63 protein-coding genes (1 of these 63 cut by a window edge) are annotated in these 53185 nt (G+C 63.8%); 34 read left to right on the forward strand and 29 right to left on the reverse strand.

The features are described from left to right. The first annotated feature begins 316 nt into the window (after positions 1-316). The 3 genes from AC0L2O_RS17995 (at position 317) to AC0L2O_RS18005 (ending at position 3664) form a co-directional block, all read left to right on the forward strand. On the forward strand, positions 317-2626 hold the full coding sequence (locus AC0L2O_RS17995) for a DUF1522 domain-containing protein (RefSeq protein WP_473370646.1): 2310 nt from the start codon (positions 317-319) through the stop codon (positions 2624-2626). Positions 2627-2917: 291 nt separating this feature from the next. Beyond that, positions 2918-3286 (forward strand): flagellar biosynthesis regulator FlaF, encoded by a 369-nt coding sequence (flaF, locus tag AC0L2O_RS18000; protein WP_369722653.1) that lies wholly within the window; start codon positions 2918-2920, stop codon positions 3284-3286. A 12-nt stretch (positions 3287-3298) separates the two neighbouring features. After that, positions 3299-3664 (forward strand): hypothetical protein, encoded by a 366-nt coding sequence (locus AC0L2O_RS18005; protein WP_369722654.1) that lies wholly within the window; start codon positions 3299-3301, stop codon positions 3662-3664. A gap of 3 nt (positions 3665-3667) precedes the next feature. Here the strand turns inward: AC0L2O_RS18005 and AC0L2O_RS18010 are convergent, their stop codons facing one another. The 4 genes from AC0L2O_RS18010 to AC0L2O_RS18025 all read right to left on the reverse strand — a co-directional run bounded on the left by AC0L2O_RS18010 (position 3668) and on the right by AC0L2O_RS18025 (position 6189). Beyond that, complete coding sequence (locus tag AC0L2O_RS18010; RefSeq protein ID WP_369722655.1) at positions 3668-4027, reverse strand: hypothetical protein; 360 nt, start codon at positions 4025-4027, stop codon at positions 3668-3670. A 160-nt stretch (positions 4028-4187) separates the two neighbouring features. Further along, positions 4188-4685 (reverse strand): hypothetical protein, encoded by a 498-nt coding sequence (locus AC0L2O_RS18015; protein WP_369722656.1) that lies wholly within the window; start codon positions 4683-4685, stop codon positions 4188-4190. An 11-nt stretch (positions 4686-4696) separates the two neighbouring features. After that, entirely contained in the window at positions 4697-5065 is a 369-nt protein-coding gene (gene flgJ / locus AC0L2O_RS18020; RefSeq protein WP_473370647.1) for a flagellar assembly peptidoglycan hydrolase FlgJ, read from the reverse strand. Next, positions 5065-6189, reverse strand: coding sequence for a flagellar basal body P-ring protein FlgI (locus AC0L2O_RS18025; RefSeq protein WP_369722658.1), 1125 nt, complete (start codon positions 6187-6189; stop codon positions 5065-5067). Before AC0L2O_RS18025 ends, flgJ begins: the two co-directional genes overlap by 1 nt. A gap of 269 nt (positions 6190-6458) precedes the next feature. On the opposite strand from AC0L2O_RS18025, the gene AC0L2O_RS18030 reads away from it, so the two are divergent. After that, entirely contained in the window at positions 6459-6872 is a 414-nt protein-coding gene (locus AC0L2O_RS18030; protein WP_369722659.1) for a flagellar assembly protein FliX, read from the forward strand. Between the two features lie 36 nt (positions 6873-6908). Here the strand turns inward: AC0L2O_RS18030 and AC0L2O_RS18035 are convergent, their stop codons facing one another. Next, positions 6909-7280 carry a winged helix-turn-helix transcriptional regulator gene (locus tag AC0L2O_RS18035; protein WP_473370648.1) on the reverse strand — a complete coding sequence of 124 codons (372 nt, stop codon included), beginning with the start codon at positions 7278-7280 and terminating at the stop codon, positions 6909-6911. 134 nt (positions 7281-7414) lie between these two features. On the opposite strand from AC0L2O_RS18035, the gene AC0L2O_RS18040 reads away from it, so the two are divergent. The 3 genes from AC0L2O_RS18040 (at position 7415) to AC0L2O_RS18050 (ending at position 9931) form a co-directional block, all read left to right on the forward strand. Further along, positions 7415-8026 (forward strand): NAD(P)-dependent oxidoreductase, encoded by a 612-nt coding sequence (locus AC0L2O_RS18040; RefSeq protein ID WP_473370649.1) that lies wholly within the window; start codon positions 7415-7417, stop codon positions 8024-8026. A 224-nt stretch (positions 8027-8250) separates the two neighbouring features. Further along, entirely contained in the window at positions 8251-8616 is a 366-nt protein-coding gene (dksA, locus tag AC0L2O_RS18045) for an RNA polymerase-binding protein DksA (protein ID WP_008554760.1), read from the forward strand. A gap of 535 nt (positions 8617-9151) precedes the next feature. Further along, entirely contained in the window at positions 9152-9931 is a 780-nt protein-coding gene (locus tag AC0L2O_RS18050) for a 2-keto-4-pentenoate hydratase (protein ID WP_473370650.1), read from the forward strand. A gap of 223 nt (positions 9932-10154) precedes the next feature. Here the strand turns inward: AC0L2O_RS18050 and flgH are convergent, their stop codons facing one another. Genes flgH through flgF form a run of 4 tightly spaced genes read right to left on the reverse strand, consistent with a single transcriptional unit; the run spans position 10155 to position 13624 of the window. Next, complete coding sequence (gene flgH, locus AC0L2O_RS18055) at positions 10155-10922, reverse strand: flagellar basal body L-ring protein FlgH (protein WP_369722663.1); 768 nt, start codon at positions 10920-10922, stop codon at positions 10155-10157. Between the two features lie 3 nt (positions 10923-10925). Continuing rightward, positions 10926-12050 (reverse strand): flagellar basal body P-ring formation chaperone FlgA, encoded by a 1125-nt coding sequence (gene flgA, locus AC0L2O_RS18060; RefSeq protein ID WP_369722664.1) that lies wholly within the window; start codon positions 12048-12050, stop codon positions 10926-10928. A gap of 7 nt (positions 12051-12057) precedes the next feature. Then, positions 12058-12846 (reverse strand): flagellar basal-body rod protein FlgG, encoded by a 789-nt coding sequence (flgG, locus tag AC0L2O_RS18065; protein ID WP_369722665.1) that lies wholly within the window; start codon positions 12844-12846, stop codon positions 12058-12060. A 16-nt stretch (positions 12847-12862) separates the two neighbouring features. Then, a complete protein-coding gene (gene flgF / locus AC0L2O_RS18070) occupies positions 12863-13624 on the reverse strand; it encodes a flagellar basal-body rod protein FlgF (protein WP_473370651.1) in 762 nt (253 codons plus the stop codon). 383 nt (positions 13625-14007) lie between these two features. Between flgF and fliL the strand changes: the two genes are divergently transcribed. The 5 genes from fliL (at position 14008) to AC0L2O_RS18095 (ending at position 20832) form a co-directional block, all read left to right on the forward strand. Next, positions 14008-14508: a flagellar basal body-associated protein FliL gene (gene fliL / locus AC0L2O_RS18075; RefSeq protein WP_369722666.1), complete on the forward strand. Its 501-nt coding sequence runs from the start codon at positions 14008-14010 to the stop codon at positions 14506-14508. A gap of 19 nt (positions 14509-14527) precedes the next feature. Further along, complete coding sequence (gene fliM, locus AC0L2O_RS18080) at positions 14528-15730, forward strand: flagellar motor switch protein FliM (protein WP_369722667.1); 1203 nt, start codon at positions 14528-14530, stop codon at positions 15728-15730. Continuing rightward, entirely contained in the window at positions 15727-16173 is a 447-nt protein-coding gene (locus tag AC0L2O_RS18085) for a DUF6468 domain-containing protein (protein WP_369722668.1), read from the forward strand. Before fliM ends, AC0L2O_RS18085 begins: the two co-directional genes overlap by 4 nt. A gap of 9 nt (positions 16174-16182) precedes the next feature. After that, entirely contained in the window at positions 16183-16941 is a 759-nt protein-coding gene (locus AC0L2O_RS18090) for a MotE family protein (protein ID WP_473370652.1), read from the forward strand. Between the two features lie 102 nt (positions 16942-17043). After that, positions 17044-20832, forward strand: a complete 3789-nt coding sequence (locus AC0L2O_RS18095; protein WP_473370653.1) for a tetratricopeptide repeat protein — start codon at positions 17044-17046, stop codon at positions 20830-20832. A gap of 209 nt (positions 20833-21041) precedes the next feature. Here AC0L2O_RS18095 and fliP read toward each other — a convergent pair whose 3' ends face one another. After that, on the reverse strand, positions 21042-21797 hold the full coding sequence (gene fliP / locus AC0L2O_RS18100) for a flagellar type III secretion system pore protein FliP (RefSeq protein ID WP_473370654.1): 756 nt from the start codon (positions 21795-21797) through the stop codon (positions 21042-21044). Further along, entirely contained in the window at positions 21794-22765 is a 972-nt protein-coding gene (locus tag AC0L2O_RS18105; RefSeq protein ID WP_473370655.1) for a flagellar biosynthetic protein FliO, read from the reverse strand. Before AC0L2O_RS18105 ends, fliP begins: the two co-directional genes overlap by 4 nt. Positions 22766-23114: 349 nt before the next feature. Here AC0L2O_RS18105 and flgB point away from each other — a divergent pair, with 349 nt between their 5' ends. The 9 genes from flgB to AC0L2O_RS18150 all read left to right on the forward strand — a co-directional run bounded on the left by flgB (position 23115) and on the right by AC0L2O_RS18150 (position 31588). Beyond that, positions 23115-23519, forward strand: coding sequence for a flagellar basal body rod protein FlgB (gene flgB, locus AC0L2O_RS18110; protein ID WP_409188079.1), 405 nt, complete (start codon positions 23115-23117; stop codon positions 23517-23519). Positions 23520-23537: 18 nt separating this feature from the next. After that, positions 23538-23963, forward strand: a complete 426-nt coding sequence (gene flgC / locus AC0L2O_RS18115) for a flagellar basal body rod protein FlgC (protein WP_473370656.1) — start codon at positions 23538-23540, stop codon at positions 23961-23963. 17 nt (positions 23964-23980) lie between these two features. Beyond that, the gene (gene fliE, locus AC0L2O_RS18120; RefSeq protein WP_473370657.1) at positions 23981-24289 is read left to right on the forward strand and encodes a flagellar hook-basal body complex protein FliE; all 309 of its coding nucleotides are present in this window, start codon (positions 23981-23983) and stop codon (positions 24287-24289) included. A 139-nt stretch (positions 24290-24428) separates the two neighbouring features. Further along, positions 24429-24692 carry a flagellar biosynthesis protein FliQ gene (gene fliQ, locus AC0L2O_RS18125; protein ID WP_409188081.1) on the forward strand — a complete coding sequence of 88 codons (264 nt, stop codon included), beginning with the start codon at positions 24429-24431 and terminating at the stop codon, positions 24690-24692. A 17-nt stretch (positions 24693-24709) separates the two neighbouring features. Continuing rightward, positions 24710-25480 (forward strand): flagellar biosynthetic protein FliR, encoded by a 771-nt coding sequence (gene fliR / locus AC0L2O_RS18130; protein WP_473370658.1) that lies wholly within the window; start codon positions 24710-24712, stop codon positions 25478-25480. Positions 25481-25490: 10 nt separating this feature from the next. Beyond that, positions 25491-26570: a flagellar biosynthesis protein FlhB gene (gene flhB, locus AC0L2O_RS18135; protein ID WP_473370659.1), complete on the forward strand. Its 1080-nt coding sequence runs from the start codon at positions 25491-25493 to the stop codon at positions 26568-26570. A gap of 153 nt (positions 26571-26723) precedes the next feature. Beyond that, positions 26724-29297 (forward strand): cell cycle histidine kinase CckA, encoded by a 2574-nt coding sequence (gene cckA, locus AC0L2O_RS18140; RefSeq protein WP_369722680.1) that lies wholly within the window; start codon positions 26724-26726, stop codon positions 29295-29297. A 355-nt stretch (positions 29298-29652) separates the two neighbouring features. After that, positions 29653-30645: a Tim44 domain-containing protein gene (locus AC0L2O_RS18145; protein WP_473370660.1), complete on the forward strand. Its 993-nt coding sequence runs from the start codon at positions 29653-29655 to the stop codon at positions 30643-30645. 235 nt (positions 30646-30880) lie between these two features. Beyond that, a complete protein-coding gene (locus tag AC0L2O_RS18150) occupies positions 30881-31588 on the forward strand; it encodes a glutathione S-transferase (protein ID WP_473370661.1) in 708 nt (235 codons plus the stop codon). A 113-nt stretch (positions 31589-31701) separates the two neighbouring features. On the opposite strand, the gene AC0L2O_RS18155 is transcribed toward AC0L2O_RS18150, so the two are convergent. Both AC0L2O_RS18155 and AC0L2O_RS18160 read right to left on the reverse strand, forming a co-directional pair. Next, entirely contained in the window at positions 31702-31875 is a 174-nt protein-coding gene (locus AC0L2O_RS18155) for a hypothetical protein (protein WP_369722683.1), read from the reverse strand. 291 nt (positions 31876-32166) lie between these two features. After that, the gene (locus AC0L2O_RS18160) at positions 32167-32646 is read right to left on the reverse strand and encodes a hypothetical protein (RefSeq protein ID WP_409188087.1); all 480 of its coding nucleotides are present in this window, start codon (positions 32644-32646) and stop codon (positions 32167-32169) included. Positions 32647-32891: 245 nt separating this feature from the next. Here AC0L2O_RS18160 and AC0L2O_RS18165 point away from each other — a divergent pair, with 245 nt between their 5' ends. After that, positions 32892-34547 (forward strand): fumarate hydratase, encoded by a 1656-nt coding sequence (locus tag AC0L2O_RS18165; protein WP_473370662.1) that lies wholly within the window; start codon positions 32892-32894, stop codon positions 34545-34547. A gap of 169 nt (positions 34548-34716) precedes the next feature. Here the strand turns inward: AC0L2O_RS18165 and AC0L2O_RS18170 are convergent, their stop codons facing one another. The 5 genes from AC0L2O_RS18170 to AC0L2O_RS18190 all read right to left on the reverse strand — a co-directional run bounded on the left by AC0L2O_RS18170 (position 34717) and on the right by AC0L2O_RS18190 (position 38297). Continuing rightward, complete coding sequence (locus tag AC0L2O_RS18170) at positions 34717-35013, reverse strand: hypothetical protein (RefSeq protein ID WP_473370663.1); 297 nt, start codon at positions 35011-35013, stop codon at positions 34717-34719. 105 nt (positions 35014-35118) lie between these two features. Then, positions 35119-35673 carry an inner membrane-spanning protein YciB gene (locus AC0L2O_RS18175; protein ID WP_369722687.1) on the reverse strand — a complete coding sequence of 185 codons (555 nt, stop codon included), beginning with the start codon at positions 35671-35673 and terminating at the stop codon, positions 35119-35121. Positions 35674-35686: 13 nt separating this feature from the next. Then, positions 35687-36262, reverse strand: coding sequence for a hypothetical protein (locus AC0L2O_RS18180; protein ID WP_473370664.1), 576 nt, complete (start codon positions 36260-36262; stop codon positions 35687-35689). Between the two features lie 76 nt (positions 36263-36338). Continuing rightward, positions 36339-36821, reverse strand: coding sequence for an MAPEG family protein (locus AC0L2O_RS18185; protein ID WP_409188089.1), 483 nt, complete (start codon positions 36819-36821; stop codon positions 36339-36341). A gap of 78 nt (positions 36822-36899) precedes the next feature. Next, entirely contained in the window at positions 36900-38297 is a 1398-nt protein-coding gene (locus AC0L2O_RS18190) for a carotenoid oxygenase family protein (protein ID WP_473370665.1), read from the reverse strand. Positions 38298-38402: 105 nt separating this feature from the next. On the opposite strand from AC0L2O_RS18190, the gene AC0L2O_RS18195 reads away from it, so the two are divergent. Together AC0L2O_RS18195 and AC0L2O_RS18200 are read left to right on the forward strand one after the other, a co-directional pair. After that, positions 38403-39128 (forward strand): TetR/AcrR family transcriptional regulator, encoded by a 726-nt coding sequence (locus AC0L2O_RS18195; protein ID WP_369722691.1) that lies wholly within the window; start codon positions 38403-38405, stop codon positions 39126-39128. A 269-nt stretch (positions 39129-39397) separates the two neighbouring features. Next, on the forward strand, positions 39398-39964 hold the full coding sequence (locus tag AC0L2O_RS18200; protein ID WP_473370666.1) for an SET domain-containing protein: 567 nt from the start codon (positions 39398-39400) through the stop codon (positions 39962-39964). 127 nt (positions 39965-40091) lie between these two features. Here AC0L2O_RS18200 and AC0L2O_RS18205 read toward each other — a convergent pair whose 3' ends face one another. Both AC0L2O_RS18205 and AC0L2O_RS18210 read right to left on the reverse strand, forming a co-directional pair. After that, the gene (locus AC0L2O_RS18205; RefSeq protein WP_369722692.1) at positions 40092-40490 is read right to left on the reverse strand and encodes a hypothetical protein; all 399 of its coding nucleotides are present in this window, start codon (positions 40488-40490) and stop codon (positions 40092-40094) included. Beyond that, a complete protein-coding gene (locus AC0L2O_RS18210; RefSeq protein ID WP_369722693.1) occupies positions 40483-40752 on the reverse strand; it encodes a hypothetical protein in 270 nt (89 codons plus the stop codon). The genes AC0L2O_RS18205 and AC0L2O_RS18210 overlap by 8 nt, the downstream gene beginning before the upstream one ends. A gap of 100 nt (positions 40753-40852) precedes the next feature. On the opposite strand from AC0L2O_RS18210, the gene AC0L2O_RS18215 reads away from it, so the two are divergent. Both AC0L2O_RS18215 and AC0L2O_RS18220 read left to right on the forward strand, forming a co-directional pair. Continuing rightward, positions 40853-41674, forward strand: coding sequence for a helix-turn-helix domain-containing protein (locus tag AC0L2O_RS18215; protein ID WP_473370667.1), 822 nt, complete (start codon positions 40853-40855; stop codon positions 41672-41674). A gap of 83 nt (positions 41675-41757) precedes the next feature. Continuing rightward, positions 41758-42423: a DsbA family oxidoreductase gene (locus tag AC0L2O_RS18220; protein ID WP_473370763.1), complete on the forward strand. Its 666-nt coding sequence runs from the start codon at positions 41758-41760 to the stop codon at positions 42421-42423. On the opposite strand, the gene AC0L2O_RS18225 is transcribed toward AC0L2O_RS18220, so the two are convergent. Then, the gene (locus tag AC0L2O_RS18225; protein WP_473370668.1) at positions 42401-43600 is read right to left on the reverse strand and encodes a GNAT family N-acetyltransferase; all 1200 of its coding nucleotides are present in this window, start codon (positions 43598-43600) and stop codon (positions 42401-42403) included. The genes AC0L2O_RS18220 and AC0L2O_RS18225 overlap by 23 nt on opposite strands. 177 nt (positions 43601-43777) lie before the next feature. On the opposite strand from AC0L2O_RS18225, the gene AC0L2O_RS18230 reads away from it, so the two are divergent. Next, a complete protein-coding gene (locus AC0L2O_RS18230) occupies positions 43778-44206 on the forward strand; it encodes a YeeE/YedE family protein (RefSeq protein WP_369722695.1) in 429 nt (142 codons plus the stop codon). Positions 44207-44211: 5 nt separating this feature from the next. After that, on the forward strand, positions 44212-44679 hold the full coding sequence (locus AC0L2O_RS18235) for a DUF6691 family protein (protein ID WP_473370764.1): 468 nt from the start codon (positions 44212-44214) through the stop codon (positions 44677-44679). A 52-nt stretch (positions 44680-44731) separates the two neighbouring features. On the opposite strand, the gene AC0L2O_RS18240 is transcribed toward AC0L2O_RS18235, so the two are convergent. After that, the gene (locus tag AC0L2O_RS18240; RefSeq protein WP_409188092.1) at positions 44732-45064 is read right to left on the reverse strand and encodes a hypothetical protein; all 333 of its coding nucleotides are present in this window, start codon (positions 45062-45064) and stop codon (positions 44732-44734) included. Positions 45065-45173: 109 nt separating this feature from the next. Next, the gene (locus AC0L2O_RS18245; protein ID WP_473370669.1) at positions 45174-45578 is read right to left on the reverse strand and encodes a hypothetical protein; all 405 of its coding nucleotides are present in this window, start codon (positions 45576-45578) and stop codon (positions 45174-45176) included. Positions 45579-45732: 154 nt separating this feature from the next. Here AC0L2O_RS18245 and AC0L2O_RS18250 point away from each other — a divergent pair, with 154 nt between their 5' ends. Both AC0L2O_RS18250 and AC0L2O_RS18255 read left to right on the forward strand, forming a co-directional pair. Continuing rightward, positions 45733-45963 carry a hypothetical protein gene (locus tag AC0L2O_RS18250; protein WP_369722697.1) on the forward strand — a complete coding sequence of 77 codons (231 nt, stop codon included), beginning with the start codon at positions 45733-45735 and terminating at the stop codon, positions 45961-45963. Between the two features lie 61 nt (positions 45964-46024). Next, on the forward strand, positions 46025-48019 hold the full coding sequence (locus AC0L2O_RS18255) for a pyrroloquinoline quinone-dependent dehydrogenase (RefSeq protein ID WP_473370765.1): 1995 nt from the start codon (positions 46025-46027) through the stop codon (positions 48017-48019). A 46-nt stretch (positions 48020-48065) separates the two neighbouring features. Here AC0L2O_RS18255 and AC0L2O_RS18260 read toward each other — a convergent pair whose 3' ends face one another. Further along, complete coding sequence (locus AC0L2O_RS18260) at positions 48066-48308, reverse strand: PilZ domain-containing protein (RefSeq protein WP_369722700.1); 243 nt, start codon at positions 48306-48308, stop codon at positions 48066-48068. Between the two features lie 180 nt (positions 48309-48488). On the opposite strand from AC0L2O_RS18260, the gene AC0L2O_RS18265 reads away from it, so the two are divergent. Next, positions 48489-48782, forward strand: a complete 294-nt coding sequence (locus AC0L2O_RS18265; RefSeq protein WP_369722701.1) for an HdeA/HdeB family chaperone — start codon at positions 48489-48491, stop codon at positions 48780-48782. A 109-nt stretch (positions 48783-48891) separates the two neighbouring features. On the opposite strand, the gene AC0L2O_RS18270 is transcribed toward AC0L2O_RS18265, so the two are convergent. Continuing rightward, the gene (locus tag AC0L2O_RS18270; RefSeq protein ID WP_409188094.1) at positions 48892-49356 is read right to left on the reverse strand and encodes a PaaI family thioesterase; all 465 of its coding nucleotides are present in this window, start codon (positions 49354-49356) and stop codon (positions 48892-48894) included. Between the two features lie 316 nt (positions 49357-49672). On the opposite strand from AC0L2O_RS18270, the gene AC0L2O_RS18275 reads away from it, so the two are divergent. Both AC0L2O_RS18275 and AC0L2O_RS18280 read left to right on the forward strand, forming a co-directional pair. After that, positions 49673-49972: a hypothetical protein gene (locus AC0L2O_RS18275; RefSeq protein ID WP_369722702.1), complete on the forward strand. Its 300-nt coding sequence runs from the start codon at positions 49673-49675 to the stop codon at positions 49970-49972. A gap of 100 nt (positions 49973-50072) precedes the next feature. Beyond that, complete coding sequence (locus tag AC0L2O_RS18280) at positions 50073-50327, forward strand: hypothetical protein (protein ID WP_369722703.1); 255 nt, start codon at positions 50073-50075, stop codon at positions 50325-50327. A gap of 12 nt (positions 50328-50339) precedes the next feature. Here the strand turns inward: AC0L2O_RS18280 and AC0L2O_RS18285 are convergent, their stop codons facing one another. The 4 genes from AC0L2O_RS18285 to AC0L2O_RS18300 form a co-directional block, all read right to left on the reverse strand. After that, the gene (locus AC0L2O_RS18285; protein WP_369722704.1) at positions 50340-50573 is read right to left on the reverse strand and encodes a DUF6894 family protein; all 234 of its coding nucleotides are present in this window, start codon (positions 50571-50573) and stop codon (positions 50340-50342) included. A gap of 168 nt (positions 50574-50741) precedes the next feature. Then, positions 50742-50930 (reverse strand): hypothetical protein, encoded by a 189-nt coding sequence (locus tag AC0L2O_RS18290; protein ID WP_369726716.1) that lies wholly within the window; start codon positions 50928-50930, stop codon positions 50742-50744. A 1258-nt stretch (positions 50931-52188) separates the two neighbouring features. Beyond that, the gene (locus AC0L2O_RS18295; RefSeq protein WP_369722706.1) at positions 52189-52413 is read right to left on the reverse strand and encodes a hypothetical protein; all 225 of its coding nucleotides are present in this window, start codon (positions 52411-52413) and stop codon (positions 52189-52191) included. Positions 52414-52608: 195 nt separating this feature from the next. After that, positions 52609-52794, reverse strand: a complete 186-nt coding sequence (locus AC0L2O_RS18300) for a hypothetical protein (protein ID WP_473370670.1) — start codon at positions 52792-52794, stop codon at positions 52609-52611. 282 nt (positions 52795-53076) lie between these two features. Here AC0L2O_RS18300 and recA point away from each other — a divergent pair, with 282 nt between their 5' ends. Continuing rightward, a protein-coding gene (gene recA, locus AC0L2O_RS18305; RefSeq protein WP_369722708.1) for a recombinase RecA crosses the window boundary here: on the forward strand, positions 53077-53185 show its start. 980 nt of this gene lie beyond the right edge of the window; only the first 109 of its 1089 coding nucleotides appear in the window; the start codon lies at positions 53077-53079; the stop codon falls past the right edge of the window.

Genomic DNA, 53185 nt, shown 5'->3' on the forward strand with positions numbered 1-53185 from the left:
GGCAGTCGATCGCGGTCTCGGCGCTGTCGCTGGCCAACCAATCGCAGCAGAGCGTGCTCCAGCTGCTCCGCTAATAACTAACTGAAATCATATAACTAAACGGCGGCGGGGCTTCGGCCCCGCCGCTCTTTTTGCGTTCGCAGGCGACCGTGGAAATCCGCGCTCGAGGGGAGGAGGGGCGCTAACCCGGCATTAACCGTATCCCTTAAACCGTCGTTAACCATACTTTAAAGGACAGCCCCTAAAACTGGACGAAAGCCCGCTTTCCAGATCGGCGAGCCCCGATTCGTACCCGGTTCAAGAGGAAGACCTGCCAATGTCCAACATCGTTCTCTCGGCGTCGGTTCGCCAGAACCTGTTGTCGCTGCAATCGACGGCCGACCTGCTGGCCACGACGCAGCAGCGCCTCTCGACCGGCAAGAAGGTCAACACCGCCCTCGACAACCCGACCAACTTCTTCACCGCGCAGGGGCTGGACAACCGGGCGAGCGACATCAGCAACTTGCTCGACGGCATCAACAACGGGGTGCAGGTGCTTCAGGCCGCCAACACCGGCATCACTTCGCTGCAAAAGCTGATCGACAGCGCAAAGTCCATCGCCAACCAGGCGCTCCAGACGACCGTCGGCTATTCCACCAAATCCAACGTCTCGACGACGATCCCCGGCGCGACACCCGCTGATCTGCGCGGCACAACCAGCTTCGCCAGCGCAATCGCGAGCAGCAACGTTCTGTTCACCGGCGCTCCCGGCGGTACAACTGCCGCGACTGCGGCAACCAAACTTGGCGGCGTCTCGGGCGTGTTGGCCGGAACCGCTCTCAATGACAACAACGGTGGCGGCGCCGCGCCCATTTCGTCGAACACGTTGCTCTTCGGTGATGGTCTCGCGGGCGCAACTTCCGGCTTGAGTGCCGCCGGCAGCACTCAATTCGTGGACGGCTCGAGCTTTACGGTCAACGGCCATACCGTCACCTTCAAGGCCGGCGCGGCGCCGAATGTCGTGGGTTCACCCAACACCTTGCCGTCCGGCTACGGCCTCGACAGTTCAGGTACCCAGAGCGTTGCTACGGACGGCAACGGCAATTCTGTCGTCTATCTCGGCTCCAGCGCTACCAACTCAACGGCCAAGATCGGCGACGTCCTCAAAGCCATCGATCTTGCCAGCGGCGTGCGCGGCGCGACTATCAGTGGTGGCGTGGCAACGCTCAACGCCAACAACAGCGGCCAGACTCCTTCCACAGCCGTGGGTGCGATCTCGCTCCAGAGTTCGACGGGGGGCGATCTAAACGTCACCGGCACGGCCGACCTGCTGCACGCTCTTGGCCTAACCGGTGCGACGGGCGGAGGTAGCACGACGTTGACTGCTGCCCGTACCTCGAGCGCGAATACCCTCTCGGGGCTGCTCCAGACCGGATCGACGCTGAATGTCGACGGTCACGTCATCACCTTCAAGGATGGACCCAAGCCCGCCGCAGCGCCGACCGGGTCCGGAGTGACTGGCAACATCGTCACGGACGGGAACGGCAACTCGATCGTCTACCTCGAAACGGCGACGACATCCGATCTTCTGAATGCGATCGACGTCGCAACCGGCGTGCAGACCGCAACGATCAATACGGTCAACGGCACGGCATCACTTTCGACGGCAACGGGCCAGACCAACTCCTCGATCGCGCCGAGCGGTGCGTTGAAGATCTCGACCGGCATAAATGCCGATCTCGCCATCACCAGCACCGGCAACGCGCTGTCCGCGCTCGGGCTGGCCGGCAACACCGGCACTGCCTCCGCGTTCACCGCCGCGCGCACTTCCGGGATCGGCGGCATCAACGGAAAGACGCTGACCTTCACCGCGTTCAACGGCGGCACGCCCGTCAACGTGACATTCGGTGACGGCACCAACGGCACGGTCAAGACGCTCGACCAACTGAACAACCAGCTCCAGGCGAACCACCTGACGGCCACGATCGACGCGAATGGTTTGCTCACGATCACCACCGTCAACGAATACGCTTCATCGACGCTCGGCTCGGCGGCGGCGGGTGGCGCGATCGGCGGCACGATCACCAGCTCGTTGACCTTCTCGACCGCCCAGCCGCCGGTGCAGGATCCCGTGGCGCAAACGGCACGTTCCAACCTGGTCAACCAGTACAACAATATTCTCGCTCAGATAGACACGACATCTCAGGACTCCTCGTTCAACGGCGTCAACCTGCTCAACGGCGATACGTTGAAGCTGGTTTTCAACGAGACCGGCAGCTCCACGCTCGGCATCAACGGCGTGGTCTTCAACGCGGCGGGACTCGGGCTCAGCAATCTCGTCAACGGCGTCGACTTCATCGACAATGGCGCCACCAACAAGGTGCTCACGAGCCTGAACGCGGCCTCGAGCACGTTGCGGTCGGAAGGCTCCGCGCTCGGCTCGAACCTGTCGATCGTGCAGGTGCGCCAGGACTTCTCCAAGAACCTGATCAACGTGCTGCAGACCGGCTCGTCGAACCTGACGCTCGCCGACACGAACGAGGAAGCGGCCAACAGCCAGGCGCTGTCGACCCGTCAATCGATCGCGGTCTCCGCACTGTCGCTGGCGAACCAGTCGCAGCAGAGCGTGCTGCAGCTGCTTCGCTAATATCGCAGCGCAGAATCGCTACTCGACACATCGCGGCGGGGCTAATGCCCCGCCGTTCTTTTGAGCGAGATCGCTAAGACAAGATTAGCTCAGATCAGCGCATGATGAATGCGACCGTTTACAGCGCACGCACTCGCATCTAGCTTTGAGTTGAGAAAGAATCCGCGCCCCGTAATTGTCCGGAGCGCTTCCACTCTCCCACGTAAGCAAATCTTAAGCGGTGCTGCCTAGGGTTGGGAAAGAAATCCTTAAGCCTGTTCAACGGGCTAGGAAACCTCCAGGGTGTGATTGATGTCGAATTCCGCTGCCTCGGCTTACGCGCGCGTTGCGACGACCACTGCATCTCCTCGCGACGTCGAGGCGCAGACGCTGCTCAAGGCTGCGAACAAGCTGCAGGACGCCGTCAACAATGCCGACCCGCTCAGCGAAGAGACCAGGCACGCCCTGATGTTCAATCGCAAGCTCTGGACCATCTTCCTCAGCGAAGCGATGCGCGACACCAATCCCCAGCCCATTGAAGTCCGGCAGAAGATCGCCAACATCAGCGTGTTCGTGCTGAGCCAGACCGCGGCGCTCCAGATGAGCCCGCAGTTCGATCACTTCCGTCCGCTGATCGAGATCAACCGCAATATCGCCGCCGGCCTGTCCGGACGTCCCTGACGGAGAGTTGCCGTGGCCGACCTGATGAGCATCCTGTCGACCGCGTACAAGTCGGCCGTCACGTCGGTTCCGAGCAAGACCAAATATGTGGCCGTCGATCCGACGCTCTATAAGGGCACATGGACCGGCAAATATCCGGACGGCAAGACGTTCTCGCTCGGCATTTCGAACGTTGACGGCTTTCGCGCCCAGATTCACTACCAGAGCGGCGATACATCGCAGTATCAGCAGGTCCTGATCAAGGACTTCTCGTTCCGCTTCGGCAATACGAAGTTTACGCTGACCAATGTCGGCAAGGCGGAGATCAAGAACGTCGTGACCGATCCCGCGACCGGCTCGACCTATCTCGATACGGCGCAGGCCACGCTCCAGACCTGATGATCAGGCACTGAGGTCCGTGTTGAGCGGGCGCGAGGGCTCGGACTTCAAATCCAGTGCATGGAAATAAGCCCGCCGCCGCAGCATTGCGTCGTCCGGAAACTGGTTGACCACCGCGTCGGTCTTTTCGTTGAGGATCTGGAAGACGAAGGATGCGGCCGCCTGATCGAACACGACCTGGCGCGAGATGTTCTCGTTGCTTTGCAGATCATTGCGCACAGCCGCGCTCGTATCGCTCGCGGCGACCGTCTGGCTCACCGGCAAATCAGTTTGCACGGCCTCGTTCGCCGCCGCATTCGACGTCGTTACGATCTGCGCAGGGGCCGGTATCCCCACCGGCCTGATGCTGAAATCTGTACTCATGGCAGCCTCCTGGTTGCCTCACGTGAGTCAAATCCCAACCCCTCTCAATAAGCCACCATGGAACACCAGGATTGAAGACCCGGTAAGGAAACGTGCCTAACCGCGCGACGACATCGCCGCGCGGTTTTTCGTAAAATTGCAGCTTGTTGCCTGCGTACGCTCAGAGCGAGCGGCTGACCGCGAGCGGAGTGATATGGCGCGGGCCCGGCGTGGCGCGACGTCCCGCCGCGGTATAGGTGTTCGGCACGTTGCGCTTCTGGATCTCGGCATTGACGCCGCGGACGACGCTTTCGGAGACCGCATGCGCCGTCGCGAGCACGGTGAGGTTGACCTGGAGCATGGCGCGGAAGGCGTCGTGGTGCCGGTGCAGGGTCGAGAGCAGTTCGGGCGCGGATTTCGCGAGCTGATCCTGGCTCGCCTTCAGCCGGCTGACGGCCCCGACATAGTTCCGCGACAGCTCCTGCTTCTTGCTCTCGAGCGTCATCGCTTCACGAACCTTGCCGGCACGCACGAGTTCGGTCTCGCGCTCGATCAGGCCGAGCAGGGCGCTCATCGCGTCCATCAGATCCTCGGCAAGCTTGCGTGCCTCGGCGCTGCCGGGCGCGGTGCTTGGGCGCTGCGCTTGCATCGGTCGACGTGACGCGTTGAATTGGTTCATGTCGTTTGACCTTATGCCGTGCGGATGGTTTTCGCCTGCTGCATGATCAGGGTGCGGTAGACTTCGCTCGCGACGCCGACGCCGCCGGCTTTGGCGAAGTTCTTGGAATATTGCTCGGTCAGCATCGAGCGCCACACACCGGTGCCCGGCGTGTCGCCGAACGGCCCTTCGCCCTTCAGGCTTGACGTCATCTGCGAGAACATGCTGTTGAGGAACATCGCCTCGAAATCGGTCGACGTCTTTTGCGCCTTCGCCTGCTGCTGCGGCGAGACCTTCTGAAGCGCGGCCGCGAGCTCGAAGTCGGGCCGGCCGTTGCGACTCTCTACCGAGAAGGCGGAAGAGGTCGCGAGGTGTGCGGTGTTGATCATGCCGGCCTGCATCACATCACCTCGATGTCGGCTTCGATCGCGCCCGCGGCCTTGATCGCCTGCAGGATGCTGATCAGGTCGCGGGGGCCGATGCCAAGGCCGTTGAGGCCGTCGACGAGCTGCTGGAGCGAGACGCCGTCCTTGACGACGGCGAATTTCTTGCCGTCCTCGGTCACGCCCACGCTGGAGCGCGGGGTGACCACGGTCCGTCCCCGCGACAGCGGATTGGGCTGGCTCACCTGCGGGCTCTCGGAAATCGTCACCGTGAGATTGCCCTGGGCGACCGCGACGGTGGCGACGCGGACGTCGCGGCCCATCACGATAATGCCGGAACGCTCGTCGATGACGATCTTGGCGGCGAGATCAGGATCGACTTGGAGCTGCTCGATCTCGGTGAGGAAGGCGACCACATTGCCCTTGAACTCCGGCGGAACCGACAGCTGTACCGTGGAGGGATCGATCGGCTCGGCGCTCTTGACGCCGAGATAGTCGTTGATCGCGGCCGCGATGCGCTTGGCGGTGGTGAAGTCGGCATTGCGCAATGCGAGCCGCACGTTCGGCAGGCGATTGAGCGCGAACTCGATCTCGCGCTCGATGATGGCGCCGTTGGCGATGCGCCCGACCGTCGGCACGCCGCGCACGATCTTGGCCGCTTCGCCTTCGGCCTGGAAGCCGGAGATCGCCAGCGAGCCTTGTGCCACCGCGTAGACGTTGCCGTCGGCGCCGAGCAGGGGAGTGACCAGCAGGGTGCCGCCGCGCAGATCCTTGGCATCGCCGAGCGCGGACACCGTAACGTCCATGCGTGTGCCCTGGGTGGAGAACGCCGGCAGGTTGCCGGTCACCATTACGGCGGCGACGTTGCCGGTGCGGATGGTGGCGCCGCGGATGTTGACGCCCATGCGCTCGAGCATCGCTTGCAGCGACTGCTTGGTGAAGGGGATGTTGTTGAGGGTGTCGCCCGTGCCATTGAGGCCGACGACGAGACCGTAGCCGATCAGCTGGTTCTGCCGCACGCCTTCGATATTGGCGAGATCCTTGATGCGCGAGGTCGCGCTTGCGGACGCGACCGAGAGCGTCAGCGCTGACAGCGCGGCGCAGGCCACTCCCAAAATCCTCAACCAACGAACGCCTGGCATCCTCTGCTCCCCGAGGCTCCTCAAATCTCGGACCGTCTCGACACTCCCATGACGAGCTGGTCCGACGCTTTCCTTGCGAGCGCTGTGCCAACGCGGGGCAGTGGGGTTAGGCGGTTGATCAGGTTGAATAAATCTATTTCGATCGGTGCCAAGATGCGTTCGCCCTGAGGAGCGAAACTGCCGCCTCTCGGCAGATTTTGCCGGGCTGTTTACGCCTCGTTAACCATAAAACGGCGAAGGTGACGGTATCGATCACCCGGATTGCTTCGATGCGCATCTACGGACCGAACGGCACCACGCTTGGAGCGCCGGCCAACCAGGCCAGACGGACGAGCTCCGGCACGTTCGTGTTGCCCGAGACGTCCTCGGCACAGGAGACGCGGGCGGCAGCAGCGCCGAAGGCGGCCGCGAACATCGACGCGCTGCTCGCCCTGCAAGGCATCGAGGAAGATCCGGTCGAGCGTCGCAAGCGCTCGGTGACCCGTGGCAAGACCGCGCTCGACGTCCTCGACGATCTCAAGATGGGACTTTTGTCCGGCAATCTCGACGCATCCACAGTCACGCGGTTGCGGGATGCCGCGGCGAATCTGAAATCGTCATCCGGCGATCCCGGCCTCGATTCCGTCCTCTCCGAGATCGAGTTGCGCGTCGAGGTCGAACTCGCCAAGGCCGGTCAGGCCTGATCGTCATCCGATCCGTGCAGCGCGCGCGGAGCTGCCTTACGCCGCTTCTTCCTTCTGCTGCGAATCGTAGCGGCGCTGGGCGGCGAGCACGTCTTTCAGATTCTGCTCGGCCCAATCGCGCAGCGGATCGACGGCGCTGGCGAGTGTCACCCCGAGCTGGGTGATGGAATATTCCACCGTCACCGGCACGGTCGCGATGGCGTGGCGCTTGATCAGGCCGTCGCGTTCGAGCGACTTGAGAACCTGGCTCAGCATCTTCTGCGAGATACCTTCAATCGTGCGGCGCAACTGATTGAACCGCATTGACTCCTCGCGCAGCAGCAACAGGATCAGCACCGCCCATTTATCCCCGACGCGATCGAGGATCTGGCGCGTTGGACACTCTGCTGCATAGACGTTGGGTTTCATCTCCGCTCCTCCTGCTCCGTACCGCTTGCCGGTTACTCCCGCGTAATCAGGTAAACACAAAGTGCTCTCTTAACACCAGCATTCTTTGAGATATCTAGTAACTGATAGTTACTTTAGAACCAAAGGAGCCTTCCATGAAAATCGCAGTTGCCGGTGCGTCGGGCCGGGCCGGGTCGGAGATCACCAAGGAACTGGCCCGTCGCGGCCATAGCGTCACCGCCATCGTCCGGAACCCCGAGAAGGTCGCAGGCCTGCCGAACGTCACGCCGACCAAGGGCGACGTGCTCGATCAGGCAGGCCTCACGAAGCTATGGGCCGGGCACGATGTCGCAGTGAGTTCCGTGCACTTTCTGGCCAGCGACGCGCACAAGCTAATTGGAGCCGCCAGGGCCTCCGGAGTTGGACGTTATCTCGTCGTCGGTGGGGCCGGCAGCTTGGAGGTCGCCCCCGGCGTGAAGCTGGTCACAACCCCCGGTTTTCCGGCCCAATACAAGGCCGAGGCCGAGGCGGGCTCTGCGTTTCTCGACCTGTTGCGGCAGGAAAAGGACCTGAACTGGACCTTCATCTCGCCATCGGCGCTGTTCGTCGAGGGCGAACGGACTGGCAAGTTCCGGCTCGGGACCGACCAGCTTCTCGCAGATGCGAGCGGGAAGAGCTGGGTCAGCTTCGCCGACTACGCCATTGCACTGGCCGACGAAATCGAGCGGCCGGCTCATCCGAGGCAGCGTTTCACGGTAGGCTACTGAGTTTTGCGAGTTCTTGGCCGCCCCCGGGGTCTGCCGGATAAACCTTCCGGTGCAAGGGTTTGGGGGCGGTAACCCAGCGATTAAGGAAATATTGTCTGTCACGGGAGGTCGCTATATAAGCCCCGGCTCAACGGACTTCGTTCCGTTCACGAGTCGTTGCTTCAGAAGATGGGCTGCCCTTGGAAAAGTTGAAAAACTACCGACCGACCGAAAAAGAGCCTTTCATGAACGACCGGCAGAAGGAGTACTTTCGTTTGAAGCTCCTCGCCTGGAAGGATGAGATCCTCAAAGAGTCCAAGCTCACCCTGCAAGCCTTGCAGGAGGAGAACGTGAACCACCCCGATCTCGCCGATCGGGCATCGTCCGAAACCGACCGCGCCATCGAACTCCGCGCCCGCGACCGCCAGCGCAAGTTGATCGCCAAGATCGACGCCGCGCTCCAGCGCATCGAGGACAACACCTACGGCTATTGCGAGGATACCGGCGAGCCGATCTCGTTGAAGCGGCTCGAGGCCCGGCCCATCGCGACGCTCTCGGTGGAAGCGCAGGAGCGCCACGAGAAACGCGAGAAGGTCTATCGCGACGAATAGAGGCCGAGCCGCAGCGATGCGGCTCTTTGTTTTTGGGCTCAAGGCGCCGCTTCGCGCCGTGCTCCGCATGTTGCCTGCCGCGTGCAGCGGCGCGGGTCAGCTCACGCGTGCAATCGCGAAATGTGAATCGGGATCAATAACATGGAGTCTATTCCTCCGAGCTCACGTGAGTTCACATGAGAAACAGCCTTCACTTCGGGTGGGGGAGGTTTTGCGAGTCGCATCAACGAGATCGACTCTGCTGTTGAAGCGCTGATCGAGCAGCATCAAGCATCGCTGCAATCACGCCTCTCGCGTCACCTGCAAGGCTGCAAGCTGCGCGCCTCCATAAAGCTTCGACCAGCTCAACATTTCCTTAAACGCCGGCGTCTGCGTTTGCGGGCGATTGTTGCGCGGGAGACGAGAGACGAGCGCGGCATCGGGGTCTCCGGCCTGCCTGGTGAAGACGCAAGGCCATCCGCGGCCCGCGCTTGTCAGGCCTGGGCGGGGATGCTCCACTGTCGCGCATGATCGCGTAGCGTGGGAGGCGGCGCCGATGGACAAAATTCTCGCAGCCGCAAAGGCCATCGCGCTGGCGCGACGGAACCATGCAGCGCTGGCGGCGCTGGAGGTTCCGCCAGCCGACGAGGCCGAGGGCTACCAGGTCCAGCGCGCGCTGCACGATCTCCTGCTGCCGCATGTCGGGCCACTGGTCGGCTACAAGATCGGCTGCACCAGCCAGGTGATGCAGGACTATATCGGCATCCCGCATCCCTGCGGCGGCGGCGTGTTCCAGAAGGGCGTTCACGACAGCGGCGTGGAGCTCACGGCTGCCGACTATGTCCGCGTCGGCGTCGAATGCGAGATCGCGGTTCGGCTGAAGCGCGACCTCGCTGCCGGCGAGGCGCCGTTCACGGCCGAATGGGTCGGTGAGGCCGTCGAGGCCTATCAGCCCGCGATCGAGATCGTCGACGACCGCTACGTGAAATGGGAGACGATGGGCGCGCCGACGCTGATCGCGGATGATTTCTTCGCCGCCGGTTGCGTGCTCGGTCCCTCGATCCCGCGCTCGTCGGTGCCGGACCTGAAGGCCGTCAAAGGCCGCGCCATCGTCAATGGTAAAGAGGTGAGCCACGGTACCGGTGCCGACGTGCTCGGCCATCCCCACAACGCACTCGCCTGGCTCGCCAACCATCTCGCCGCCGAGGGCAAGGGCCTGCACGCGGGCCAACTCGTGCTGACCGGGAGTCTGGTCAAGACGCTGTGGCTGAAGGCCGGCGACAAGGTGCGGATGGAACTCGATGGGCTGGGGACGGTCGAGGCGGAGTTCACCTGACCTGCCCCGCCGTCATTGCGAGGAGCCCTTGCGACGAAGCAAATCCAGAGTCTTTCCGCGGATGCAGTCTGGATTGGTTCGCGACGCTCGCAATGACGGAGGTTGTCGCCGCACCATGGTAAGAAACATGCGGCCTCCGGCAGGGGAGCTACCGGAGGCCGCGTCGTACATCGTCGCTCGCGCCTAGGTTCGCGAACACGATGTGGGAGCTCTTGCAGAAAGGCTAGAAGGGCAGCAGCACGTCCATGACTTGCTGGCCGTAACGCGGCTGCTGCACGTCCATGATCTGGCCGCGGCCGCCGTAGGCGATGCGGGCCTGCGCGATCTTGGTGGAATCGATGGTGTTGTCGCTCTGGATGTCCTCGGGGCGGACGATGCCGGCGACGATGAGCTCGCGGATCTCGTAATTGACGCGGATCTCCTGCTTGCCCTCGACCACGAGATTGCCGTTCGGCAGCACCTGGGTCACGACCGCGGCGACGTTGGTCTGCAAGGCTTCCTTGCGATCGACGCTTCCCTTGCCCTCGCTCGACGCGGTCGAGTCGGCGGTGAGGATACGGCCGGGCAGGACCTTCTGCGCCTGCGCTCCCAACGTCTTGGCACCGATGAAATCGGTAATCCCGGAATCTTCCTTGTTGGTACGGCTGCGCTGGGTGTCGTTCTCGATATTGGCCTTGTCGGTGATGTTCACGGCTACCGTCAGGAGGTCGCCGACCTGATGGGCGCGCTGGTCCTTGAAGAAGGCGCGACTGCCGTTGCGCCACAGCGAGTTCGGATTGTAGGAGGCGACTTCCGGCTTCGGCATCGGCATCTGCACCGGCTTGTAACCGGGTTGCGTCGTCGGATTGTCGATCGCCGACAATTTTGGCTGCTCGCCGATCTGCGAGAGGCGATCGATCGAGGAGCAGCCGCTCGCCAGCGCGCAAGTGGCCAGCAACAGACCGGAGAGCGCGACGCGACGAAGACGGGAAGCCGAACTGAAAGCGGACATGACTTACTCTGACTTTGCTTGAGCTTGCAGGAACTGGGCTGGCGGAATCTGGGCTTGCGAAACCTTGGTCGGCGACACCGCTGCTGGGGCCGCCGGTACCGGCGTCTCCCGCTGCAGCGACGAGGTCTGGTCGGCCGGCTCGACGGCAGGCGCCGTCGGTGTGGCCTGGCTCGCGCCTTGCACCGTGACCTGGCCGCGGCCGGTGACAGTTCCGGTCAGCGTGCGCTTGGTCTGGACATTGAGCACGCTGATGGTGTCGCCTTCGGCGCCGCTCTCGGCGGCCTTGCCGCGCGTGGTGAGATAGAGGCCGGGCACCCGGTAGATGATGGTGACGCTCTGGTCGCGCTGCACGAATTCGGGTTTGGCGATGTCGGCGACGCGGATCGGCATGCCCGCCCGCATCGGCCGGCGAAGTTGCATGCCGACCGCGCGCTCGCGCGTGGCGGGCTCGCCGGTTACTTCGGCCCGGGGCCTGCGCTCCTGCGCGACGTCGGAGGATTTCAGCATCTCGGTGCGTTCAATGTCGCGCGTCAGGACGGCGACCTCGACAGTCTCGATCGCGGTGCCGGCGAAGCGCAGCTTGGTCGGTACCGGATTGTTGTCGTTATTGATCTCGAAGGTGATATCGAAACGGCCGCTGCGGGCGTCATAGCGGGTCGCGACCGGCTGGAGCGCGCCGGTGTTGGCGGCATCGAGCCGCATGTCCGAGATGCCACGGTCAAAGGTGACGCTGATATTCGCGGCCTCGCCGAGGCCGAAACGGCGCTCGAGCGCGGTGGCGACCGCGTTTTCCAGGTCCTTGCTGGCGAGCGTTCGGGCGAGCCGGGTGACCGACACCTCCTTGATGTCGCCGGTCATCACGCCGATCACCTGTTTTCCGCGCAACACCGAGAGCACCTGGGCGACCGGCAGCGCGCCGGTGGTGCCGAGATCGGGCGAGCGGTAGACCGGGATCAGCGCAGCCGAGCCGGCATTGTCGATCAGATCGCCGACCCGCACCACGTCGGAGGTGACGGTGACGCTGGCGCGCAGCATCGGCGCGGCGATGCCGTCGTCGGCGGCCTGCGCCGGCAGCGCCAGCGCGAGCAGGGCGGAGATGGTGGCGAGCGTGGTGCGGAGCGTCATCATCATCACCTCAGCGGAACAGCGCCGTGGTCGATTGCATCATCTGGTCGGCGGCGCTGATCACCTTGGCGTTCATCTCGTAGGCGCGCTGGGCCGCGATCAGGTCGCTCATTTCCGAGACGACGTCGACATTGGCCTGCTCGAGGCTGCCCTGCGTGATCTTGCCGTAGCCTTCCGAGTTCGCAGTGCCATCCTGCGGCGGACCGGAGGAGGGCGTCTCGGTGAACTGATTGCTGCCGACGGGCTGGAGGCCGGCCTTGTTGATGAAGCGGGTGAGGCCGATCTGGCCCTGGACGGCCGAGGTCGACGAACCCGGCAGCGTGACCGAAACCTGGCCCTGCTCGTTCACCGTGAGGCCGGAGGCGTTGTTCGGAATGGTGATGGTCGGTTGCACCGGGTTGCCCTGGGCGGTTACGACGCGGCCCTGATTGTCCATCTGAAAGGTGCCGTCGCGGGTGTACTGGAAGGTGCCGTCGGGCATCAGGATCTTGAAGAAGCCTTCGCCTGAGATCGCGAGGTCGAGATCGTTGCCGGTCTGCGAGAGCGTGCCCTGCGTCATGCTGCGCGGCGTGCCGACGGTCTTGACGCCGCCGCCGATATCGACGCCGACCGGCACGATGGTGCCCTGGTCCGAAGCCTGCGCGCCGACGCGGCGGACGTGCTCGTAGATCAGGTCCTGGAACGCCGCCGTCTGCTTCTTGAAGCCGGTGGTGCGGAGGTTGGCGATGTTGTTGGAGATCACCTGAACGTTGAGTTCCTGTGCCGCCATTCCGGTCGCTGCGGTGTGAAGCGCCTGCATGTCAGTTCTCCCTCAATCAGGCCGGAACGTCGGCGAGTTTTTCGATTGCCGATTTGTGGAGGTCGCTTTGCTGCTGGAGCAGGTTGGCGACGGCGGTATAGCTGCGCATCACCTCGACCATGTGGCTCATCTCGCCGACCGAATTCACGTTCGACTTCTCGATGTAGCCCTGTTGCACGGTGGATTTGGTGTCGGCCTGCTGGTTGGCGGAGCCGACGTCGTAGAGATTGGCGCCGAGCTTGGTCAGCTTGGCCGGATCGTCGAACGACACCATGCGAACCTTGCCGCGGATCGAATCGGTTTTTGCGGAGCCTTCGAGCACCGTGACGGTACCGTCGGGGGCGACGTTGATGTCATGGTCGGTCGGCTGGAAGGTGATCGGACCGGCAGTGCCGAGCACGAGGTTGCCGTCCGAGGTGACCAACTGGCCGGTGTTGTTGAGCGAGAATTTGCCGTCGCGGGTGTAACGCTCGCCGCCATTGGCCTGCACCGCGAAATAGGCGTTGCCGTTGATCGCCATGTCGAGCGGATTGTTGGTCGGCTCCATCGGCCCTGGGCCGACATCGCGGTAGGTGCCGCGGTCCTGCACGTAGGACACCCGGCGGTCGGAGCTGACGAAATTGTCCTCATGCGCGTTCGAGTTCAGAAACTCCTCGAACAGCGAATGGTCGGCCTTGAAGCCGTTGGTGTTAGCGTTGGCGACGTTGTTGGCGATGACATCCATCTGCCGCTCCAACGTCATCTGCCGTGACAGGCCGATCAGAAGCGCGTTCTGCATCGGAAATCTCCCCTGAGTGAGATCTGCCAGCTCGCTCTCCCAAGCGCCTTGGCGGACCTCGTGAACGAGACCATCCGGTTCTCCCAAACCAGCGGTCTCGGTCCTCTCTCAGCGAAAGCCGTGCCAACACGTAAAACCACGCCATTACAACGGCTTGACTATTTTTCAGAGTCGTTTGGCGGGGGCAGAAAGGTTCTGTTAGTCATGTTTGCCCGGCAGATTTTTCCTAGTGCCGGCTCAATCGAAAGGTTCCGTTAACCATTATTACCGTAGCGTTTGCATGTAAGAGGAGCGCTTTGCGCTGGGGCATTTGTATCGCGTTATTGTCTGCCAGGAGGCTTCGCTCTTTCGACCCTTTTTGAGATGAGCGAGCACTACCGACCATGGCAGAGAATGAAGCGGAAGGCGGGGCGGCCGCTGATGGCGCGGAAGCCGCTCCGCCGAAGAACAAGCTCAAGCTCATCATCATGGCCGTGGGCTTGCTCGCCGTCCTCGGTGGCGGCGCCGCGACCTGGTTCTTCTTCTTCCGCCACGGCGACGATGAACACCATGCCGACGCCGCGCCCCCGCCGAAGCCGCCGGCCTTCATCGACGTGCCTGACATGATGGTCAACCTCGCCGGCGCGCCCGGCGAGCGCGTGCAATATCTGAAACTGAAGATCGTGCTGGAGCTGAAGGAAGAGAAGCAGATCGAGGCGATCAAGCCGACGATGCCGCGCATCACCGACATCTTCCAGACCTATGTGCGCGAGCTGCGCTCCTCCGACCTCAACGGCTCCGCCGGCATCTTTCGCCTCAAGGAAGAGCTGACCAAGCGCGTCAACGCGGCGGTCGCGCCGGTCCAGGTCAGCGCGGTGCTGTTCAAGGAAGTCGTGATCCAGTGAGCATGGTGGGCTAGGGATCATGGCAGGCAACGACCAACCGGACCAGGATGCAATTGCCGCCCAATGGGAGGCCTCGCTCGATTCCGAGGACCCCGCGGAGGCCGCAAAGGCTGCTGCCGAAAACGAACTATCCGAGACCATGGCCCTGCAATGGGCGGCCATGGTCGAGGACGGCAGCCGCGATCTCGGTAACGGCAAGAACTCCGGCGAGCGGGTGCTGTCGCAGGAGGAGATCGACAATCTCCTCGGCTTCACCGTCGGCGACGTCACGCTCGACGACCATTCCGGCATTCGCGCGATCATCGATTCGGCGATGGTCTCCTACGAGCGTCTGCCGATGCTCGAAATCGTCTTCGACCGCCTGGTGCGGTTGCTGACGACAAGCTTGCGCAATTTCACCTCCGATAACGTCGAAGTCTCGCTCGACCGCATCACCTCGGTGCGCTTCGGCGACTACATGAACTCGATCCCGCTGCCCGCCGTGCTCTCGGTGTTCAAGGCCGAGGAGTGGGACAATTTCGGCATGGCGACGGTCGATTCCAGCCTGATCTATTCGATCATTGACGTGCTGCTCGGTGGTCGCCGCGGCTCGAGCCAGCTTCGCATCGAGGGACGGCCCTACACCACCATCGAGACCGAGCTGGTCAAGCGGTTGGTCGAGGTGGTCCTGACCGATGCGGAGCAGGCATTCCGGCCGCTCTCGCCGGTGACTTTCACGATCGACCGGCTCGAGACCAATCCGCGCTTCGCTGCGATCAGCCGTCCCGCCAACGCCGCCATCCTGGTGCGTCTGCGCATCGACATGGAAGATCGTGGCGGCAACATCGAGCTGTTGCTGCCTTATGCGACGATCGAGCCGATCCGGGGCGTCCTGCTCCAGATGTTCATGGGCGAAAAATTCGGCCGCGACCCGATCTGGGAAGGCCATTTCGCCACCGAGATCGCCCAGGCCGAGATCGCGGTCGATGCCGTGCTCTACGAGGCCGACATTCCGCTCAAGCAGCTGATGCGGCTGAAGGTCGGCGACACGCTGCCGCTGGACATCCGCGCGGATGCCAACGTCACTGTGCGTTGCGGCGACGTCATGATCACCGAAGGACGCATGGGCCGGGTCGGCGATCGCGTCGCGATCCGCGTGACGAAACCCTTGCGCAAGCCAAGTACGACACTTGCGATGTTCGAGAAGGTGGACGAACAGAACAAGCTGATGGAGGCCCCATGAACCACTCTCTAGGAATGGCGATCGAGACGCTGGTGGCCATCCTGCTGATGCTCACGATCGGCTACTGTATCCTGCTCAACAAGCGGCTGACGCGGCTGAAGGCGGACGAGCATTCGCTGAAGGCGGTGATCGGCGAGCTGATCACCGCGACCGAGATCGCCGAGCGCGCGATCGGTGGGCTGAAGCTGGCGGTACGCGACGTCAACGAGAATCTCGGCAGCCAGCTTGCTGCCGCCACGCAGATGTCCGAGCAGCTCTACAAGCAGCTCGGCGAAGCCGACAACGTGGTTCGCCGCCTCTCCAAGATCGCGATCGCCGCGCGCCCCGTGACGAATCCGGAAATCGCGGCCGCACCCGCAGCCAAACCATCCGCGGCGAAGGCGGTCGCGGCGGCGGCCGAAGCCTTCTCCGAGCGCCGAAGGTCCAACGGTCTTGCCGCATAAAGTCGGGATATGAAGTCCTTTCGTAACATCCGAGTCATTCCGGTCGTCCTGGTTGCGGTCGCGGGTCTCGCCACGCTGAAGATCGCGGGCCTGGTGATCAATGGCGGCTATGTCTTCGACTACCAGCCGAACAATGTGAAGAAGTCCTGGGCACAGGAAAATCTGAACTTCCCGACCGGGCGGGAGGATCCTGATATCACCGGCTCGACCCATGGCGCGCCGGAGGCACCGAAGGCATCCGCCCCCGAATCCAAGCCCGAGGGCACCATGGTCAAGGTCGAGGAAACCCAGCCGCAGATTTCGGCTTCCGAACGCGCGATCCTGGAACGGTTGCAGTCGCGCCGCCAGGAGATCGAAGCCCGCCAGCGCGAGATCGACATCCGCGAGAGCCTGCTGAAGTCGGCCGAGAAGCGCATCGAAAACAAGGCCGAGGAGATCAAGGCGGTGGAATCGCGGATCTCCGCGACGCAGGCCGAGCAGAAGGCAGCCGAGGCCCAGCGCATGAAGGGCCTCATCACCACCTATGAGGGCATGAAGCCCAAGGACGCCGCGCGGGTGTTCGATCGGCTCGAAATGGGCGTGCTGATCGAGATCGCCAGCCAGATCGCACCGCGAAAGATGTCCGACATCCTGGGTCTGATGTCGCCTGAAGCGGCCGAGCGGCTGACGGTCGAGATGGCGCGCCGTGCAAACGGCGGCGGGGATCAGTCCGCCTCGGCCGGCGATCTCCCGAAGATCGAGGGCAAGCCGACGCAAAAGCCGAATTGAGGGCTCATACTTAAGAAGTCCTTAGTTGGCAAAATCTACAGTCGACGGTACGGGCCGGCGCCAGTGCCGGCATGGACCGCCGAACCGGAAGAAATGCCGCCAATGGCGCGAGAGGCTGCCGCTGGATTGTTGTCGCGAGCCCGCGCCCTGGCGCTGGGGCTGGCGCGTCATGTCCGCAGCGTACCGGCGCTGGCGGCCTGCCTCCTGATCGGCGTTGGTGCCGCCCGCGCGGCCGATCCGATCCGGGGCGAGGCGAGTTTTTCGGCCAGCGGCGGCTTTGCCCGTCTCGTCATCAAGCTCGGTGAGGACGTTCCCTCCGAGGTGACGACCGCCGGCTCCATCCTCATCATCCGTTTCGATCGGCCTGTCGACGTTCCCGTCGATCGCGTGCCGGAAGGCGGGCCCGATTACGTCAACTCCGCCCGGCGCGATCCGGATGGCGGCGCGATCCGGCTGTCGCTGGCGCGGCGCGTCACCGTCAACACCATGAATGCCGGCGAGCGCACCTTCGTCGACCTGCTGCCGGAGGGCTGGAAGGGGCCGCCGCCGAGCCTGCCGATGGACGTGGTGAAAGAGCTGGCCGAGCGCGCCCGCGTCGCCGAGCGTGCGCTGCGCGCCCAGCGCGCCGCCGCCGAGAGCAAAAAGCGTCCGCAGATCCGCGTGCGCGCCTCGGTGCAGCCGACCTTCGTGCGCTTCGTGTTCGAGATGCCTGACGGCGTCGGTGTTTCCTCCGTGCTCAACGAGCAGAAGCTCACGCTCGCCTTCAACGCCAATCTCAGTTTCGACCTTGCGGATGCGGTCGTCGCCGCGCCCCCCAATGTCGCCTCGATCAAGCAGAAGGCCGATATCGACCAGACCAGCGTCGAGATGGCGTTGATCGGCGACTCAGACGTGCACTCGTTCCGCGACGAGAAGAATTACGTCGTCGACATCTCCTTCCAACCCGACAAGGGCAAGCTTGCCGCCACGCCTGAGGCCGCGATTGCGCAGGCCAAGTCTGGCGGTCACGGACCGGCACCGGTCGCGGAAAAGCCGACGGCCGGCAAGCCGAAGGACGCGCACGGCGAGATCACGCCGCCGACGTCGGAAACGATCGCGCGCGAAGCCAGGATCGATGTCAAGCCCGAGGCGAAGCCGGAAGCTGCCGCAGCAGCGCCGCTTCCCGAAGCGCCGAAATCTGGGCCGGCACCCGCCGCACCTGCGACCGAAGCCGCGCACGCAGCGGAACTGCCCAAGCCCGCGCCGCCCGCAATGGAAGCGGCTGCACCTGTCGCTCCCGCCAAGCCGGCCATGGCCGCGCTGGCCGAAGGGCCCAAGGAGGCCGTGAGGGACGCCGCGAGGGAGCCGGTCAAGGAAGAGCCCAAGGAGGCTGTCAAGGAAACCAGGGAAATCGTCAGGGAAGCTCCCAAGGCTGCACCTGCCGAGGCTCAAGCCGCGCCAGCGCCTGCTGCGGCGAGCGTCGATGCGCGCCGCGACAGCGACGGCCTGCGCGTGACGTTCCCGCTCCAGGTCGCCACGCCTGCGGCGGCGTTCCGCCGCGGTGACACCGTGTGGCTGGTGTTCGACTCGCAGAAGCCGATCGACGTCGAGGCGATCCGCGCCAGAGGCGGCGCGATGATCGGCGAAGTCAGCCGCATGCCGCTCGACAAGGGGCAGGCGGTACGCATCCGTCTCACCCGTCCGCTGGTCTATTCGCTGACGAGCGAGGAGGTCGGCAAGGAGACCAACTGGCTGCTCACGCTGGCCGACAAGATCCAGGCGACGCCGCTGCCGCTAATGATGTCGCGCAACATCACCGATCCAGCGCTCGCCAATATCGCGATCCCCTTTGCCAATCCGGGCCTCCTGCACAAGCTCACCGATCCCGACGCCGGCGACACGCTCTACGTCGTCACGGGACCGCGCCCGGTGCGCGGCTTCATCAAGCGGCAGGATCTCGTCGACCTCTCGCTGCTGGAATCTGCGCACGGCATCGCGATCCGGCCGAATTCCGACGAGATCGGCGTCGAGGTCGGATCCGACAAGGTCATTCTCGGCAAGAAGGGCGGCCTGACGCTGTCGCCGGTCGACGTCTCCGCCGAGCGGGCGCCGACCGCGGTGCGGCCGGTCTTCAATCCGGATGGCTGGCGCAAGGGCCAGTCGGAAGACTTCTGGACCCGTCAGAGCGAGCTGATCACGGCGATTTCGGCCGTTGAGCCAGCGCAGCGCTCGCTGCCGCGGCTCGATCTTGCGCAGTTCTATATGTCGCGCGCGATGTATCAAGAAGCCAAGGCCGTGAGCGAAGTGATGCTGGGCGATCCCCTCAACAAGGAGGAGAGCGGCGCACTGATCATGCATGCGATCGCGAGTATCCTCGTCGGCCGGCCGGCGCAGGGCCTGAAGGATCTTGCCAATCCCGTGATCGGCAACAGCCACGATTCCCAGCTCTGGAAGGCGCTCGCCTATGCGCGCCAGGGCAAATGGGCGGACGCGCGCGAAAAGTTCAAGAACGTCGAGTTCGCCATCGCTTCCTTGCCGCTCGACATCCAGCGCATCGTGACGATGGACGCGATGCGCGCCTCGCTCGAGGTGAAGGACTATGCAGGCGCCTCCAAGCGGCGCGGCGAGATCGAGGTGGTCGGCGTACCGCCTGAAGCCGCGCCCGGCTTTGCAGTGCTGCGTGGCCGGTTGGCCGAGGCGCTCGGCCACGACAAGGACGCGCTCGACGACTATAACTTCGCGGTGGCCTCGAAGGACCGGCCCGCGGCAGCGGAGGCCAAGCAGCTCGAAATCGCGCTGCGGCAGAAGCGCGACGAGATCAGCAAGGAAGATGCCCTGCGCGAGCTCGAGACGCTGTCGATGACCTGGCGTGGCGATTCGATCGAGGTCAAGACGCTCCAGATGCTGTCGCAGATGTACTCGGAGAACGGGCGTTACCGCGATGCGCTCACGGCTGCGCGCACTGCGACCAAGCTGCAGCCGAACGCCGACGCCTCGCGTCAGGCGCAGGACCTCGCCTCGGATCTGTTCACGCAGATCTTCCTGGGGCCGAAGGGCGACGAGCTGCCGCCGGTCGAGGCGCTCGGAATGTTCTACGAATTCCGCGAGCTGACGCCGATCGGCCGCCGCGGCGACGAGCTGATCCGCCGTCTTGCCGATCGCCTCGCCTCGATCGATCTGCTCGACCAGGCTGCCGAGCTGCTGCAATACCAGGTCGACCACCGCCTCGAAGGCGCCGCGCGCGCGCAGGTCGCCGCGCGACTTTCCATGATCTACCTCGCCAACCGCAAGCCGGACATGGCGATCACGGCGCTGCGCGCGAGCCGCATCAGCGATCTCTCCGGCGAATTGCGACAGCAGCGCCTGCTGCTGGAAGCACGCGCGCAGAGCGACGTTGGCCGCCACGATCTTGCGCTCGATATCGTTTCCAACGTCTCGGGCCGCGAGGTGCTACGGCTGCGATCCGACATCTTCTGGGCGGCGCGACGCTGGCGCGAATCCGCCGAGCAGATCGAGCTCTATTACGGCGAGCGCTTTCGCGATTTCAAGCCGCTGAACGCGGTGGAGAAGAGCGATATCATCCGTGCCGCCGTTGGTTACGCGCTCGCTGACGACGCGATCGGGCTGTCGCGCTTCCGCGAGAAATACGCACCCCTGATGAGCGAGAGCGCCGACCGGCTCGCCTTCGACATCGCGAGCAAGCCGGCAGGCGCCTCCAGCGCCGAATTCGCCGACATCGCCAAGCTTGCGGCAAGTGTCGACACGCTCGACGGCTTCCTGCGCGAAATGAAGCAACGCTTCCCCGACGCGACCGCCCGCGCACCGGCCGCCCCGCAGGCGAAGGACGAGACCGACCACACCGGCTCGCTGCCCACGATTCCCGTCGTGCGGCAGATCAAGATGACGCGATAGGATCTCTGTCGCCGCGCGAAGGGCGGCCCGAGACAGCTCCATTCGCTGTCATTGCGAGCGTAGCGAAGCAATCCAGAATCTTTCGGCGGAGGGATTCTGGATTGCTTCGTCGCAAGGGCTCCTCGCAATGACGGGGAGGGGGCGGGGCTACTTCGGACGTAGAGGGGATGCGCTGCCGCATGGTGCATTTCGCTGACCCTCGTCGGTCTCTATCCCCCGTAACTCTGCACCAGACTTCCCGCCACCAGCGACCAGCCGTCGACCAGCACGAAGAAGATCAGCTTGAACGGCAGCGAGATCGTTGCGGGCGGCAGCATCATCATGCCCATCGACATCAGCACCGATGCGACGACGAGGTCGATGATCAGGAAGGGGAGGAACAGCAGGAAGCCGATCTCGAAGGCACGCTTCAATTCGGAGATCATGAAGGCGGGGACGAGGATGCGTAGCGCGAGCTCGTCGGGCGTGGCCGGCGGCGGCTCGCCGGAGAGATCCAGGAACAGCTTCAGGTCCTTCTCGCGCACGTTCTTCTGCATGAAGCCGCGCAAGGGCACTGAGGCGCGCTGGAGCGCGTCTTCGACACTGATCTGGTTGGCGACGAGCGGGCGGATACCGTCGTCGTAGGATTTTTGCAAGACGGGTCCCATCACGAAGAAGGTGAGAAACATCGCAAGCGCGAGGATCACCGAGTTGGGCGGGGCAGTCGCCGTGCCCATCGCGGTGCGCAACAGCGACAGCACGACCACGATGCGCGTGAACGACGTCATCATGATCAGGATTGACGGAGCGATCGACAGCACCGTGAGCAGCGCGATGAGCTGAATCGCGCGCTCGGTGACACCGCCGCCGCCCTGGCTGCCGAGATTGATGCTGATGTCCTGCGCATGCGCAGGACCTGCGAGCGAAGCCGCGGCGATCAGGACAGAAAAAAAGAAAACTCTACGCGGGAGGGTCGGCAGCCTCACGAAGACGGCTTCGGACGGCCGAGCAGCGAGGCCATCTCGTCTTCGAGATTCTCAAAGCTGGTCTTTTCCGGAGCCGGCCTGACCGGGGGGGCCGGCGGCGGCTCGCTGCGCGCCGCGCGCGCCGGAGCTGCCGGCGGCTCCGGCGCAACCGGAGGCGCGACCGTCTCGCCGGCCGGACGGCGCAAGGCGGCCTCGAGGCGCTGGGCCATTTCAGCGAGATTTTGTTCGGCGCTCGACGGCGCGGCAGCAGCCGGCGGCACGGGCGGAGCCTGCGGGACGGGCGGCGGTGGCGCGGCGGCGCGCTCGGCGCGCACTGGCGGCGCCTTCGCCGGGTCGCTCTGACGCGGCGGGCGCGGCATCAATGGCGGTTCGTTACGGGCAACGCGCGGCGGCACCGGCTCCGGACGCAGTTCGCGCTCGGGACGCGGGGCGTTCGGCTCAGGCGCAAAGCCCGCCAAGGGATCTCCGCGATCGCCGCGATCTCCGCGGCGCTCGGCCAGAGCAGGCGCGGGCCGGCGGACTTCGTCGGCGAAGGAGGGCCGTGAGGGCCGCGGCGGCGGCTCGGGCATCTGCGGCTCGGGATGGTCGAGGACTTCCGGCCGCGGTGCTTCGTCAGCCCAGCCGCTGGTGTCGGGCATCGGGGCGAGGCGCGGCGGCTCGACCGCATTGGAGCGCTGCGGAAGCTGGTCGCGGCCAGGCGCGGCGCGCACGATATTGGGCTCGACGACGATGTCGGTGGGGCCGCCGATCATCAGCAGATGCTCGACATTGTCGCGCCGGACCAGCACCAGGCGCCGGCGGCCATCGACCGCGGCCGCGTCGATCACGGCGAGCCGGGGCATCCTGCCGCGCTGGGTATTGGCGCCGAGCCGGGTGGTCGCGAATCGGCGGACCAGCCACGCGGCAACGCCGATCAACGCCAGAACGACGATGAACGCGACGATGAAAGTGATAGGGCTACCGTTCATACCTGTCCCCGGTAAATGGCGCTTCTCTCGTGCCTATGATCGGATGCGCCGACCATAGGCGTGCGATGCCCCAAAAACTGTGATCTCTTAACGTCCCGCGGCAAGTTTTGCCGTCCCCGACCCTTAATAACCCATGAATCGCCCGATCCAAAACGACTTCTTGCCTGTGTACACGCCGCCAACCGGTTGGGTTAACGCGGCTTTTGGAATGCGGGGAATCATGGGGCGAAATGATGTCCCAAACGGAAACATCGATCCGCTGCACCTTTAACCACCTGTTAACCATACACACGGCAAATTCTGCCTAGCTTCGGACCAGGGGTCCTGCGAGGCGGAAGGAGCCGCAACGATGTCGATCAACGATCTTCCGGTGCTGTCGGCGCTTCGCACCAAGATGCAGTGGCACCAGGAACGCCAGCGCGTCCTGTCCGAGAACGTCTCCAATTCCGACACCCCCAATTTCAGGCCGCGCGAACTGGTCGAACCGAAATTCGACAAGACCGGCGCCGCCGCGGGCTCGATGGGGCCGCTGGCCATGACCGTTACCAGCGCGTCCCACATGACGCCGTCCGGCGCGGCCTCAACCTTCGACCAGAACAAGAATGCGGGCTTCGAGACCCGCCCTGCGGGCAACGCCGTCAATCTCGAAGAAGAGATGATGAAGTCCGCCAGCAATCAGATGGATTATGCCGCGGTGACATCGCTCTATTCGAAGAGTCTGCATCTTCTGAAGACGGCGATCGGCAAGGGCTAGGATTAAAGGAGCCGTATCATGGCCAATGACAGCAGCGACTTTGCCCGTTCCATGGCGATCGCAACCTCCGGGTTGCGGGCGCAGGCTGGGCGCATGCGGGTGATTTCGGAAAACATCGCGAATGCGGATTCGACGTCGCAGTCCGCCGGCGGCGATCCCTACCGGCGCAAGGTGCCGACGTTCTCCTCGGCGCTGGACCGCACGCTCGATGCCCAGGTCGTCACGCTGGGCAGGATCAAGCCCGACCAGTCCAACTTCCGCGTCAAATACGAGCCGAGCAATCCAGCGGCGGATGCCAGCGGCAACGTCAAATATCCGAACGTGAATTCGGTGGTCGAGATGACCGACATGCGCGACGCGCAGCGGTCCTACGAGGCCAACGTCAACATCATCAGTGCGACGCGCCGGATGATCCAGCGCACGCTCGACATCCTCAAATCCTGAACAGGAAACCTTGAGCCATGGCAACACCGACAATCGCCGCCAATGCTTATGCCAGTCTTGCCCGCGTGCTGGAAAGCGGCGGAGCCGGCAAGGGCAGCGAGGCAAGCGGTCAAGCCTTTGCTTCGCTGCTCAAAGACGCCGTCGGCAGCGTCATGGAATCCGGCCGCAAATCGGACGCGCAGACGGTGGCGATGGCCGCCGGCAAGGCCAACGTGATGGACGTGGTGACGGCGGTCGCTGATACCGACGTCGCTGTGTCCACGCTAGTCTCGGTCCGCGACCGCGTGATCGCGGCCTACGAAGACATCATGAAGATGCCGATCTGAGTGTCATTCCGGGGCGCGACGAAGTCGCGGGCCCGGCATCCATGGTGCCACCGACGCTGATGTCGGATGGATTCCGGGTTCTCGCTTCGCGAGCCCCGGAATGACGAAGTAACGAAGTAACCGAGAGCGAGAAATCAACATGACCGGACCTGAAACCCTCGACGTCGCGCGTGATGCGATCTGGACCATCGTGATCGTGTCATCGCCGCTGATGGTGGTGGGGCTCGTGGTCGGCGTGGTGGTGTCGCTGTTCCAGGCGCTGACGCAGATCCAGGAACAGACGCTGATCTACGTGCCGAAGATCTTGGCCATCTTCGCCACGCTGCTGCTGGCGCTGCCCTTCATGGCGGACGCACTCCATTCCCACATGCTGCGGATCTCGTCGCGAATCATCGGCGGCTGAGGCACAATGCGGGCGTCATGCGCATCGACGTCTCGCTGCTGCCGGCGCTCGCCGCAGCCTTCATGCTCGCCTTCGCCCGGGTCGGTGCGATGGTGATGCTGCTGCCGGGGCTCGGCGAGAGCAACATCCCGACGCGTGTCAAGCTGTCGATCGCGCTTCTGCTCACGCTGGTGATCCTGCCGCTGCACCGCAATGCCTACCATGTCGACATGGGCTCGCTCGCGCCGCTTCTGGTACTGATGCTGCATGAGATCGTGATCGGCATCGTGCTGGGTGCGACGGCGCGCGTGACGCTCTCGGCCTTGCAGGTCGCAGGTGCCGTGATCGCGCAGCAGATGGGGCTCGGCTTCGTCACCTCGGTCGATCCGACCCAGGGGCAGCAGGGTGTGCTGGTCGGCAATTTCCTGACCATGCTCGGGGTGACGCTGCTGTTTGCCACCGACAGCCATCATCTGGTGATCGCGGCGCTGAACGACAGCTACGCGATCTTCGCACCGGGCGAGACCGTGTCGAGCGGCGACGTTGCTTCGCTCGCCACAAGAGCGTTCTCCGCAGCGTTCCTGCTCGGCCTGCAGCTCTCCGGGCCGTTCCTGGTGTTCGGCCTCGTGTTCAATATCGGACTCGGCGTGCTGGCCCGGCTGATGCCGCAGATGCAGGTCTATTTCGTCGGCGTGCCGCTGTCGATCTTCGTGGGCTTCCTGGTGCTCGCCATGGTGCTCACAGCGATGATGGGCACTTACCTCGATTACTTCATCGGTGTCATGCACCAGATGATGCCGCTCAAGTAAGGAGTGATCGATGGCGGATGACAACGATCCAGAGAGTCAAACAGAAGACCCGACGCAAAAACGTCTTGAAGAGGCGCTCGAGCGTGGCGACGTCGCCAAAAGCCAGGAGATCAACACCTGGTTCATGATCGCGGGCGGCACGCTCGTGGTTTCGACCTTCTCGGGCTCGGTCGGCAGCGGGCTGGTGACGCCGATGCGCAACCTGCTCGCCAATTCCTGGATGATCAAGACCGACCCCGGGAACCTGCTCGTGCTGGTGCAGCAGATCGAAGGCGCGGTGCTGGCGGCCGTCGGCATTCCCCTGCTGATGCTGGTGCTGGCGGCCATCGCCGGCAATATGCTCCAGCACCGGCTGGTATGGTCGGCCGAATCGCTCAAGCCCAAATTCAGCAAGCTCTCGCCCGCCGCCGGCTTCAAGCGCATCTTCGGCAAGCAGGCCGCCGCGAACTTCCTCAAGGGGATTGGCAAGCTGATCGCGGTTGGCGTCGTCATGAGCACGATCCTGTGGCCGGAGCGGCACCGCATGGAGGCGATGGTCAAGCTCGATCCGTCCGCCATGCTGGGCGCTACCACGGGCATGACCATCCACCTGCTCGGCGCGGTGGTCGCGGCGCTCGCGATCGTCGCCATTGCCGACTATTTCTTCCAGTACCGGAGCTGGTTCCAGCGGCAGAAAATGTCGCTCCAGGAGATCAAGGACGAGTTCAAGCAGTCCGAAGGCGATCCGCACATCAAGGGCAAGATCAGGCAATTGCGGCAGCAGCGCTCCAAGAAGCGCATGATGGCAGCGGTTCCAAAAGCCTCGGTGATCATCACCAACCCGACCCACTATTCGGTGGCGCTGTCCTATGAACGCGGCATGTCGGCGCCGATCTGCGTTGCCAAGGGCGTCGACAATATCGCCTTCAAGATCAGGGAGGTCGCGCGCGAGCACGACATTCCGATCGTCGAGAACGTTCCGCTGGCTCGTGCGCTCTACGCCACCGTCGAAATCGACCAGGAAATCCCGATGGAGCACTACCACGCAGTCGCCGAAGTCATCGGTTACGTCATGCGGATGAAGCGCGGATTTAGTGCCGCACGGCAATAACCCCCCGAAAAGTACCGGAAATGGCCGTAAACTGGGAATCAGCGTACCTTTCCCCTATGGCGCCCTTGCGCCTGCGGGTCCGATTCAGGCAGGGAGGACCCCACGTGCCCCGAAGCGCGTTGATTCTCTGCCGACAGGCTGCACCAGCGTGAAATGACTGCCGAGACCGACCACGACCTGTCCCGCGAGCCCGTTGCGGCGCATGAGCCGTCGCCGCGCTCGGGCAGCATTGCGCTGGTGCTGCTGGTCGCCACCGGCCTGGTCGCGGTCGCCATCGGGCTGATGACGCTCGGGCGCGCGCAGGCGCAGCCCTATATTCTCGGCATCCTCGCCGTGCTGGCGATGATCGGCCTGTTCAACCTGTTCGCCTTCGCCGCCGGCATCATTCGCTTTGTCGACCGCAATCTCGACGATCCCGTGATGGGGCGCATCGCCGATCACGCCTTCGACGGCCTCGCGGTTACCGATCCGCGCGGCCATGTGGTCTATTCCAATGCGGCCTATCTGACCCTGACCGGCGCCTCCGGTCCGCAGGACGTGCGGCCGGTCGAGCGCGTCTTCATCGGCAATCCCGATGTCTCCGAAGCGGTGTTCCGCCTGCTCAAGGCGGCACGGGAAGGCAAGCGGCAGCAGGAAGAGGTGCGGATCTCCGGCCACGACGGCAGCCAGGGCCGCTGGCTGCGGATGCGCGTGCGGCCGCTCGGCACCGGCAAGCGCGAAGCCAAATACGCGGTGTGGTCGATCGCCGACATCACCCGCGACCGCGAACGCCAGGAGGACGTGTTCCAGGAGCTCCAGCACGCGATCGAATATCTCGACCACGCGCCTTGTGGGTTCTTCTCGGTCAATCCCGCCGGCGAGCTCGCCTATGTCAACGCCACGCTGGCGAACTGGCTCGACTACGACCTCGCCGAGATTGGTTCCGGCGGCCTCAAGCTCGCCGACATCGTCTCCGGCGACGGTGCCTCGCTGCTCAGCTCGATCGTGGCGGTGCCTGGCGAGGTCAAGACGGAAATCTTCGACATCGACCTGCGCATGCGCACCGGCAAGACCATGCCGGTGCGGCTCTATCACAAGCTCGCTTTCGGCGCCGACGGCGCGCCGGGGCCGTCGCGCACGCTGGTCATCAGCCGTGCCCGCGACGAACGCAGCGATCCGGACCGCGCCGCCGAAGTGCGCTTCATGCGCTTCTTCGATCATACCCCGATGGCGATTGCCACCGTCGACCGCGCCGGCAACGTCGTGCGCGCCAATGCCCGCTACGCCAAGCTCGGTCAAGCCCTCGGCCTTGACAGCGCCAGCAAGTCGATCTTTCGCGCGGTCAATTCGCGCGACCGGCACCTGCTGATCGCGGCCATCAACCAGGCTGCCGAAAACCAGGCCGACATCGCACCGGTCGAGGTGGCGCTGGAAGGCACCAAGGAGCGCTGGGGACAGTTCTTCGTGACGCCGGTCGACGGCGGCGAAAACGATGCGGAAGCTGCGATCGTCCACATGCTCGAGACCACCGAGCGGCGTGCGCTGGAGAACCAGATCAACCAGTCGCAAAAGATGGAGACGGTCGGCCAGCTCGCCGGCGGGATCGCGCACGATTTCAACAATGTGCTGTCCGCCATCATGATGGCCAATGACTTCCTGCTGAACGCGCACAAGCCGACCGATCCGTCGTTCCAGGACATCATGCAGATCAAGCAGAACGCGACGCGCGCCGCGACCCTGGTGCGGCAGCTGCTCGCGTTCTCGCGGCGACAGACGCTGCGGCCGCAGGTGCTCGATCTCGGCGACGCGCTGTCCGATCTCACCATGCTGCTGCGCCGGCTGATCGGCGAGAAGGTCAAGCTCGACCTGATCCACGGCCGCGATCTCTGGCCGGTGAAGGTCGACGTCTCCCAGTTCGAGCAGGTGATCGTCAATCTCGCGGTCAACGCGCGCGACGCGATGCCGGACGGCGGCAAGCTGATCATCCGCACCGCCAATGTCGGCAGCGCGGACGCGGGCAAGCTCGCCTACAAGGGCATGCCGGCGGCGGACTATGTGCGGATCGAGGTCGCCGATACCGGCACCGGTATCCCTGCCGACATCCGCGACAAGATCTTTGAGCCGTTCTTCTCGACCAAGGAAGTCGGCAAGGGCACCGGGCTTGGGCTTTCGACCGTCTACGGCATCGTCAAGCAGACCGGCGGCTTCATCTATGTCGACTCCCAGCCGGGGCAGGGCACCTCGTTCCATATCTTCCTGCCGCGCCATCATGCCGAGCCGGACCTCCAGCTCGAGCCGCCTGCGGCGGTGACCGTTGGCGCCGCGAAGGAAGCTGCATCTGCAGCGGAAGCCAAGCCGCGCACCGATCTCACCGGACAGGGCACCATCCTCCTGGTTGAGGACGAAGAGGGCCTGCGCGCGCTGAACGCGCGTGGCCTGCGCTCGCGCGGCTACACCGTGGTCGAGGCCGAGAACGGCGTCGAGGCCATGGAGGTTTTGGCCGAGCAGAGCGGCGGGATCGACCTCGTCGTCTCCGATGTCGTCATGCCCGAGATGGACGGCCCGAGCTTGCTCAAGGCGATGCGCGAGAAGAATCCCGACATCAAGTTCATCTTCGTCTCCGGCTACGCCGAAGACGCCTTCGAGAAGAGCCTGCCCGAGGGCCAGCAGTTCGACTTCCTGCCAAAACCGTTTACGCTCAGCCAGCTCGTGGCGGCGGTGAAGGAGACGATGGCGAAGCAGGGGTGAGTTGGCGCTAAACGAGGGACGCGCAACAATCTCCGCCGTCGTCCTGGCGAAAGCCAGGACCCATACCGTGTGATCTATCGAGTGGGCACGCTGCCAGTCCCGAATGCCCAATCGTCGCCAAAATTTCTTCCTGGGGTAATGGGTCCTGGCGTGCGCCAGGACGACCCTAGGGAGGGAGCGGAATTCCGGTCGTAAACCCGCCGGTAACCTGCAACCACGGTTCCGCCGTGCATTGCCGCCAAACCCCCGCCGAATAACGATTTTTACCGCCTGCCCGCGACTGAGCGCCGCAGCCACGGGTTCCGAAAGCGGCTTCACTTTTTGCGAAGTCTACCCATCTTAGGCGCACGTCCCCATGCCGGGGATTTGGGAAACGCACATGAATTTCTCGCAATGGTCCCGCACTCTCGTGAAGACGATTGCCGTCGCGTTGGCGCTAGCGTTGCCGACCGCGCTGGCGATCTCGTCCGCTGACGCTCGCGTCGGTGGCGGCTTCTCGTCCGGTTCGCGCGGTTCGCGGACCTTCTCGGCCCCGCCGTCGACCACGACCGCGCCGGGCTCCACCTCGCAATTCAATCGCACCTTCACCCAGCCGGGCGCTGGCATGAATTCGGCTGCCTCGGCTCCTGCGCGTGGCGGCCTGTTCGGTCGTGGCGGCGGGTTCCTGGGCGGTCTCGCGGCCGGCTTCCTCGGCGCAGGTCTTCTCGGCATGCTGTTCGGTGGCGGCCTGTTCGGTGGCCTCGGCGGCCTGTCGTCGATCCTGGGCCTTATCATCCAGATCGTGCTCGTCGTGTTCGTGGTGCGGTTGGCAATGTCCTGGTGGCAGCGCCGCAACGCGCCGCAGGCGGCCTACGCCGGTGCTGATTCCGGCGGTGGTCCGGGAGCGCAGACGAGCTACCGCAGCGGGCTTGGCGGCGGCTTCGGCTTCGGCGCCAACAATGCGCCGCTCGAAATCCGCCCCGACGACTACGAGGCGTTCGAGCGCCTGCTCGGCGATATCCAGACCGCTTGGTCCAACGAGGACGTTGCAAAACTGCACACCCTCGCGACGCCGGAAATGGTCTCGTATTTCGAGAAGGATCTGGCAGAGAACCGCGCGCGCAACGTCGTCAACAAGACGTCCAACGTCAAGCTGTTGCAGGGTGACCTGGCGGAGGCCTGGCGCGAGGGAGACACCGAATACGCGACGGTGGCGATGCGCTTCGCGCTCACCGACAAGACGGTCGACCGCGGCACCGGCGCCATCGTCGCCGGCGGCGAGCAGCCGGGCGAGGTCACCGAAGTCTGGACGTTTGCCCGTCGCCCGGGCAGCGCCTGGGAATTGTCGGCGATCCAGCAGACCAACTGATCGCTGGCGACAGCAGAATCCAAGGCGTCGTGCTCCGGCACGGCGCCTTTCGTCGTTTGCGGACGCGTGGTTGCGAGCGCAGCGAGGCAATCCAGAGTCTTTCGGCGGTGGGATTCTGGATTGCTTCGGTTGCGCTCGCAATGACGTGTGGTGACAGCGTTCCGACTCGCCGTAAGGGAACTTGCGGCGACGTGCTAGGCTTATCCTGAGGCACTCTCCCTTGGGGATTCCCGTGATGAAATACGAGCTCTATTACTGGCCCGAGATCCAGGGCCGCGGCGAATATGTGCGGCTGGCGCTGGAGGAGGCAGGTGCGGCCTATGTCGATGTCGCGCGCGGTCCGCGCGGCACGGCTGCGATGATGAAGATGATGGATTCGCACAAGGGCACGCCACCGTTTGCGCCGCCATTCCTCAAGGCCGGCAAGCTCGTCATCGGCCAGACCGCCAACGTCCTGCTCTATCTCGGCGCGCGCCATGGGCTTGCGCCCACGACGGAAGCTGGACGACTCTGGGTGCACCAGCTCCAGCTCACGATCACGGACTTCGTGGTCGAGATCCACGATACCCATCATCCGCTCGGACCTTCGCTCTATTACGAAGACCAGCGGCCATCGGCGAAGAGGCGTGCGGCCGATTTCTGGAGCGCGCGCGTGCCGAAATATCTCGGCTATTTCGAAGAGCTTCTCGACGAGAATGGCGGCAACTACCTCACCGGCCGCAGGCTGAGCTATGTCGATCTCTCCCTGTTCCAGGTCGTCGACGGCCTGCGCTACGCCTTTCCGAAACACATGAACGCGTTCGAGGGCGAAATCCCCGGTCTCGTCCGCCTGCACGACCGCGTCGCGGCGCGGCCGAACATCAAGGCCTATCTCGAAAGCGAGCGCCGCATTCCCTACAACGAGCAGGGCATCTTCCGCCGCTATCGCGAGCTCGATAATTAGCCGGTCCGGACCGAGGCTGGCGGCGGATTGCCCGCGCTGTCGGGCAAAGTTGTGAGCGGACACGCGAAAGGCCCGATCAACCGGATCGGGCGATCCACCGTCGGCGAACCCGATCAGGCGAGCTGATCGATCCGCGTGCCCTGGCCCGGCGGCAGCGGCGCGGGCGGCGTCGGCTGATAGGTCGGGTCGTTGTCCTTGGCCTTGACCTGCTCGTCCTGCTGCTTGGTCGTGTCATAGCTCGGGACTACGATCGTCACAGGGGGCGGCGCAACGCTTGAAACGCTCATCCACAAATCCTCACAGATTGAACAATTGACCCTGCCCTGCGAGCGACGAAGCTTCCGTCAAGCCAATCGTTAAAATGCGAGGGATCCGTGCGTGGTGAGGCGCTGTTCTCGCGCCTCTATTGGCGATGTCCGCGAGACGATGGACCTCCCCTCGTCATTGCGAGCGCAGCGAAGCAATCCAGTATCCCTCCGCAGAGATAGTCTGGATTGCTTCGCTGCACTCGCAATGACGGAGTGTGTGGTCAGCGACGTCGCGATATGCGCGTGCCGCTTCCGCGGCGAGAGCGCAGCCTACTCGTCCTTCGGCCGCGTGATCGCGATCGATGCCTCGGTCTTGGTGCGCGTGCATTCCATGTTGAGGCGCTTGTAGCGCATCGAGACCTTGTCGCCGCGCAGCAGGCCCATGCGCTTCAGGCAGCGCGTCGCGCCGGTCGTGGCATCGTCCTTTGGCAGGGTGAAGGTGATGGCTGCGGCGGAGGCGACAAGATCAAAAAACTTCGGGGTCGGCTTGCGGTCGCCCTTGGCATAGAGCTCGTTGGAATAGTTTTGTCCCTGGGCGCGGCAGCCGAGCGAAAGCTCCTTCGCGGCCGGGTGGGTGAGATAGATGATGTTGGCGGCCTTGAAGTTGACCTTCAGCCCATCGATGCCGCCCGCCAGCTGCTTGGCGATGTCGTCGCACTGGTCCGCGCGCGCAGGCGCGGCCAGGGTGACAAGGCCGGTGATTGCGGCGGCGACAAGCATCGCGCCGCGGACGTCCAATTTGAAAGTCATGGTGAGAAGCCCCTTGGGACGCGCATTCAAGCGTCGGCGAGCGCGAAGCGCAAGGGGTGCAACCGAGCTGTACAAACCGGGATCATGACCCCGCCGTCAGCCCAGGCGATCGGAAGAATCAACGCCGTGGCGCCGAATCGGGATGCCCCGATCGCACCGGAGCGGCTTCCCTTTACGACAAAAACGCTTAGAACGCTTCCATGCCAGGGGCCCGCGCGAGGGCTCCAAAACCCGAGATATCCTCCATGAACGCTCCCACCGCTTTTCCCGATCCGTCAAAGTCCGTTCCGCCGTACAAGCACACCCCGCTGTTCCCGCTGGGCAAGGACGAGACGCCCTACAAGAAGATCACGGCGGAGGGCGTCCGGGTCGAGAAGGTTTTGGGGAAGGACATGCTGGTGGTGTCGCGCGAAGCGCTGCGGGCGCTGTCGGAAGCGGCTTTCGGCGACATCAACCACTATCTGCGGCCGGGCCATCTGAAGCAACTCCGCGCGATCCTGGAGGACGGCGAGGCCAGCCCCAACGACAAGTTCGTCGCCTTGGACTTTTTGAAGAACGCCAATATCGCGGCTGGCGGTGTGCTGCCGATGTGCCAGGATACCGGCACGGCGATCATCATGGGCAAGAAGGGCTGCAACGTCATCACCGACGGTGACGACGAGGCGGCGCTGTCGGAAGGTGCGCGCGATGCTTACCTGCGCCGTAATCTGCGCTACTCGCAGGTCGCGCCGCTGTCGATGTATGAGGAGAAGAACACCGCCAACAACATGCCGGCGCAGTGCGAGATCTATGCCGAAGGTGATGACGCCTACAAGTTCATGTTCATGGCCAAGGGCGGTGGCTCCGCTAACAAGAGCTTTCTGTTTCAGGCAACGCCCTCGGTGCTGACGAAGGACCGGCTACTCGCCTTCCTCAAAGAAAAGATACTCACTCTGGGCACCGCAGCATGCCCGCCTTATCACCTCGCTATCGTGATCGGCGGCACCTCGGCCGAACTCTGCATGAAGACGGTGAAGCTCGCCTCGGCGCGCTATCTCGATGCGCTGCCGACCCACGGCTCGCCGGACGGAAACGCCTTCCGCGACGTCGAGATGGAGCAGGAAATCCACAAGATGACGCAGTCGCTCGGCGTTGGCGCGCAGTTCGGCGGAAAATATTTCTGCCACGACGTGCGCGTGATCCGCATGCCGCGCCATGGCGCCTCGCTGCCGATCGGGTTGGGGGTGTCCTGCTCGGCTGATCGCCAGGTGCTCGGCAAGATCACGAAGGACGGCGTCTATATCGAGGAGCTCGAGCACAATCCGGCGCAGTATCTGCCGCAGGTCGAGGAGTCACTCGGCGGCGAGGTCGTCAAGATCGACCTCAACCAGCCGATGAAGGACATCCTGGCGACGTTCTCGAAATATCCGACCAAGACCCGTGTCTCGATGACCGGCACCATGATCGTCGCGCGCGATTCCGCGCACGCCAAGCTGCGCGAGCGGCTGGAGAAGGGCGAACCGCTGCCGGATTATTTCAAGAACCATCCGGTCTATTACGCCGGCCCGGCCAAGACGCCCGAGGGCTATGCCTCCGGCGCGTTCGGCCCGACCACGGCGGGCCGCATGGATTCCTTTGTCGACCAGTTCCAGGCCGCAGGCGGCTCGATGGTGATGGTTGCCAAGGGCAACCGCGCGCCAGCCGTGCGCGAGGCTTGCAAGAAGTACGGCGGCTTCTATCTCGGCTCGATCGGGGGCGCGGCGGCAAACCTTGCCGAACACTGCATCAAGAAGGTCGAAGTGCTCGAATATCCCGAGCTCGGCATGGAAGCGATCTGGCGGATCGAAGTCGTCGACTTCCCCGCCTTCATCATCATCGACGACAAGGGCAACGACTTCTTCAAGGAGTTGAATCTGGGCTGAGGAGGCGTGCTCGCTTCGGAGCAGAGGCTGACGTCTTTACGCTCCGTCATTGCGAGCGAAGCGAAGCAATCCATCTTTCTTTGCACGAAGAAGAGTCTGGATTGCTTCGTCGCAACAGCTCCTCGCAAAGACGCGTGGAGGCTCCGGCGTGTTCGTCGGTAGAGCCGAATTAAGCCTTCGTCCCCGTAAACGGAAAACTGCCCATCGGGCCGATGCCCATCTCGCCGCTCATGCTGTCGCCGGAGACCTTTCCGATGAACTCGAGCGTCAACGGCATCGGATTGGTGATGGAAACTTTCCAGTTGACGGCGTCGCCGCTGATGGTGCCGTCGAAGATCTCGGTGGTTTGGCCTTCCGCGCCCTGGGTGCCCGTCAGCGTTCCGCCGGAGCTCAGCAGGGTCAGCGTCGCCTGGCGCTCGCCCATCGGCGTCGTCATGGTCAGATTCCAGTTGCCGTCTACGGCCATTCCCGTCTCCCGAACGATCCCGGCGGGCCGCGACGATCCGCAGCCAGTCCTGGACCGAGCGTATAGCGCAACTGCTGGCGGCTGACCAATGTCGCGTGGACGCCATCAGGCGCGGGCGGCAGCCCGCCGGCGGCTGGTGACGATGAGCCGGAACACAACATACTGCACGGCGAAGGCCAGGATCTTGGCGCCGCCGGCGACCACCGAGATGTAGAACGCCCACAGCTTCAGATCGCCGGTGGATGCGACCGCGATCGTCCCGGCGCCGATCACGAACATCAGCGCCGCCCAAGCATAGCCGGCGCCAATCACATATTCCGGCACGGTCTCCGCGACCATCGGCGGCATGTAGCGCAACATCCAGCCGCGTTTGAGCATGATAACTCCAATCGCGAAATGTGCGATCGAGGGCTTCGCCAGCATGAAGCGGGGATCATTCGTCAGCAGCGTTATCGTGCCCAGCACGACCACGAGCGCCAGGCTCGCATAGGTCATGTAGCTGAGCTGCCGCCCCCTGACGCGGGCATAGATCACCTGCGCGATCGCACCGGCAATCGCCACCGACGTCGCCAGGATGACGTTGTCGGTGATGAGATAGATCGCTAAAAAGATGATGGCCGAAAGGAAGTCGGAGGCGAGGCGAGCGAATACGTCCTTCATCGTCGATCCTGTCTTACGGGGTGTTCGGCAGTACGGCGGCCGGCGCACCGTACTTGATCTGGCGATATTCGGGATACCATTTTGTGAAGTAGATCGCGCTGTTGCGGGCGGCGAAGGCGACCGCAAGGCCCGACCAGACCGGCAGGCCCGGGAAGTAGAGCAGCACGATGTTGGCCGCCATCATCAACAAGGCGGCCGCGGTCCATGCGGCGGTGATCATGTAGTTGGCGGTGAGAAAGCCCGGCATTGCCGCGGTCTCGGCGGGAACAGACTCGATCGCATATTGCAGCGTGAAGGGACGACGAACCAGGATCGAGCCGAGCGAGATCACGAAGATACCGATATCGACCGACAGCTTGACGCCGAGCGTGCCGAGCTTCGGATCGAACAGCGCGAGCGTGAGGCCGATTGCTGCGAACAGGACCGCCGAGCCCGCAGCGAGGGTCTTCACCGAGCGACCGCGCGCAACGTCGATCGCGATCGTGGCAAGGCAGAGCGCGGACGCCGCAAACACGCTGACCGTGGCCGACGTCACCAGCATCAGCAAGGTGTAGACGCCATAGGGGGCAAGGATCAGGAAAATCGTCATGGGCCGCCTCGGTCGAGCCAATCTTTACGATGTCAAGATTGATAGTTCGGCACCGGCGCCGGGTCAAGCAAAATCTTTACAGTGTCAAAATTACGTGAATGACTCGTAAAAACTCAATCGTCGCAATGGCTTGATCGGAGAGCTCATCGGCGACTGCGATCCAGTTCAGCCGCGACAGGATGGTCAGCGCGCTGGCGATCAAGAGGCCGATGCTCAGCGCGATGCCGCCGCCGCGGCAGATCAGAAACCGGAGCGAGCCCGGCGTTGCGTACATGCCGAGCGGATGCAGCAGCCGCGACAGCAGAAGCAGGCCCATCAGCATGTGAATGCGCAAAGCTGATGCGCCGGACATTTCGAGTAGCGCCACCATCAGCGCGATAATGGGAACATATTCCATGAAGTTGCCATGGGCGCGGATTGCGCTGCGCAGGTCGCCATTGCCGCCGTCGTCGAACGCGGTTTTGCTGTTCCGTCGCAGTCGGACGACTTGCAGCGCAAGCGCGGCGTAGATCAGCGCGAGGATCGCGAGATAGTTCGCCGTGATGGCGGGGACGTGCATGCGAGGCGTCCTCTATCCGTCACTCCGGGGCGCGCATCATAGCTCACGCTTCGCGCGCCCCGGAACGACCAGGGGGAGCTACTGCGCCCGCACCCAATTGCCGTGAAAGCCGTCCGGCACGCGATGGCCGAGCTGCACCAGTGCGACCGGGCCGGCCTCGATGTCGGTGGCGGTGAACACGGCGAGGTCGCTGCGGTTTTCGTCCGCGCGCCAGACCACCGCGAGCAGCCAGCCGTCGCCTTCCGCCGCGTCTTTCGACCGCTCGACGAACACCGGCTCGGAAATGGTGTCGCCGGGCGGCAGCAGATAAAGGCCGAGCCGTTTGCCATTGCCGTCGACATGGGCGATGCCGGACAGCGCGCCGATTACCGGCAGTTTTGGATTGGAGCAGGCGTACCAGCCGTGCCGGCTCTTCAACCCCGCACGGCGATCGTCGACACGCGGGAATTCGCCGGTGAGATCATCCAGATAAGCCTGCTGGAAGCGGTCGGTATTCCCGGCAAGATCGAAAGTCCAGCGGCAATGGCGCGCAAAGGATTTTTTGGAATCGGTCGGCCGCCCGTCTGCACGCGGAAACAGCGGTGCCTCCTCGAACTGCATGACGTCGGCGACAATGCGGTTGCCGTCCTCCCATGCATTCATGACGTGAAGGACGTAGCAGGTCTCGGCGCGGAACCAGACGATGTCCTTGCTCGATCCCTTGCGCTTCATCACGCCGACATAGGCGCCCTTGTCCGGCTCCCAGGCATAGGGCGGCCGTCCGCTGGTCGCGCGCTCCATGCTGCCGGTGAGGGGCAGGACCGGAAACAGCACGTGGTTCTCCGTGACGATGAAGTCGTGCACCATGCTGGCATAGGGCGTCTCGAAGCGCTCGAAGCGCGTCACGTTGCCGGACGCATCGATTGATCCGTAGGAGAGGGCGGGCGTCAGCGGCCCCGCGGCATTGTAGCCGAAGAACACCAGCTCGCCGGTGGTCGGATCGATCTTCGGGTGCGCGGTGAAGGCGCCGGCGAGGCGGCCCTGATAATTGTGATAGCCGCGCGTCGCCAGCGTGCCCGGCTCGATCTCGGTCGGCAGATGTGCCTCTTCGAGCGCGAGCAGCTTGCCGGCATGGAAGATGATGTTGGTGTTGGCGGCGCCGCCGTCGGTCAGGTTTGCCGGCGCATCCGGCAGCTTGCGGCCGAAGCCTGCGAACAGCGCGCGGCCCGCGTCATGCTCGGCCAGCCATTTCGGCGTGCGGACCCAGCGATTGCGGTAGCTGGCGCGGCCGTTCTCGAGGTGAAAAGCATGAAGCATGCCGTCGCCGACAAACCAGTGCGCGCCGGGGGAGTCGAACTGCGGGTTGGGACCGTTGCGATACAGCGTGCCGTTCAGCTCGCGTGGCAATTCGCCGATAACCTTGAGGACGGGCGCGTCGGCCTCGAATGGAATCGGCCCGCGGTTGCTGCGGTGTTCGGCGATAGCATCCTGCTGCACGGCGTATCTCCCTTATCTTTACATCGTAAAGATTGGATAGTGACGTTTGCAGTGTTCGTCAAGCGAAATCTTTACACTGTCAATATTGCGTCATATAGCTTGCCCATGGCCAAGACCGACACCAAGACCCACACCAAGAGCGAAACTGCGCGCAGCCGGCGTGCCCCCAGAGGAACATCGTCGGCGTCGCGCCCGGCGAGCGCGAAAGGCGACACGCCCTATCACCACGGAGCGCTGCGCGAGGCGCTGCTGCAGGCGGCCGAACGGGTTCTGGAGCGCGACGGGCTCGCAGGCCTGACGCTGCGCGCGGTGGCGCGCGAGGCGGGGGTGTCGCATGCCGCGCCCACCCATCATTTCGGCGACCTCACCGGGCTCGTCAGCGAGCTCGCGGCGATCGGCTTCCGCCAGTTCAACGCGGCAATGGCGTCAGCCTGCGACGCCGCCACCTCGCCGCTGGAGCGGGCGTTGGCGCGGCCGAAGGCCTATGTCGCCTACGCCCAGGCCCATCCCGGCATGTACGGGCTGATGTTCCGCACCGAACGCCTCGACTATTCCAGACCCTCGCTGCACGAGGCGGCGGAATCCTCCTTCGCCGGCCTAGCCAATGCCATCGGCGCGATGCGGCATGAGCCGATCAGCGGCGACGCGCTGACCATCGAGCAGGGCGCCGCGATCGCGCGGGCCTGGTCAATGGTACATGGCTTCACCATGCTGCTGCTCGACGGGCGGCTCCAGGACATCCTGGAGCGGCTGCCGCCGGGCACCACGGCCGAGCAGCTGCTGGAAGCAATTCTGAAGTCCACGGTAGCGGGGAAGCTGCCCGCATCCTGATCGAACGGAAAGGACGATAACTTCTGCCATGCGTTGAGTGTTCGATGGTAGTTGGCGCGCCCAACGATTGGGCATCGGCGGAAGATCAAGACCAGGGGTGCGCGCGATGATGCGGAACCCGCAGCCTCAAGCATCCTCCAAGCATATCTTCACTGTGGGCAAGGCTCAAACGTACCCCGGACAGACCTGACAGCGACGCGGAATCGTTCTAGAAGAGTGGCTTCGCTTGGGCTTATCCAGCCTGGTTCGCGGCCTCGTTTCTCTTGATCATGCCAGCCATATCGTCGAACAAACCCTATCGCGTCGGCCGCTCCAAGACCGGGCTTGGCCTCTTCGCCACCAAACCGATCAAGAAGGGAACCCGGATCATCCGTTATTTCGGACCGATCCTGGATTCGCGCATTCCCGCGCACGACGATATCGAGAACAAATATCTGTTCGAGCTCAACGGACGCTGGACCATCGACGGCTCGGTACGCAAGAACCTTGCCCGTTACATCAACCATTCCTGCCGGCCCAATGCCGAATCCGATGTCCGCCCGCGCGAGCGCAAGGTGTTCATCCGGGCCATCAGGAACATCGAGCCGGGCGATGAAATCAACTACGACTACGGCACCGATTATTTCAAAGCCTATTTGAAGCCGATCGGCTGCAAGTGCGAATCTTGCGAGAAGAAGCGCAAGAAGCTGCGCGCCGAGGCGCGGGTCGAGCGCGCCAAGGTGAAGGCGCGCGCGGAGCGCAGGGCCGAGAAGGCCAGTGCGAAAAGCACCTCGGCGACAAAGAAGAAGCTGAACGGCAAGCACTTCGCCGGCAAGGTCGGACGCGCCAAGGCGTAGCCTCGACCTCGCTGTCATGCCCCGCGCGGACGGGGCATGCAGTACACTGCGGCTTTCGCATATGACGACCGTCTTTGAAGTGCTCGGTCGCCCGCTCGACCGGGCGACCACTGCATTTGTAACGGTGTCAGGCCGCTACGGCGTCGCCACTCCTCCGCAAGCCCAGATATTGCAGCTCCGCAAACACGCCGGTCGCGATCGCCTGGGCCACCACCATGATCTCGCCAAGCAAGTTCGGCGATACCGCGCCGGAGAACAGCAGTGCAACACTGCCGACCGTCCAGGCCGCGTTGCCGATCACGACCAGCAGCACGAGCGGCTTCGGCACAGAGCCGCGCGAGGCGAGCCAGCCGACCAGTGCGGTGTAGGCGATCAGAAACACGCCGGTCTCGCGCAGCAGCGCCTCAGGCAGGTTGAACAGCGTTGCGAACGCGCCCGCACCAAGAGTGAAGCCTAGCGCGGCGACGCCGCTGAAGATTGCGTCGGCGAGCAGCGCGCGGCGCAGGAAGGTGGATGCGTCAATCATCGTCGGTCTCCATGGTTGGCTTGGGGTGAACTCGGCCCGGTCCACGCCACCAGGCGCGGAGCAGGCGGACGGGGCGGAACGGAGAGAGGCTCTTGCCGACGCTGTGCTCGAACGCGGTGACCTGCGCGACGACATAGGCGCCGGTCGAATGCAGCAGCGGCTCCGGCATGTTGAGGCTGCGGGCGAGCATCCGGGTTGCCAAATTCATGGCCCAGGGTGCGACGTGGTCGGCGAGGATCCGGTAGAGCAGCAGCGCGATCATGGTCATCTCCTGTCGCACCAAGAATGCGTCGCGGCAGGACGTAATTCGATTACCTCGGGGGTAATGGAAGGGCTCAAATCCGCATGCTAGGTTTTCGATCATGAACGCACATGCATCCACGGCACGCGCCGAAAGCAGCCAGCCGATCCATATCGGCGACCATTTGCGCGAGTGGCGGCAGCGCCGCCGCATGAGTCAGCTCGACCTTGCGAGCGAGGCCGAAATCTCCGCACGCCATTTGAGCTTCGTCGAGACGGGCCGCGCCGCGCCATCGCGCGACATGGTGCTGCGGCTCGCCGAGCGTCTCGAGGTGCCCTTGCGCGAACGCAACGTGCTGCTGGTCTCAGCCGGCTATGCGCCAGCCTTTCCGCAGCGTCCGCTGGAGGATCCCGCCTTGAAATCCGCTCGCCAGGCGATCGACCTTGTCCTCAAGGCGCACGAGCCCAATCCGGCGCTGGCCTATGACCGGCACTGGAATCTGGTGTCCGCCAACCGCATGGTGGCGCCGCTGCTCGAGGGCATTCCGCAACGGCTGCTCGAGCAGCCCTTGAACGTGCTGCGGCTTGCGTTTCACCCCGAAGCGCTGGCGCCGCGCACGGTCAATGTCGCGGAATGGTGCGGGCACCTGCTTGAGCGATTGCACCGGCAATGCGAGGCGACCGCCGATCCGGAGCTGATCAAGCTTTACAACGACCTGAAGAGCTACCCGATCCCGGCACGATCGGCGCCGTTGTCGAGCGACAATGTCGCGATCCCCTTCAAGCTGCGCCACGACGGGAGGATACTGAGTTTCTTCTCCACCACCATGGTGTTCGGCACGCCGCTCGACATCACCCTGTCGGAGCTGGCGCTGGAGACGTTCTTTCCGGCCGACGAGCGCACAGCCGATTGGCTGAAGCACACGGCCTCGAATATGGCCTAGCGCTCTTGCCCCAGGCGGCGTTCGGCTTATCTTCGGGCCAAACCGCAAGTGCCCGAAAGGAGGCGCCCATGAGTTCGTCTGGCTTGAGCCCACTGAAACCGCTCCAGATCGATGTCGTCTCCGACGTGGTGTGCCCCTGGTGCTATATCGGCAAGCATCGGATCGAGAGCGCGCTTGCGCTCGTGCCAGACGTACCCGTCAAGCTGCAATTCCGCCCCTTCTTCCTCAATCCCTGGGTGCCGCGCGAGGGCATCAGCCGCGAGGCATATCTCACCCAGAAGTTCGGCTCGGTCGAGGCCTATAAGGGCATCGCGGGGCGCGTCGTCGCAGCCGCAAGCGAGGAGGGCCTCACCTACCGGCCGGATCTGGTGCAGCGTCAGCCCAACACGATCGACTGCCACCGCTTGATCCTCTGGGCCGAGGCGGCCGGTAAGGCGCCCGAGATGAAGCAGCGCTTGATGGAGCTCTATTTCCGCGACGGCGGCGATCTGACCGATCTGAGCGTGCTGGTGCAGGCTGCCGCCGATGTCGGCCTCGACGCCGACCACGTGCGCCGGCGCCTCGCCAGCGATGAGGACGTCGCGCGCGTCTCGGCCGATGCGCAGGAGGCCGCCGAAAAGGGCATCTCCGGCGTGCCGACCTACGTGTTTGCGCAGAAATACGCCGTCTCCGGCGCGCAGGCCCCAAACATGCTGGCACGGGCCATCCGCGAGGTCTCGGCGGAAATCAACGCGCAGGCGGCGGAGTAATCTTCTCTGATTTGCGCAGCAGGTGAATCGCGCGCCGCGCCGCCGCGCGTGCGGTCTCTCGCGCAGCGAGAGCTCCGCGGATCAGCGCCATAACGGGGTCTTTGCGCCGCAGCGGAATCAGCACGTCGCCGACCGCGAAACGGGCGCGCCAGATCGGGTTGATCATCGGGTGGTCGGCGCTCGCGGTGGAATCTGCGCTGGTGATCGAGGGGTCAGCGCAGAGGTGCCGCGTCAGTTCGAGCGTGAGCTGCACGCCCGGCGAATATTTTGCGAAGCGCTCGTCGATGCCGAGCTTGAAGAAGAAGGCGCGATCCTGGTGCCGCAACACGATGCCGGCGGCGATCGGCAACGTGCCGGCGCGGAGCGTGATGATCTCGCATTGCGCGGTCTCTGCGAGCGTCGGCACGGCGCGGCGGATGAAGGTCGCATCGCCTGCGTCCTGGACCAGCGCGGTACCACGTATCCCCTTCCAGCCGCTGGCCTCGAGCTGCAGAAATGTTTCGAGCGCTGGCCTGACCTCATCCGGCCTGCGCGCGACCTCGAACAGGACAGGGCCGTGCTCTTCGAGACGACGGCGCTGCCGGCGCAGCTCCTTGAGCTTTTTCGCGCCGAGCGCCTCCTGCAACCGCTTCTCGCCATCCTGCGTCGCGTCCAGGCTGGCGCGGAAGTAGGAGCCGAGCACGCGCGGCTTCAGGCCGGTGCGGCCGAGGACATCTTTGAGCGATGCCATCGCAGCGCCATCGAGCGCAATGTCGCGCAGGATCAGCGCATGCGCGCCGGCCTCGCGCGCCTGCTGCAGCAGACGGGTCGCGGACTCGATCGCGGCGTCGCGATCGATCAAGGGGCTGCACAATGTGCCATAGGGATGTGCGCTCACCAGCGCGGGTAGGGGGATGTTGCAGGCGCGCCACAGCGAGATCACCGGCATCAGTCCGATCAGCCGGCTCGAAGATCCCTGGAACGCGCGCAGCGCCTGCGCATCCGTGCGGCCGTGTGCGGTCGCACTGACCGCAAGCTCCCAGCCGGGCAGGTAATATCCGTTCGGCTCGACGGCCCGCTGCGCCAGCGCGCGCCATTGGCCGGCGTCGATCGCAGTGAGCGGGACGAGCGCGCGCGAGGTCGCGGCATCCTCTGCCGATGCCGGATCGTTCGCAACCTGGTGCGCGATGTCGTCCACGTCCCGTCGTCCCCGCTACGCGGCCGAAGCCGGCGTTACGCGGTCATGCATAGCGCAAAGTTTGGAAAATCCCGTTGGGACGCCGCTTCAATTCGGGTGATATTGTTAACGCCTCATTGAGCATTCCGGACGCTGGGCCGGATGCTTTGATGCAAGCTCTCGATCCGGAGGATCACAATGATCGCCACGCCTTTCACACCGATTGCCTCGCTCCTGGGAGGGGCGCTGATCGGGCTTTCAGCTGTGCTCCTGATGTGGGTGACGGGACGGATCGCCGGCATCAGCGGCATCGCGGCACGACTGTTTCCACCCTACGAGGATCACGAATTTTTAGGCCGGCTCGCCTTTGTCATGGGCCTCATTGGTGCGCCCGTGCTGGTGCGGCTCGCCACCGGCAGTCTGCCCGCGCAGACGATTGCGGCGGGAACGCCAGTGCTCATCATCGCCGGATTGCTCACCGGCTTCGGCACCGTATGGGGGAGCGGCTGCACATCCGGCCACGGCGTTTGCGGGCTGGCGCGGTTTTCGGTGCGCTCGCTGGTTGCGACCATCACCTTCATGGCGGCGGCCGTCGCCACCGTCTTTGTAATGCGGCACTGGAGCTGACGGCGATGAGCATCCTCGTTCAATTCGTGATCGGCCTGATCTTCGGCCTCGGCCTCATCGCCTCCGGCATGTCGAATCCAGCAAAGGTACTGAATTTTTTGGACGTCGGCGGCATACGCGCAGGAACGTGGGATGCGAGCCTCGCTTTCGTGATGGCGGGCGCAATAGCCGTGACCTTCATCGGCTTCAACCGCGTCCTGAAACTCACGCGCCCGGTTTTCGCAGAAAGCTTCTACGTGCCAAGGCGCAATGACATCGATGCAAGAATTGTCGTCGGTTCCGCCATCTTCGGCATCGGCTGGGGGTTGGCGGGCTTCTGTCCCGGGCCGGCGCTGACTGCGCTCGGATTTGGCTCTGCTTCGGCATTCATCTTTGTCGCCGCCATGTGCGCCGGCATGGTGCTCGCCCGCTTCATCGCTCAATTGCCGTTGTCGACGCCCATCGTCACGCCGGCCGATGCGCTCGAAACATGACGCGGACAAGACCGGACGAATTGTCTCGGCCGGTCCCGCCTACGATGTCTTATCAATAGCGGTCGTCGCCGACACCGACGCCCACGCTGACGCCGGGCGTGCGAATGCCGACGCCGGCACGCGGGCCGTCATCCCAGTCGCGATATGTGCGGCGCTCGTAGTAGCGCTCGCGCGGCATCCTCGCGTAGGAGTCACGCACGATCACACGCGCGCCACCATGGGTCCGGTAGCAATTGCCGACGTCATCGCAGACCAGCCGGACCTCCTGAATGAGATCGGGGCTGGTGTATTCGCTGGTGGTGTAGAGATCGGCGGCCTTGGCGCCCCCAATCGCGGCCAGGGCGCCGACGCCGGCCACCAGGGTAATCGCGAGTGTCCTCATCATCTGCTCCTCCGAAACTGCCCTCGGCGGTAACAAGAAAGCGAGCCGGTGATCGTTCCGGCGGAACTGCATGTTTTTCCCAGGCCGCATCTTGCGTCGGCATCATCCGTTGCTAGATCGGCTCGTAAATTTCCGACCCGCAGATGTCGTCAGCTTCGGCGCGCCGCCGATCGACGACCTTTCCCTCGGCGATTGTCACGATGTAGGTCTGGAGGCCGAGCGCCGAGCCGGTCGCGGAGGTCAGTTGCGCGCGGACGCAGGCTGTCCAGCCAAGTCCACGCACCTCGTGACGGGGCGGGGCGACGTGTACCTCGCGCGGATAGGACGTGTTGAGGAAGACCACGTCGATCTGCTCGCGGACCACGCGCTTGACATCGGGGGGCGGTTCGGGCGGCGGCTGCTCGGCCTCCTTGATGCGCATGAATTCGGGCACGGGCGCACGACTGTCGGCAAAGCCGCAAGCACCGAGCGTGAGCGCGCCAACCAGCAGCGCCATATGAGCAATAATCCGCAACATCCGTGAAGTTCCCCCCGCGGGCCAACAGATAGGCGCGAATACGACCGGGCGAAGTCCTGGCTGATCAACATTTGCTGAAGCGGTGGAAGCCGCAGCATTTGCTATTACGGGATTGCAGGCTAGTTTGTACCTCGGACGAGGGGGGATCGCGCCAATGAGGATTTTGGTCACGGCAGCCGCGGTGTTGGCGCTGACGGCGGCCTCGGCGCAGGCCCAGATGGGCGGCGGCAGGCGCGGGCCCAACGAGGGACCGAAGACGGACAACAAGCCCAAGGTCGACGAAAAGGCCTACAAGGCCGCGCTCGAGCGCATTCCCGAATCCAAGGAGAAGTATGATCCCTGGAGCGGGGCCCGCCCAAGCGACCCCGCTAAGAAGTCGAAATAAGCAAAGCGGGAGACCGGCGTTGCTGACCCGCCTGCGACATCTGGTCGGCGTTGTCGCGCTCCTGCTGCTGGCGGCGCGAACCTGCTTCGCCTGGGAGAGTTGGGGCGGCGATCCCGGCGGTTCGCGCTTCTCGCCATTGCGAGAGATCACGCCTGACAATGTCGGCAATCTGATTCGGGCCTTCGAATTTCACACCGGCGATCTGGCGGCGCGTCCGCCCGAGGTGATGCGGCGCACCAAGTTCGAGGCGACGCCGCTGTTCGTCGAGGACAGCCTGATCCTCTGTTCACCTTTCAACGAAGTGATCGCGCTCGATCCCGGCACGGGCGCGCAAAAGTGGCGATACGATCCGAAGATCGCCACCGATCAGCGTCCGGCCAATCGCTATGTCTGCCGCGGCGTCACCTACTGGGTCGATGACAAGGCGCCTCTGGATGCCGCCTGTCGATCGCGCATCTTCATGGGTACGAACGATGTCCGCCTGATCGCGCTTGATGCGAAGACCGGAATCCCCTGTGCCGGGTTCGGCAATGGCGGTGAAGTCCGGCTCGAGATCGGCATGCCGCTGGAATGGCCTGGCGAATTCCAGATCACCTCGCCGCCGGCGGTGGGCCGTGGCGTGATCGTGGTTGGCTCCTCGATCGGCGACAATCGTCGCGTCGATGCGCCAAGCGGCGTGGTGCGCGCGTTCGATGCGCGCAGCGGTCAGCCGCGCTGGACTTTCGAGCCGCTCAAGCGCGACGGCATCGAAGCGGGCCACGCCAATGTCTGGGCGGCGATGTCGGTTGACGAAGCGCGCGGACTTGTGTTCCTGCCGACGTCCTCGCCATCGCCGGATTTTTGGGGCGGAAAACGACCCGGCAACAACGAGCACGCGAATTCCGTGGTGGCGCTGCGCATCGAGACGGGCGAGCTCGCATGGGCGTTCCAGACCGTCCATCACGACGTCTGGGACTACGATCTGCCGGCGCAGCCGACGCTCGCGCGCATCGACACCGGCGAAGGCCAGCGCGATGTCGTGATCCAGCCCACCAAGCAGGGGTTTGTCTTCGTGCTCGATCGCGACACCGGCAAGCCGCTGTGGCCGGTCGAGGAGCGCGCGGTGCCGCAAGGCGGGGCGGAAGGCGAAAAACTATCGCCGACGCAACCGTTCCCGACCCACGTGCCGGCGCTGACCTCGCAGACGATCTCGACCGACGATGCGCTCTCGTTCCCGCCTGGCCTGCGCAGTTCGTCCTGCGAACAGCAGTTCGCACAGGCCCGCAACGAGGGGCTGTTCACACCGCCCTCGACGCAAGGCACGCTGGAGTTTCCGTTCACCGGCGGCGGCGTGAACTGGGGCAGTGCGGCATTCGATCCGGTCAACCAGATCCTCTACGTCAACACCAGCCGTGCCGCGCATCTGATCAAGCTGATCCCGCGCGCGGATGCGGCGGGCTTCAATCCGCCGCCGGGCCATGATTTCGGTCGGCAGCAGGGCGCGCCGTTCGCGATGTCGCGTTCGGTCGTAACGTCGCGGCTCGGGATGATCTGTGTAAAGCCGCCCTGGGGCGAGATGGTCGCCGTCGACCTCAAGGCTGGCAAAACGCTCTGGCGATCCGCCGTCGGAACCACCGAGGATCTGGCGCCGCTTGGGATGCCCTTGCCATGGGGCACACCGCTTCTGAGCGGCGTCGCCATTACCGGAGGCGGCCTGGTCTTCACCGGCGCGATGGACGCGTACTTGCGCGCTTTCGATGCGCGAAACGGCAGAGAGCTGTGGCAGGGCCGGTTGCCGGTGCCGGGGGTCGCCAATCCGATGACCTATCTCTGGAAGGGCGAGCAGTATGTGGCGATCGGCGCCGGCGGCCATTCCGAAGCCGGCACCTCGATCGGCGACAGCGTCGTTGCGTTCCGGCTGGCGCGGCCGGGCGAGGGGCCGTCGTTGTGGTCGCGCACGATCGATCGTCCCGGCGGACGATTTTTTGCGGGGTTGTCAGCGCTTGCGCTCGCGATCATCGCGTTGGTCATCGCGGGCCTGCGCTGGCGTCGCCAGCGTCGTATCAGGCAGGCGTGAGGATTGCGCCGCGCATGTGATGCGAAGTTCGTTCACATCACGGATGTCACTGCACGAAGGTGAGGCCGAGGCGCTTGTCGCTCCGCCAGATCGTGCGGCAATTTCGCACGAAATTATCGCGCGAGATCGACAGCGTGAAGGATTGCGGCAATATGGCGAGGCCGTCGAGATCAACCGCGGCGCCGCCGGCCGACATATTACGCACCGTGCACGCGATGCCGCCGCCTTGAAAGGTGATCCTTCCACCCTTGAAAACACGGTAGCGCTGCGCTGCACGCTTTTCGGTCATTCGCGTTAATCCATAACGAGGAATGTAAGCTAGTGTATGGAAATTACGTTGAACTAAACTCAATACTGGCGCTACTTGCAGAGCTCTTCAGACTGCGTTTACCACGTTGAAACGGAGAATTCCTCCGCCGACTTTCCCCAAGAGACTTTCGTTCATGGCCTTACGCCGATGGAGATAATGATGAAGACCACATTTTCGATCTTGTTCGTCGCAGCTCTCTCGCTGTCGTCCGTTCCCGCTCACGCCACCAAGCTTGACCTCTCGACCATGAGCTGCAAGCAGTTCCTCGAGAGCGGCGACGACACCATCAAGCTGGTGCTGACCTGGATGGACGGCTGGTACAAGGGCGACGAGGACAACGCCATCATCGATACCGACGTGTTCGTCGACAACGCCAAGAAGTTCGGCACCTATTGCGGAAAGAATCCGACGGTGAGCATCGTCACCGCGGCCGACGAAGTGCTCGGCAAGTAGGGTTTTGAAAGGCAACGCCTGAAGCGCGCTAGCGCTTCGGGTTGCCTGCGTGATCTGCATTGAGAGCCGCGGCGCATTTGGCTTGCACTGCGGCTCTCGTCGTTTCGGATCATCCGGGCAGCATCGCGAACGCGCTCGACACCATCGCGACCTGCTTGTTGTCGCTGGCGGAAAGCAGGGTGACGCGGCCAAAACTCATGGTGCGTCCGAGCCGCACGACGCGGGCATCCGCCAGCACGTCCGATGACGAAACCGCGCGCATGAAATGCGTGGTCTGGTCCACCGTAGTCATCGGACGATAGCCGCGGTTGGCGGCCAGGTTCGCGATCACCATCGCGGTGTCGGCAAGCGCCATCAGCGCCTGGCCGCATACCACGCCGCCGTGCCGGCACAGCCGTTCCGAAAACGCCATGCGCAACAACGCGCCCGGCTGCCAGTCCGTCGCGCCCGGCGGCGGGACGTGATCGATGCTTTCGACGGAGAGGTCGAGATCCTGGACCCAGGGCGCAAAGACCTCACCGAGGATGCGTCTCGCGTCGGCGATGCCGAACTCGGCTACTGGCTGCGATGGCATAATGGCGGTTTCCTCGCGTGTTGCCGGATATTTCGGCCATTCTGCCCGCTTTGGCGTGGCAAAGTCACCCGGTTCTGCGTCGGCTTGAAAATGCCCGACTTCGCCCGCTATGATGGCAAGCTTGGGAGCGGGTGGATGATGTTGCGTCGATGTGTGCTCGTGTTTTGCCTAGCGGCGCTGGGTCTGGCGCTGAATGGGTGTACCAGGTGCGGGCCGATCTGGGATGACTGGCTGCATTCGCCGAAATCGTGCAGATCGGATCGGCTCTAGCGGCCGTGAGGCTCCACCCCCCCCATCGATGATCAAGGAGTAGATGATGAAGCTTTTCCGTATGGCGGCAGTGCTGCTGGCTGTGCTGGCGGGACCGGCCTATGCGCAGGAAATGCCCCATATTAATTTGATGCAGGATGGCCCGGCCAAGACCCCGGAGGAAGAGGCCGCGCAGGCCGAACGCGACAAGGCTTACAAGGAAACGCTGAAGAAGATTCCGGACGCCAAATCGTCCAACGATCCCTGGGGCGGCATGCGCTCCGACCCTCCGAAGCAGGCGGCAGCGCCGAAAGCGTCCGCGACCAGCGCGCCCAAGAAGACCAAGGCCGGCACCGCGGCCAATTGACCGCAGCCGCGGTCGGGACCGCTGACGTCTCCGGCGGGACTCCCCTTCGCCCGGCCCGCAACCTACATTCGCAACAAGTGTTGCGTCGAGGAGGCAGGATATGGCGGATCGTCCGCGGGATCTCGCCGAGCGGATGGCGCGCCGGCACAAGGCGGCTACAAAACCGGGCGACCGGGCGGGCGACGGCTATCTGCGTGAGAGCTTCACCTTGCCGCGCGCCGCCGCGCGGGCAAGAGCGCAGGCCTTCTTCGCCCGCTATCCCAAAGCCGGCTATATGAGCGAAGTCGAAACCTGGCGCGAATTGCCGGGCGGCGACATCGAATTCACCATGCGGCGGCTGCCCAGCGCCGACTAGCGCCGGTCGGGCCTAGTCGAGGGATTCGGCGACGATGCGGATGCGGAACACCGGCTCCTTGGCTTCGTCGAGCAGTTCCATGTGCCATTCCGAGTTTTCCTGGAGCTTGCGGGAGATGCCCGCGGCCATGTCGGCGCAGACGGCGGTCATTTCCTTCCAGGCCGAGGCGCGATCGGCGAACTCAGTCGCATGCTCGGCGCAGCCGGAATAGTGGCCGTTCCGGATTCGAAAGAAATAGAGTGCCATGGCTGGTACCGATCGCATATGGCCGCGCCCCGAGCCCATATGGGCGTCCCAGTGCAATCCCAAACCGCGGGCAGATCAATTCCGGTCGTCTACGGAATACGCCTTGCGGGGGCGCCGCGGCCCGGTTGCCCGCGCCCGTAGCGGTCCAGCCGATTCCGGCCGTCTTGCTCAGGCCGTTTTGCGCGCGAGGGCCTTCAGCTCGCGATCGATACGCAGTTGCACGCGACGGATCGCCAGGAGTTCGATCTTCGTCTCGGTCCTCCCCGTTTTGGTCTGGTCGCCAATCCGGAATTGCCACTGCCAGACCCCTGGAATGGCTGTCCTTGCAATCGTGAACTCTACTCCCCTGCGATTCATGGTCACCTCCACGATTCGACTTTCCATGACTGCTAACATGTCGGGAATCCCGATATTCCGCTGACGCGCAAAAATTTCCCGGTAAGTCATGGATACTTCACGGAAAATCCTGAAAGCGCGCGCGGTTCGAAACAAGCGAAATCAAATTCCGAAAGGCGGCGCCGTCGCACCCCATGGAACGGACACCGCAGCTGCCCTTTCGGTCAGGAACTCCGTTCATGGCCGGAGAACCACGGATGATTTCGCGGTTCCAATACGGGACCGCGGCCATTCGATGGAAATGCCGGTGTCCGAGCTTTTCCACCTTTGCGTGCGCTGCTACTATGCCCGTGACGTGTGGAGGCCGCGCCGGCGATCGCGCGGAAGGGGAAGACGTGAACTGGCTAAGACATCTCGCCGTGCGCTGGGGCGCACGAAATTTCTCGTTGGTCTGTCCGCACTGCCGGCGGCCCGCCTCCTCCCTTGCGTTCAAGCGTGGGCGCTTCATGCTCGGTGACGAAAATCTCGTGTGCGAGCGGTGCGGCGAGACCGGCCTTGTCACCTTGTGGCGTTTCGAGGGATTGTCGGGCCAATCCGGTTGCACTGATGCGCGCCAAGGCGGGACGCTGGCGAATTCCCCGCACGGATTGCACGCAGGCGAAGCGCGGGACGAAGAAGCGTTCGAACTCGCCACGACACATGCCACGAAAAGAGCCCCGCCTGGGCAGAGCCAAGCGGGGCGACAGGTTATTGGAGGCTGAGGTGCTGGGCTGCAACACCATAGCCAAGCGACCCTAGTCCGCTCAGCTTACGGCAGCCTGACAAGCGGGACGAATGGGATCCGAAACTGCCGGCGCATAGGCTGCCGCTGAGAGAGGCCCTCGCATCCCAATTCAGACATCCGATCGCACAACTTAGGACACAACCGTTGGCGACACTTTGAACGCACGGCAAAGCCATGGGGGAAACGTGGCGGGCCGATAGCGGGGTGCATCATGGACAGGGTAGAGCGGTCATTCGCCGCCGCGACGGCGGCTGGATTTGTGGTGTTGATCATCGGCATCGTGCTGCTGGCGCTGATGTAGGGCGCGGGCGGGGGAGGCCGCTGATGAAAATCGCGAAAACAACCCCATGCAAAGTAGAATCGGGGTTGGCTCGGTCATCGTTCAGGCCGCAATTGAGGTGGTATTCTACCTTCATTGCAATCGATTCGCCCGTGGTGGCTTTTTTCGCGATTGATTGAGCTTGGGGATGAAAGAGGCCGCCCACTGAGGCGGCCTTACTTCGGGATGCCGAATTCCTTAGCGGCTACCTTGGCAATTTCATTGGGATCGTGAGTGCCAAGTGCGTCAATCTCGATGATCTTGCGGGCGACGATCTCGCAGAGCGGGTCGTCGCGATCCACCAGGCTCAGGCTGCGCAACGTGAATGCAAATGCCCGATTCAGCCGTTCGAGTTGTTCCGGCTCGATCTTGCCTTCCCTGAAAAGCCGATTGATCGGCATGGCCCCTGCACCTTGCACGCGGCACTGCGTACTTGGGGAACCTATCCTGAAATGAGGCCACTGCAAAATTCAAATTAGGTCACTAGGGGTTAAAACAGGCCAGCGCCTGAAGCCGCTTGATGACGTGAAGCGACCTAAGGACGACACGAAAGAGGCCGCCAACTGAGGCGGCCTCTTTCAGCGCCTATTTATCTGCTAATCGCATCTTATGCTTGATCCATTGGTGGCGCACACGTGCCCCCACGAATAGCCTATTCCTGACCCGGTATCGTAGTACTTGAAATCAAACCCAGGAATATGGATCTGGAGGAGAAGATTCGGTTCCCCGCCCGAAACCATTTCCAGTTCGTCGCACGAAAGCAGATTGATTTCGCGTTCCATGTCTCCGTCTCCTGTTGTTCAACGAAGCGACCATCCGCCTCGTTAGGTTGAGGAGACTAGATGCCCCACCGCGCAACGTGCCGTGAGGCAGATCACGGAATTAAAAACCGGCCACTGCGGTTTTCAAAACAGGCCACGGCTGTCGGAAACAGGCCAGCACCAAAATCCGGAAAAGAACATATTGCGAACTGAGAACAAATAGGGTACATTGCTTTTATCGACGAGCTGCCTCGCCAATCGTTTGTCCCTCAGCCGAATCCTCGCCATAAGGAGCACGACCTGATGTCCACCACTGCCCTGCGTATCGTCGAAGGATCTTCCATGGACAAGAGTAAAGCTCTCGCCGCCGCGCTCTCCCAGATCGAGCGCCAGTTCGGCAAGGGCTCGGTGA

The organism is Bradyrhizobium sp. Kon10, from assembly GCF_055807395.1.

Excerpts from the sequence above, each read along its gene's own strand:
- AC0L2O_RS17995 (WP_473370646.1), top strand. The coding sequence starts at position 317 with ATGTCCAACATCGTTCTCTCGGCGTCGGTTCGCCAGAACCTGTTGTCG.
- flaF (WP_369722653.1), top strand. The coding sequence starts at position 2,918 with ATGTCGAATTCCGCTGCCTCGGCTTACGCGCGCGTTGCGACGACCACT.
- AC0L2O_RS18010 (WP_369722655.1), bottom strand. The coding sequence starts at position 4,027 with ATGAGTACAGATTTCAGCATCAGGCCGGTGGGGATACCGGCCCCTGCG.
- AC0L2O_RS18015 (WP_369722656.1), bottom strand. The coding sequence starts at position 4,685 with ATGAACCAATTCAACGCGTCACGTCGACCGATGCAAGCGCAGCGCCCA.
- flgJ (WP_473370647.1), bottom strand. The coding sequence starts at position 5,065 with ATGCAGGCCGGCATGATCAACACCGCACACCTCGCGACCTCTTCCGCC.
- AC0L2O_RS18025 (WP_369722658.1), bottom strand. The coding sequence starts at position 6,189 with ATGCCAGGCGTTCGTTGGTTGAGGATTTTGGGAGTGGCCTGCGCCGCG.
- AC0L2O_RS18030 (WP_369722659.1), top strand. The coding sequence starts at position 6,459 with ATGCGCATCTACGGACCGAACGGCACCACGCTTGGAGCGCCGGCCAAC.
- AC0L2O_RS18035 (WP_473370648.1), bottom strand. The coding sequence starts at position 7,280 with ATGAAACCCAACGTCTATGCAGCAGAGTGTCCAACGCGCCAGATCCTC.
- AC0L2O_RS18040 (WP_473370649.1), top strand. The coding sequence starts at position 7,415 with ATGAAAATCGCAGTTGCCGGTGCGTCGGGCCGGGCCGGGTCGGAGATC.
- dksA (WP_008554760.1), top strand. The coding sequence starts at position 8,251 with ATGAACGACCGGCAGAAGGAGTACTTTCGTTTGAAGCTCCTCGCCTGG.
- AC0L2O_RS18050 (WP_473370650.1), top strand. The coding sequence starts at position 9,152 with ATGGACAAAATTCTCGCAGCCGCAAAGGCCATCGCGCTGGCGCGACGG.
- flgH (WP_369722663.1), bottom strand. The coding sequence starts at position 10,922 with ATGTCCGCTTTCAGTTCGGCTTCCCGTCTTCGTCGCGTCGCGCTCTCC.
- flgA (WP_369722664.1), bottom strand. The coding sequence starts at position 12,050 with ATGATGACGCTCCGCACCACGCTCGCCACCATCTCCGCCCTGCTCGCG.
- flgG (WP_369722665.1), bottom strand. The coding sequence starts at position 12,846 with ATGCAGGCGCTTCACACCGCAGCGACCGGAATGGCGGCACAGGAACTC.
- flgF (WP_473370651.1), bottom strand. The coding sequence starts at position 13,624 with ATGCAGAACGCGCTTCTGATCGGCCTGTCACGGCAGATGACGTTGGAG.
- fliL (WP_369722666.1), top strand. The coding sequence starts at position 14,008 with ATGGCAGAGAATGAAGCGGAAGGCGGGGCGGCCGCTGATGGCGCGGAA.
- fliM (WP_369722667.1), top strand. The coding sequence starts at position 14,528 with ATGGCAGGCAACGACCAACCGGACCAGGATGCAATTGCCGCCCAATGG.
- AC0L2O_RS18085 (WP_369722668.1), top strand. The coding sequence starts at position 15,727 with ATGAACCACTCTCTAGGAATGGCGATCGAGACGCTGGTGGCCATCCTG.
- AC0L2O_RS18090 (WP_473370652.1), top strand. The coding sequence starts at position 16,183 with ATGAAGTCCTTTCGTAACATCCGAGTCATTCCGGTCGTCCTGGTTGCG.
- AC0L2O_RS18095 (WP_473370653.1), top strand. The coding sequence starts at position 17,044 with ATGGCGCGAGAGGCTGCCGCTGGATTGTTGTCGCGAGCCCGCGCCCTG.
- AC0L2O_RS18105 (WP_473370655.1), bottom strand. The coding sequence starts at position 22,765 with ATGAACGGTAGCCCTATCACTTTCATCGTCGCGTTCATCGTCGTTCTG.
- flgB (WP_409188079.1), top strand. The coding sequence starts at position 23,115 with ATGTCGATCAACGATCTTCCGGTGCTGTCGGCGCTTCGCACCAAGATG.
- flgC (WP_473370656.1), top strand. The coding sequence starts at position 23,538 with ATGGCCAATGACAGCAGCGACTTTGCCCGTTCCATGGCGATCGCAACC.
- fliE (WP_473370657.1), top strand. The coding sequence starts at position 23,981 with ATGGCAACACCGACAATCGCCGCCAATGCTTATGCCAGTCTTGCCCGC.
- fliQ (WP_409188081.1), top strand. The coding sequence starts at position 24,429 with ATGACCGGACCTGAAACCCTCGACGTCGCGCGTGATGCGATCTGGACC.
- fliR (WP_473370658.1), top strand. The coding sequence starts at position 24,710 with ATGCGCATCGACGTCTCGCTGCTGCCGGCGCTCGCCGCAGCCTTCATG.
- flhB (WP_473370659.1), top strand. The coding sequence starts at position 25,491 with ATGGCGGATGACAACGATCCAGAGAGTCAAACAGAAGACCCGACGCAA.
- cckA (WP_369722680.1), top strand. The coding sequence starts at position 26,724 with ATGACTGCCGAGACCGACCACGACCTGTCCCGCGAGCCCGTTGCGGCG.
- AC0L2O_RS18145 (WP_473370660.1), top strand. The coding sequence starts at position 29,653 with ATGCCGGGGATTTGGGAAACGCACATGAATTTCTCGCAATGGTCCCGC.
- AC0L2O_RS18150 (WP_473370661.1), top strand. The coding sequence starts at position 30,881 with ATGAAATACGAGCTCTATTACTGGCCCGAGATCCAGGGCCGCGGCGAA.
- AC0L2O_RS18155 (WP_369722683.1), bottom strand. The coding sequence starts at position 31,875 with ATGAGCGTTTCAAGCGTTGCGCCGCCCCCTGTGACGATCGTAGTCCCG.
- AC0L2O_RS18160 (WP_409188087.1), bottom strand. The coding sequence starts at position 32,646 with ATGACTTTCAAATTGGACGTCCGCGGCGCGATGCTTGTCGCCGCCGCA.
- AC0L2O_RS18165 (WP_473370662.1), top strand. The coding sequence starts at position 32,892 with ATGAACGCTCCCACCGCTTTTCCCGATCCGTCAAAGTCCGTTCCGCCG.
- AC0L2O_RS18170 (WP_473370663.1), bottom strand. The coding sequence starts at position 35,013 with ATGGCCGTAGACGGCAACTGGAATCTGACCATGACGACGCCGATGGGC.
- AC0L2O_RS18175 (WP_369722687.1), bottom strand. The coding sequence starts at position 35,673 with ATGAAGGACGTATTCGCTCGCCTCGCCTCCGACTTCCTTTCGGCCATC.
- AC0L2O_RS18180 (WP_473370664.1), bottom strand. The coding sequence starts at position 36,262 with ATGACGATTTTCCTGATCCTTGCCCCCTATGGCGTCTACACCTTGCTG.
- AC0L2O_RS18185 (WP_409188089.1), bottom strand. The coding sequence starts at position 36,821 with ATGCACGTCCCCGCCATCACGGCGAACTATCTCGCGATCCTCGCGCTG.
- AC0L2O_RS18195 (WP_369722691.1), top strand. The coding sequence starts at position 38,403 with ATGGCCAAGACCGACACCAAGACCCACACCAAGAGCGAAACTGCGCGC.
- AC0L2O_RS18200 (WP_473370666.1), top strand. The coding sequence starts at position 39,398 with ATGCCAGCCATATCGTCGAACAAACCCTATCGCGTCGGCCGCTCCAAG.
- AC0L2O_RS18205 (WP_369722692.1), bottom strand. The coding sequence starts at position 40,490 with ATGATTGACGCATCCACCTTCCTGCGCCGCGCGCTGCTCGCCGACGCA.
- AC0L2O_RS18210 (WP_369722693.1), bottom strand. The coding sequence starts at position 40,752 with ATGATCGCGCTGCTGCTCTACCGGATCCTCGCCGACCACGTCGCACCC.
- AC0L2O_RS18215 (WP_473370667.1), top strand. The coding sequence starts at position 40,853 with ATGAACGCACATGCATCCACGGCACGCGCCGAAAGCAGCCAGCCGATC.
- AC0L2O_RS18230 (WP_369722695.1), top strand. The coding sequence starts at position 43,778 with ATGATCGCCACGCCTTTCACACCGATTGCCTCGCTCCTGGGAGGGGCG.
- AC0L2O_RS18235 (WP_473370764.1), top strand. The coding sequence starts at position 44,212 with ATGAGCATCCTCGTTCAATTCGTGATCGGCCTGATCTTCGGCCTCGGC.
- AC0L2O_RS18240 (WP_409188092.1), bottom strand. The coding sequence starts at position 45,064 with ATGATGAGGACACTCGCGATTACCCTGGTGGCCGGCGTCGGCGCCCTG.
- AC0L2O_RS18245 (WP_473370669.1), bottom strand. The coding sequence starts at position 45,578 with ATGTTGCGGATTATTGCTCATATGGCGCTGCTGGTTGGCGCGCTCACG.
- AC0L2O_RS18250 (WP_369722697.1), top strand. The coding sequence starts at position 45,733 with ATGAGGATTTTGGTCACGGCAGCCGCGGTGTTGGCGCTGACGGCGGCC.
- AC0L2O_RS18260 (WP_369722700.1), bottom strand. The coding sequence starts at position 48,308 with ATGACCGAAAAGCGTGCAGCGCAGCGCTACCGTGTTTTCAAGGGTGGA.
- AC0L2O_RS18265 (WP_369722701.1), top strand. The coding sequence starts at position 48,489 with ATGAAGACCACATTTTCGATCTTGTTCGTCGCAGCTCTCTCGCTGTCG.
- AC0L2O_RS18270 (WP_409188094.1), bottom strand. The coding sequence starts at position 49,356 with ATGCCATCGCAGCCAGTAGCCGAGTTCGGCATCGCCGACGCGAGACGC.
- AC0L2O_RS18275 (WP_369722702.1), top strand. The coding sequence starts at position 49,673 with ATGAAGCTTTTCCGTATGGCGGCAGTGCTGCTGGCTGTGCTGGCGGGA.
- AC0L2O_RS18280 (WP_369722703.1), top strand. The coding sequence starts at position 50,073 with ATGGCGGATCGTCCGCGGGATCTCGCCGAGCGGATGGCGCGCCGGCAC.
- AC0L2O_RS18285 (WP_369722704.1), bottom strand. The coding sequence starts at position 50,573 with ATGGCACTCTATTTCTTTCGAATCCGGAACGGCCACTATTCCGGCTGC.
- AC0L2O_RS18290 (WP_369726716.1), bottom strand. The coding sequence starts at position 50,930 with ATGAATCGCAGGGGAGTAGAGTTCACGATTGCAAGGACAGCCATTCCA.
- AC0L2O_RS18295 (WP_369722706.1), bottom strand. The coding sequence starts at position 52,413 with ATGCCGATCAATCGGCTTTTCAGGGAAGGCAAGATCGAGCCGGAACAA.
- AC0L2O_RS18300 (WP_473370670.1), bottom strand. The coding sequence starts at position 52,794 with ATGGAACGCGAAATCAATCTGCTTTCGTGCGACGAACTGGAAATGGTT.